General features: G+C 62.8%; 52 protein-coding genes, 13 tRNA genes and 1 pseudogene (2 of these 66 only partly in view). 10 read left to right on the top strand and 56 right to left on the bottom strand.

Features of this window, described 5'->3' with window-relative positions:
- Positions 1-1,780 carry the 5' portion of an NEW3 domain-containing protein gene (locus tag FURADRAFT_RS15490; protein ID WP_008955098.1) on the bottom strand. It extends 35 nt beyond the left edge of the window, so 1,780 of the gene's 1,815 nt are visible here — the first part of the coding sequence; it begins with the start codon at positions 1,778-1,780; its stop codon lies beyond the left edge, outside the window.
- 531 nt (positions 1,781-2,311) lie between these two features.
- Positions 2,312-3,034, bottom strand: a complete 723-nt coding sequence (locus FURADRAFT_RS15485; RefSeq protein ID WP_008955097.1) for a DsbC family protein — start codon at positions 3,032-3,034, stop codon at positions 2,312-2,314.
- A gap of 710 nt (positions 3,035-3,744) precedes the next feature.
- Here FURADRAFT_RS15485 and FURADRAFT_RS15480 point away from each other — a divergent pair.
- On the top strand, positions 3,745-6,627 hold the full coding sequence (locus FURADRAFT_RS15480; protein ID WP_236261603.1) for an autotransporter outer membrane beta-barrel domain-containing protein: 2,883 nt from the start codon (positions 3,745-3,747) through the stop codon (positions 6,625-6,627).
- Positions 6,628-6,847: 220 nt separating this feature from the next.
- Here FURADRAFT_RS15480 and FURADRAFT_RS15475 read toward each other — a convergent pair whose 3' ends face one another.
- From FURADRAFT_RS15475 to ndk, 27 genes are all read right to left on the bottom strand, one after another.
- Complete coding sequence (locus FURADRAFT_RS15475; protein WP_008955095.1) at positions 6,848-8,866, bottom strand: Ig-like domain-containing protein; 2,019 nt, start codon at positions 8,864-8,866, stop codon at positions 6,848-6,850.
- Positions 8,867-9,419: 553 nt separating this feature from the next.
- Positions 9,420-10,049: a type II secretion system protein gene (locus FURADRAFT_RS15470; RefSeq protein ID WP_236261602.1), complete on the bottom strand. Its 630-nt coding sequence runs from the start codon at positions 10,047-10,049 to the stop codon at positions 9,420-9,422.
- A gap of 2 nt (positions 10,050-10,051) precedes the next feature.
- Positions 10,052-10,456: a type II secretion system protein gene (locus tag FURADRAFT_RS15465; protein ID WP_008955093.1), complete on the bottom strand. Its 405-nt coding sequence runs from the start codon at positions 10,454-10,456 to the stop codon at positions 10,052-10,054.
- Between the two features lie 137 nt (positions 10,457-10,593).
- Entirely contained in the window at positions 10,594-11,103 is a 510-nt protein-coding gene (locus tag FURADRAFT_RS15460; RefSeq protein ID WP_008955092.1) for a type II secretion system protein, read from the bottom strand.
- A 27-nt stretch (positions 11,104-11,130) separates the two neighbouring features.
- Positions 11,131-13,131, bottom strand: coding sequence for a secretin N-terminal domain-containing protein (locus FURADRAFT_RS15455; RefSeq protein ID WP_150105084.1), 2,001 nt, complete (start codon positions 13,129-13,131; stop codon positions 11,131-11,133).
- Positions 13,128-13,637 carry a hypothetical protein gene (locus FURADRAFT_RS15450; protein ID WP_236261601.1) on the bottom strand — a complete coding sequence of 170 codons (510 nt, stop codon included), beginning with the start codon at positions 13,635-13,637 and terminating at the stop codon, positions 13,128-13,130. The genes FURADRAFT_RS15455 and FURADRAFT_RS15450 overlap by 4 nt, the downstream gene beginning before the upstream one ends.
- A gap of 2 nt (positions 13,638-13,639) precedes the next feature.
- Positions 13,640-14,188, bottom strand: coding sequence for a hypothetical protein (locus FURADRAFT_RS15445; protein WP_008955089.1), 549 nt, complete (start codon positions 14,186-14,188; stop codon positions 13,640-13,642).
- Positions 14,185-14,715: a hypothetical protein gene (locus FURADRAFT_RS15440; protein ID WP_008955088.1), complete on the bottom strand. Its 531-nt coding sequence runs from the start codon at positions 14,713-14,715 to the stop codon at positions 14,185-14,187. The genes FURADRAFT_RS15445 and FURADRAFT_RS15440 overlap by 4 nt, the downstream gene beginning before the upstream one ends.
- A gap of 1 nt (position 14,716) precedes the next feature.
- On the bottom strand, positions 14,717-15,550 hold the full coding sequence (locus tag FURADRAFT_RS15435) for a hypothetical protein (RefSeq protein WP_008955087.1): 834 nt from the start codon (positions 15,548-15,550) through the stop codon (positions 14,717-14,719).
- Complete coding sequence (locus FURADRAFT_RS15430; RefSeq protein WP_008955086.1) at positions 15,531-17,231, bottom strand: GspE/PulE family protein; 1,701 nt, start codon at positions 17,229-17,231, stop codon at positions 15,531-15,533. Before FURADRAFT_RS15430 ends, FURADRAFT_RS15435 begins: the two co-directional genes overlap by 20 nt.
- A complete protein-coding gene (locus tag FURADRAFT_RS15425; RefSeq protein WP_008955085.1) occupies positions 17,228-18,418 on the bottom strand; it encodes a type II secretion system F family protein in 1,191 nt (396 codons plus the stop codon). Before FURADRAFT_RS15425 ends, FURADRAFT_RS15430 begins: the two co-directional genes overlap by 4 nt.
- 11 nt (positions 18,419-18,429) lie before the next feature.
- Positions 18,430-18,843 carry a type II secretion system major pseudopilin GspG gene (gene gspG, locus FURADRAFT_RS15420; RefSeq protein WP_173387084.1) on the bottom strand — a complete coding sequence of 138 codons (414 nt, stop codon included), beginning with the start codon at positions 18,841-18,843 and terminating at the stop codon, positions 18,430-18,432.
- Positions 18,844-19,419: 576 nt separating this feature from the next.
- Entirely contained in the window at positions 19,420-20,715 is a 1,296-nt protein-coding gene (locus FURADRAFT_RS15415) for an adenylosuccinate synthase (RefSeq protein ID WP_008955083.1), read from the bottom strand.
- Positions 20,716-20,749: 34 nt separating this feature from the next.
- Positions 20,750-21,901, bottom strand: coding sequence for an ATP phosphoribosyltransferase regulatory subunit (locus FURADRAFT_RS15410; RefSeq protein WP_008955082.1), 1,152 nt, complete (start codon positions 21,899-21,901; stop codon positions 20,750-20,752).
- A 100-nt stretch (positions 21,902-22,001) separates the two neighbouring features.
- Entirely contained in the window at positions 22,002-22,883 is an 882-nt protein-coding gene (gene hflC, locus FURADRAFT_RS15405; protein WP_008955081.1) for a protease modulator HflC, read from the bottom strand.
- A gap of 3 nt (positions 22,884-22,886) precedes the next feature.
- Positions 22,887-24,101 carry an FtsH protease activity modulator HflK gene (gene hflK / locus FURADRAFT_RS15400; protein WP_008955080.1) on the bottom strand — a complete coding sequence of 405 codons (1,215 nt, stop codon included), beginning with the start codon at positions 24,099-24,101 and terminating at the stop codon, positions 22,887-22,889.
- Positions 24,088-25,224 (bottom strand): ribosome rescue GTPase HflX, encoded by a 1,137-nt coding sequence (hflX, locus tag FURADRAFT_RS15395; protein ID WP_008955079.1) that lies wholly within the window; start codon positions 25,222-25,224, stop codon positions 24,088-24,090. The genes hflK and hflX overlap by 14 nt, the downstream gene beginning before the upstream one ends.
- Before the next feature lie 87 nt (positions 25,225-25,311).
- Positions 25,312-25,572 carry an RNA chaperone Hfq gene (hfq, locus tag FURADRAFT_RS15390; RefSeq protein WP_008955078.1) on the bottom strand — a complete coding sequence of 87 codons (261 nt, stop codon included), beginning with the start codon at positions 25,570-25,572 and terminating at the stop codon, positions 25,312-25,314.
- A 246-nt stretch (positions 25,573-25,818) separates the two neighbouring features.
- A complete protein-coding gene (gene der, locus FURADRAFT_RS15385; protein ID WP_008955077.1) occupies positions 25,819-27,210 on the bottom strand; it encodes a ribosome biogenesis GTPase Der in 1,392 nt (463 codons plus the stop codon).
- Between the two features lie 12 nt (positions 27,211-27,222).
- Positions 27,223-28,365 carry an outer membrane protein assembly factor BamB gene (gene bamB / locus FURADRAFT_RS15380; RefSeq protein WP_008955076.1) on the bottom strand — a complete coding sequence of 381 codons (1,143 nt, stop codon included), beginning with the start codon at positions 28,363-28,365 and terminating at the stop codon, positions 27,223-27,225.
- A gap of 3 nt (positions 28,366-28,368) precedes the next feature.
- Positions 28,369-28,998, bottom strand: coding sequence for a YfgM family protein (locus FURADRAFT_RS15375; RefSeq protein ID WP_008955075.1), 630 nt, complete (start codon positions 28,996-28,998; stop codon positions 28,369-28,371).
- Positions 28,999-29,017: 19 nt separating this feature from the next.
- Complete coding sequence (gene hisS, locus FURADRAFT_RS15370) at positions 29,018-30,289, bottom strand: histidine--tRNA ligase (protein ID WP_008955074.1); 1,272 nt, start codon at positions 30,287-30,289, stop codon at positions 29,018-29,020.
- A 29-nt stretch (positions 30,290-30,318) separates the two neighbouring features.
- Positions 30,319-31,599 carry a flavodoxin-dependent (E)-4-hydroxy-3-methylbut-2-enyl-diphosphate synthase gene (ispG, locus tag FURADRAFT_RS15365; RefSeq protein ID WP_008955073.1) on the bottom strand — a complete coding sequence of 427 codons (1,281 nt, stop codon included), beginning with the start codon at positions 31,597-31,599 and terminating at the stop codon, positions 30,319-30,321.
- Positions 31,600-31,611: 12 nt separating this feature from the next.
- Positions 31,612-32,499: a RodZ domain-containing protein gene (locus FURADRAFT_RS15360; RefSeq protein ID WP_008955072.1), complete on the bottom strand. Its 888-nt coding sequence runs from the start codon at positions 32,497-32,499 to the stop codon at positions 31,612-31,614.
- Positions 32,499-33,128, bottom strand: coding sequence for a type IV pilus biogenesis/stability protein PilW (pilW, locus tag FURADRAFT_RS15355; RefSeq protein ID WP_008955071.1), 630 nt, complete (start codon positions 33,126-33,128; stop codon positions 32,499-32,501). Before pilW ends, FURADRAFT_RS15360 begins: the two co-directional genes overlap by 1 nt.
- A 105-nt stretch (positions 33,129-33,233) precedes the next feature.
- Positions 33,234-34,328 carry a 23S rRNA (adenine(2503)-C(2))-methyltransferase RlmN gene (rlmN, locus tag FURADRAFT_RS15350; protein ID WP_008955070.1) on the bottom strand — a complete coding sequence of 365 codons (1,095 nt, stop codon included), beginning with the start codon at positions 34,326-34,328 and terminating at the stop codon, positions 33,234-33,236.
- A 60-nt stretch (positions 34,329-34,388) separates the two neighbouring features.
- On the bottom strand, positions 34,389-34,814 hold the full coding sequence (ndk, locus tag FURADRAFT_RS15345; protein ID WP_008955069.1) for a nucleoside-diphosphate kinase: 426 nt from the start codon (positions 34,812-34,814) through the stop codon (positions 34,389-34,391).
- 130 nt (positions 34,815-34,944) lie between these two features.
- Between ndk and FURADRAFT_RS15340 the strand changes: the two genes are divergently transcribed.
- The gene (locus FURADRAFT_RS15340; protein WP_008955068.1) at positions 34,945-35,730 is read left to right on the top strand and encodes an SPOR domain-containing protein; all 786 of its coding nucleotides are present in this window, start codon (positions 34,945-34,947) and stop codon (positions 35,728-35,730) included.
- A 161-nt stretch (positions 35,731-35,891) separates the two neighbouring features.
- On the opposite strand, the gene FURADRAFT_RS15335 is transcribed toward FURADRAFT_RS15340, so the two are convergent.
- The 3 genes from FURADRAFT_RS15335 to FURADRAFT_RS15325 form a co-directional block, all read right to left on the bottom strand.
- Positions 35,892-35,967 (bottom strand) — tRNA-Thr (locus tag FURADRAFT_RS15335).
- A gap of 58 nt (positions 35,968-36,025) precedes the next feature.
- Positions 36,026-36,102, bottom strand: a tRNA-Pro gene (locus FURADRAFT_RS15330).
- Between the two features lie 74 nt (positions 36,103-36,176).
- A tRNA-Pro gene (locus FURADRAFT_RS15325) sits at positions 36,177-36,253 on the bottom strand.
- Positions 36,254-36,263: 10 nt separating this feature from the next.
- On the opposite strand from FURADRAFT_RS15325, the gene FURADRAFT_RS15320 reads away from it, so the two are divergent.
- Positions 36,264-36,485, top strand: coding sequence for an SPOR domain-containing protein (locus FURADRAFT_RS15320; protein WP_008955067.1), 222 nt, complete (start codon positions 36,264-36,266; stop codon positions 36,483-36,485).
- Between the two features lie 161 nt (positions 36,486-36,646).
- On the opposite strand, the gene FURADRAFT_RS15315 is transcribed toward FURADRAFT_RS15320, so the two are convergent.
- Together FURADRAFT_RS15315 and FURADRAFT_RS15310 are read right to left on the bottom strand one after the other, a co-directional pair.
- Positions 36,647-36,722, bottom strand: a tRNA-Thr gene (locus FURADRAFT_RS15315).
- 58 nt (positions 36,723-36,780) lie between these two features.
- Positions 36,781-36,857: transfer RNA gene (locus tag FURADRAFT_RS15310), tRNA-Pro, on the bottom strand.
- Positions 36,858-36,951: 94 nt separating this feature from the next.
- On the opposite strand from FURADRAFT_RS15310, the pseudogene rdgC reads away from it, so the two are divergent.
- A pseudogene (gene rdgC / locus FURADRAFT_RS20220) lies at positions 36,952-37,254 on the top strand (recombination-associated protein RdgC); the annotation flags it as partial.
- Positions 37,255-37,268: 14 nt separating this feature from the next.
- Here rdgC and FURADRAFT_RS15305 read toward each other — a convergent pair.
- A tRNA-Pro gene (locus FURADRAFT_RS15305) sits at positions 37,269-37,345 on the bottom strand.
- A 74-nt stretch (positions 37,346-37,419) separates the two neighbouring features.
- Positions 37,420-37,496: transfer RNA gene (locus FURADRAFT_RS15300), tRNA-Pro, on the bottom strand.
- Positions 37,497-37,590: 94 nt separating this feature from the next.
- Between FURADRAFT_RS15300 and FURADRAFT_RS15295 the strand changes: the two genes are divergently transcribed.
- On the top strand, positions 37,591-38,583 hold the full coding sequence (locus tag FURADRAFT_RS15295) for a recombination-associated protein RdgC (RefSeq protein ID WP_008955066.1): 993 nt from the start codon (positions 37,591-37,593) through the stop codon (positions 38,581-38,583).
- A 338-nt stretch (positions 38,584-38,921) separates the two neighbouring features.
- On the opposite strand, the gene bfr is transcribed toward FURADRAFT_RS15295, so the two are convergent.
- A complete protein-coding gene (gene bfr / locus FURADRAFT_RS15290) occupies positions 38,922-39,389 on the bottom strand; it encodes a bacterioferritin (RefSeq protein WP_008955065.1) in 468 nt (155 codons plus the stop codon).
- 217 nt (positions 39,390-39,606) lie between these two features.
- Between bfr and dcd the strand changes: the two genes are divergently transcribed.
- Both dcd and FURADRAFT_RS15280 read left to right on the top strand, forming a co-directional pair.
- Complete coding sequence (gene dcd, locus FURADRAFT_RS15285; protein ID WP_008955064.1) at positions 39,607-40,176, top strand: dCTP deaminase; 570 nt, start codon at positions 39,607-39,609, stop codon at positions 40,174-40,176.
- A 344-nt stretch (positions 40,177-40,520) separates the two neighbouring features.
- Positions 40,521-41,003: a glutathione peroxidase gene (locus tag FURADRAFT_RS15280; RefSeq protein WP_008955063.1), complete on the top strand. Its 483-nt coding sequence runs from the start codon at positions 40,521-40,523 to the stop codon at positions 41,001-41,003.
- A 106-nt stretch (positions 41,004-41,109) separates the two neighbouring features.
- Here the strand turns inward: FURADRAFT_RS15280 and FURADRAFT_RS15275 are convergent, their stop codons facing one another.
- From FURADRAFT_RS15275 to FURADRAFT_RS15195, 17 genes are all read right to left on the bottom strand, one after another.
- Positions 41,110-41,424: a hypothetical protein gene (locus FURADRAFT_RS15275; protein ID WP_008955062.1), complete on the bottom strand. Its 315-nt coding sequence runs from the start codon at positions 41,422-41,424 to the stop codon at positions 41,110-41,112.
- 187 nt (positions 41,425-41,611) lie between these two features.
- Positions 41,612-41,929 carry a hypothetical protein gene (locus FURADRAFT_RS15270; RefSeq protein WP_232503483.1) on the bottom strand — a complete coding sequence of 106 codons (318 nt, stop codon included), beginning with the start codon at positions 41,927-41,929 and terminating at the stop codon, positions 41,612-41,614.
- Positions 41,930-42,069: 140 nt separating this feature from the next.
- Entirely contained in the window at positions 42,070-42,483 is a 414-nt protein-coding gene (locus FURADRAFT_RS15265) for a YchJ family protein (RefSeq protein WP_008955060.1), read from the bottom strand.
- Between the two features lie 165 nt (positions 42,484-42,648).
- Positions 42,649-43,104 carry a hypothetical protein gene (locus FURADRAFT_RS15260; protein ID WP_008955059.1) on the bottom strand — a complete coding sequence of 152 codons (456 nt, stop codon included), beginning with the start codon at positions 43,102-43,104 and terminating at the stop codon, positions 42,649-42,651.
- A gap of 63 nt (positions 43,105-43,167) precedes the next feature.
- The gene (gene cysK / locus FURADRAFT_RS15255) at positions 43,168-44,100 is read right to left on the bottom strand and encodes a cysteine synthase A (RefSeq protein WP_008955058.1); all 933 of its coding nucleotides are present in this window, start codon (positions 44,098-44,100) and stop codon (positions 43,168-43,170) included.
- Positions 44,101-44,263: 163 nt separating this feature from the next.
- Positions 44,264-44,806: an O-acetyl-ADP-ribose deacetylase gene (locus FURADRAFT_RS15250; RefSeq protein WP_008955057.1), complete on the bottom strand. Its 543-nt coding sequence runs from the start codon at positions 44,804-44,806 to the stop codon at positions 44,264-44,266.
- Entirely contained in the window at positions 44,803-45,933 is a 1,131-nt protein-coding gene (locus tag FURADRAFT_RS15245) for a glycerate kinase (RefSeq protein ID WP_040653023.1), read from the bottom strand. Before FURADRAFT_RS15245 ends, FURADRAFT_RS15250 begins: the two co-directional genes overlap by 4 nt.
- Before the next feature lie 143 nt (positions 45,934-46,076).
- Complete coding sequence (locus FURADRAFT_RS15240; RefSeq protein WP_008955055.1) at positions 46,077-46,481, bottom strand: ProQ/FINO family protein; 405 nt, start codon at positions 46,479-46,481, stop codon at positions 46,077-46,079.
- 298 nt (positions 46,482-46,779) lie between these two features.
- A tRNA-Leu gene (locus tag FURADRAFT_RS15235) sits at positions 46,780-46,864 on the bottom strand.
- A 237-nt stretch (positions 46,865-47,101) separates the two neighbouring features.
- Positions 47,102-47,175: transfer RNA gene (locus FURADRAFT_RS15230), tRNA-Cys, on the bottom strand.
- Positions 47,176-47,215: 40 nt separating this feature from the next.
- Positions 47,216-47,291 (bottom strand) — tRNA-Gly (locus FURADRAFT_RS15225).
- Positions 47,292-47,317: 26 nt separating this feature from the next.
- Positions 47,318-47,393, bottom strand: a tRNA-Gly gene (locus FURADRAFT_RS15220).
- 31 nt (positions 47,394-47,424) lie between these two features.
- A tRNA-Gly gene (locus tag FURADRAFT_RS15215) sits at positions 47,425-47,500 on the bottom strand.
- A gap of 24 nt (positions 47,501-47,524) precedes the next feature.
- Positions 47,525-47,600: transfer RNA gene (locus FURADRAFT_RS15210), tRNA-Gly, on the bottom strand.
- Positions 47,601-47,678: 78 nt separating this feature from the next.
- Positions 47,679-48,260, bottom strand: coding sequence for a CDP-diacylglycerol--glycerol-3-phosphate 3-phosphatidyltransferase (gene pgsA / locus FURADRAFT_RS15205; RefSeq protein ID WP_008955054.1), 582 nt, complete (start codon positions 48,258-48,260; stop codon positions 47,679-47,681).
- A gap of 19 nt (positions 48,261-48,279) precedes the next feature.
- Positions 48,280-50,085 carry an excinuclease ABC subunit UvrC gene (gene uvrC, locus FURADRAFT_RS15200; protein ID WP_008955053.1) on the bottom strand — a complete coding sequence of 602 codons (1,806 nt, stop codon included), beginning with the start codon at positions 50,083-50,085 and terminating at the stop codon, positions 48,280-48,282.
- A gap of 162 nt (positions 50,086-50,247) precedes the next feature.
- Positions 50,248-50,661 carry a DUF4124 domain-containing protein gene (locus FURADRAFT_RS15195; protein ID WP_008955052.1) on the bottom strand — a complete coding sequence of 138 codons (414 nt, stop codon included), beginning with the start codon at positions 50,659-50,661 and terminating at the stop codon, positions 50,248-50,250.
- Positions 50,662-50,805: 144 nt separating this feature from the next.
- On the opposite strand from FURADRAFT_RS15195, the gene guaB reads away from it, so the two are divergent.
- The 3 genes from guaB (at position 50,806) to FURADRAFT_RS15180 (ending at position 54,771) form a co-directional block, all read left to right on the top strand.
- Positions 50,806-52,269 (top strand): IMP dehydrogenase, encoded by a 1,464-nt coding sequence (gene guaB, locus FURADRAFT_RS15190; protein WP_008955051.1) that lies wholly within the window; start codon positions 50,806-50,808, stop codon positions 52,267-52,269.
- A gap of 134 nt (positions 52,270-52,403) precedes the next feature.
- Entirely contained in the window at positions 52,404-53,279 is an 876-nt protein-coding gene (locus tag FURADRAFT_RS15185) for an alpha/beta fold hydrolase (protein ID WP_008955050.1), read from the top strand.
- 280 nt (positions 53,280-53,559) lie between these two features.
- Complete coding sequence (locus FURADRAFT_RS15180) at positions 53,560-54,771, top strand: branched-chain amino acid ABC transporter substrate-binding protein (protein WP_008955049.1); 1,212 nt, start codon at positions 53,560-53,562, stop codon at positions 54,769-54,771.
- 75 nt (positions 54,772-54,846) lie between these two features.
- Here FURADRAFT_RS15180 and FURADRAFT_RS15175 read toward each other — a convergent pair whose 3' ends face one another.
- Positions 54,847-55,800 carry an ABC transporter ATP-binding protein gene (locus FURADRAFT_RS15175; RefSeq protein WP_008955048.1) on the bottom strand — a complete coding sequence of 318 codons (954 nt, stop codon included), beginning with the start codon at positions 55,798-55,800 and terminating at the stop codon, positions 54,847-54,849.
- Positions 55,793-55,973: the end of an ABC transporter permease gene (locus FURADRAFT_RS15170; RefSeq protein ID WP_008955047.1), read on the bottom strand. 1,364 nt of this gene lie beyond the right edge of the window; the window shows 181 of its 1,545 coding nt (coding positions 1,365-1,545); its start codon lies beyond the right edge, outside the window — the gene reads right to left on this strand; the stop codon is at positions 55,793-55,795. Before FURADRAFT_RS15170 ends, FURADRAFT_RS15175 begins: the two co-directional genes overlap by 8 nt.

The following is a 55,973-nucleotide window of genomic DNA, read 5'->3' as shown; positions in this document are numbered from 1 at the left end:
TGCTGGTCGACGAGGTACCGATGACGTAGCTGGCCGAGCCGCTGCCGCTGTAGGCCGTCGCCGCCGTGTTGGTTGCCTTCCCGCTGATACTGTAGGTACCCGCTGCTGCCGAGGAGGACGAGGTGACGGTATAGGTGGTCGAGGACACACTGCCCGGGCCGATGTTCAGACTGGCGGCGGCCCAGGTGCCACTCCAGCCGCTGGGCACGGTCCCCTGCAGGCTGAAGGTGGAGGCGCTACAGCCGCTGCTGTCGTTGTTGGTGACCGCCACGGTGTAGGTTACCGCCGTCCCCGCGAGGACAGAGGAGCTCTGAGCGGGGGATATCGCCACCGAGGGATTGGCTCGGGTACATGCCGTCTTGGCAAACGTCACATCGATGCCGATACCGGTGCTATTGGCCCAAGTGGGGGTGATGGTCACCCCGGCAGAGGCATCCGTATAGCTTTGTCCCACCACCAATGCAGGATCCGCCAGATCGGCCCCGGTAGAGGAGGAAAGGCTGCCGGGAGTCATGTCGAGGGAGAAACTGCTCGAGGCATCGCCATCCGTTCCGGTACGCACCAGAACACCACCGAAAATATTGGCCGGCTGATAAATGCTGTTGGTGCTGAAGTAATAATCGACCCCGATCGGCTGGCGGTATTCCAGGTAATACCAGGTCTTGGCACCGGTAGTGGGATCGGTGCTCTTGAGAATCTTCAGCCCCTTGGGGTTGCCCCCACCCGCACTCTCCATAGGCTCGATCACGTAACTGCCGCTGCTTTGCACCGTAGCAATAGGGGGCGACACGTTGTAGTTCAGCCAGCCCAGTCTTTCTTTTTGGAAGGCGTTGAAGTGCCCGGTTTGCCATCCCATGAGATCGACATGGTCGCCATACTCGATGTAGCTGCAACTGTTTCCCGTGGGGCTTACATCGCAATCGAGCCCGTGCGAGTGCCACAAGCCGAGCGCATGACCGAGTTCGTGGCCAACCACATCCAGCTTCATGAAGCCATTGATGAAGGATTGGGACGGAACAGTGCCGACCGACGACAAGCCCCCCCAGGAACAACTACTGGTATTGGGAAAGACATAGACCAAGTGAGCGTAGCCGGAAAGATCGACCCCGGCGGCGCTGGCCGCCGTTCTGGCCGCTGCCGCGATGTTGTCGGTGTTGCAGGCATCCGTGCTGTTGATCGGCAGCGTGTACCAGCCGAAAACGTTGCCGGCAAACCAGGTCTGCTGGTACGAGTTTTCCAGATAGAAGTTGTTTACCGTGCCACTGGCGGTACCGAAGACAAAGCTGTTCCAGTCGGCGAGCGTCCAAGGCTTATTGGTGGGCTGGTCCTGGAAATTGACCAGAAGTACCGCGGTCTTTTGTTCGCCCAGCGCGTTCAAACCGGATGCGGGGGCAGCGAGCACCTGGTAGCTGGTCGTGCCCGTCGACTCCAGCATAATGGTGTTGCCGCTCTGTGTGCCCGTGACCCGAACCTTGCTGCCCGGGGCATTTCGAGGATGGCCCTTCTTGAACTGAATCTCGTAGCGTACGCCCGCATCTGTTTTCAGGAAGTAGCGGTTATGGCTCTTCTTGTTCTTGAGATCATCTGAGTGCAGAACCTCCAGGGTACCCTGGAGTTGGACTGACTGCGCGGAGGAGGAGGCCTGAGGGCTGTTTTTCAAGCCAGCCGTAGATTGGGCAAAGCTGGGGGAGGCAAAAAAAAGCAGCGTCAGCCAGCAACACATCAGGATGTAGTGCAGGCCGACGCGCTGGCCGGATAATCCCCCTGAATGGCGAAGCATGAGATTCCTTTCTTCATTAAAGGAAACCCCACCGCAACCTGACCGGTCATTTCGCCAAGGCTATCAGGATAAAAAAATGCCCCTATCGCAATAACAATAAACCCTTTTTTGTTTTGCCATTTTTATTATCGTGATAACCATTTATTGTTTTTGGTAGCCAATAACCTGCCACGACAAGGCGCTCTTTTTTTTCGGCGCCGTCAGCGGTGAATGTTTCCTATGTTTGCTTAACATTGGCAGGCTCACTATACACCGTCAGGCACAAATGGCAATCGACTATCATGGAGCCGACAAAAACAAGACATTTGAATGGAACAAATCACAAAAAGAACAAAAAATCATATTTTTATCACGTAAACTCGTCACACCCACAAAAACCGGTAATCCAAATGATGTATTTATACATCAATTAATATGTTATTGGAATAACAATTTATCAAACAAAAACACTACCGGCAAAAACCATTGGACATTAAATAAAAATACCCCTTGGCGAACCAAGGGGCTTTCACGTGGAAAATCTGAGCAGGATTATTGCTTGGCGACGTTCTCACCCAGCAATTGCTCGATCCTTCCGGCAGGAACAGCACCGGCGACACGGGTGCCGTTTTCAAAAATCATCGTCGGTGTACCGGTAATACGACGGGAGCGTCCGAATTCGGCCAGTTTAGCGACGGGATTGTCACACTCCCCCTTTCCTTCAGGGATAGTCCCATCCTGCATGGCGCCCAGCCAGGCTTTGGCCCGATCCGGCGCGCACCATATCTTCATGGATTTGGTGGTGGAGCCAGGGTGCAGCTGTTCCAGTGGGTAGAGGAAAACGTAGAGCGTCACGTCGTCGACCTTGCGCAGCTCGGTCTCGAGTTGTTTGCAGAATGGGCAATCCGGGTCTTCGAAGACAGCCAGCTTGCGTGAACCGTTGCCCTTCACGATCTTGATGGCTTGATCGAAAGGCAGTTTGTCGAAGGGCATTTCGGTGAGTTTCTTCAGCCGCTCTGCGGTCAGGTTCTGGCGGGTCTTGGCGTTGACCAGGCTGCCCTGGATGACGTAATTGACCCCTTCATCGGCGTAGAGTACCTGCCCACCCATAAAAATCTCGTACAGCCCCGATAGCGGTTCTTTCGTTACCGACTCGGCCTTGGCGCCGGGGAAGCGCTGTTCGAATAAAGACCTGACCGATTTTTCATCGGCCCAGGCGCCATTTGCCAGCCATACCAACGCAATCACCGATCCCAGCAATAAGTTTTTCTTCATGACTCTCTTCCCTTTTTGCAGACAGAAAATGCGGAACAAGTAAAATTAGATATAGTTCAGGGAGGGAAACGATGCTGAGGATTCATCGTGCTGATAGCCCAGTTCATTGGGACAAACGGGAAACAAATGAGTGAGGATTACTAAGCGGCATTGCCTTTGACATAACCGTAGATCACGTTGCATCCACGCCCCCGCAGTTGCTTTCGCAATTTTGTATTACTCGTCAACAAAATATTTCCGATCAGCAGCGTCGATATTCATCGTCAGGGATATTTATTTCCAATAGTTGACATCATTATATTTTAAACATGACGTTGAATCTTTCGAAACCACATCCTAATATTTACTGTGTGTCTTTCTCTTACGCTGGAGGCAAGCCTATCGGTATGTACCGCTGCACCCGCCAATAAGCCTATGCCCCATCGGTCCATTGAGCAGGACAACTTGTTCAGTGCCGAATGAGGGAATAACCCGATAAGAAGTAACATCAATAAAACATCCTGGCGATATTGTCGCTGGTCATAGGGGAATCAAGCGTGCGATTCCTTGGCAGGAACCGCCTTTGAGCAATCAGAGGAGGTAGAAAAATGGACTCCAATTGTTTCGGGAGACGTCGGAAAGCTCCCAGAACGCACTCATCCGCCACGGCGATGACGCCGGGTGGCGACAAACGACCTTTTCTAACGTTTTTCAGACTGCTACTCACTACCTTGCTTCTGGTACTCGGTGCGAGCCCTGCGTTCGCGACTGATCCGAGCCATGTCAATTTCACACTGGAAGGCTGCCGCAATGACGGCTCCATCACCTTCCCACCTGGAGGCCCCTTTGTTTGCCCTGATGCGGCCTATACCACGGGCAACCTTGGCAAGGGCTGGAATGAGCTGGATCTGGTTCCGCACCGCGTGACAGCGGCGGCGGGCAATGCAGCACCATCAAACCAGACCTATACCATTGCCGTAGTGGCCGACAACCTGAGCGGAACCGCCTTGGGCTATGACGTCATTTCAGTCCCCGTGCTGAACACCGCGTTGTCTAGCGCCTCGTGCACCGCCCCCACCGTCGGTCCTCAAACGCAAATGTCCCCGGGACTGGGTGGACTTACCGCGTCGATCTATCGCCTGCTCACCATCAATCAGGCCCAGAACACGACCTGCGTGTATGACTACCATGAGCGCCTGGCACTGGGTTCCCATTTGTTCCCGGGATCGTCGCTTCACTCGAACCTCGCACTCTCGACTGGAGCATCCACTGTTGATTGCTCAGGGCTTGGTTGCCGCGATGTTTCCATCCCGGTGAAGGAAATCCTGCCGCAGAAGCTGGACAAGAACATGAGTGCGGCACAGGGTGGCGACCAGGCGTGGAGCCTGAAAAAAGAAGCCAACCCGGCGGAAGTCTCGTTCGGCGATGTGTGCGTGAAAGATGCGCCGCTTGAAAAACCGGTCACGATTACCGTGACCTGGACTAAAGTCAGCATCATTCCGGGAACGATCTCGGTGACAGCCAACATTACGGCCACCAACCCCGCATCGCGCACCATTACCGTGGCAGTAAGCGACACGATCTACCAGGGTACGACACCGTCGGTACCACTGGACACCGCCAACCTCGGATCGTTTGACGTGCCCGCGAACTCCTCGCATGTGTTCACCCACACGGTCACGTTGCCATCCTCGGACGGCAATATCGGTGACTTCCTCAACGATGTAGCCACGGCCACGTATACCGACAAAGATACGGGCATTACCGTACCGGGAAATACCAGTGCGACGGCCAAGGCACAGATCACGGCAGGGACCATCAACAACTCGACGGTCAGCATTACCGATACCGAGTCCATTACGGGCACGGGTCTGACGTTCTCGGTTGCGACACCATCGGTTGGCAGCTTCACAGGTGGATATATTGCCGGAACTCACACGGTCGGTCCGGTAGGGTGGAGTTCGGGAGCCCAGACGGATAGCGGTTCGGTGAGCTTCAACAAGACGATCTACCTGGCAAGCCTGCAGGTCACCAGTGGCGTATTGAGTGACTCGGCCACTCTGACGGGTGACAATAATGTCACCTTGGCGAGCGCCGGTCCGCTCAATGTCAATATTTCCTCGTCGGCTTCTGTTGCGCTGACAATTGACAAGGTGATCGATAACTCCAACCCAACGTTCCTGTTTGCGGGTGACAAACTTGACATTCTGTTCCATGTCTCGCGAGCCAATGACAGCACGTATGGAGAAGACGTAACCATCTCGTTCACTGGAGGAGGTGCGACCGAACTGACGTCGACCCTGACAGGTCTGGTGCCGGATAACTACACCGTGGTGGAACAATCGGCGACGTTCACGCCGGCTGGCTCCAATACCGGTCAAGTCATCGGCCTATCGGATCCATCGGGCACGACGAAGACCCAGGACCTCACATTGCCCAACTGCTCGGGTACAGTTAAGTACAATGATCAGCTACTGGCTGGCCCGGCATCCGCACAGGTTCAGAAAATAACCGATCCGCTATTGCAGTCTGGCGATCCGGATTTCACCTGGACCTTCACCCTGCAAGGGCCGGGACTTCCGCCAGCCGGAATCCAAGCTACGGCCAATGCCGGCGCGGGCTATGTGGACATTGGTGGTGCCCTGCAAGAAGGCACGTTCACCATGACGGAAACGCTGAAGAGCGGTTGGCAGTTGGATAGTGCGACACCGAATGACGGTGCCACCACCACCATCTGCAGCTTCGCGGTGAATTACCCAGCTGACGCAGGCAAGCTGTTCCAGTGCTCGTTCCACAACACCAAGCTTGGCAAAGCAACCGTTGTCAAGACGCAGAGTGGCGCGGCACTGACAGGCACGGAGTCGTTTGACTTCCAGTTGAGACAGGGAGCCAGCACGACGCAAGCCGGGACTACGCTGGAAACGGCCACCGCCAATGCCGCCAATAATGGCACGTTCACCTTCAGCACCCTGCTGGTTCCGGGTACGCACTACCAGCTTTGCGAAGTGGTACTGCCGGGATGGCAGACTTCGCTGAGCAGCGCCTTCACGGTGTTCAACCCGGGTGGTGATAACAGCGTGCTGTGCACCGACTTTACGGTAGCAGCAGGTGAAACCAAGTCGTTCGCGGTAGACAACACGCCGCCTCCGGGAGGTAACGCTCGGACCATCGGCTTCTGGAAAAACTGGACAGCCTCCTCTTGCAAGCAAAGCAACGGGAAACAAGCTCCGGTACTTGACCAGACCCTGGCCTTGGCAACGCCTCCGGGCGAACAGGTTGGTACCCTGTACCTGGATGGTTCCAGCACTGATGTTTGCTATGCAGTCTTGCTACTCAACAAGTCCGACATCTTGACGGGCAAGAAGATGGCAAGCAATCCGCTGTACGGTTTGGCAGCCCAGCTTCTGGCCGCTGAACTGAACGTCACGGCAGGTGCGGCGATTTGCCCGGCAGTCAGCTCTGCCATTACTCAGGCGAACGCCCTGCTAGTGAAGTACGGCTTTAATGGCACCGGCTCGTACAGCAACCTGACCAAGGCGGATGCAACCACCGCCAACAATCTGGCCTCCAAGCTGGACGCTTACAACAACAACCTGCCAAGTGCTTGCCAATAAGGGATGGCAGCTTTGGCACCTTACGAAAGCCCGGCTTCGGCCGGGCTTTTTCACGACTAGCCGTTTTCTTGCCCCCATCACCCGACATCACATCCGGCTTGCCGAGCATGAGCGGCACACTGGGGACAGCGACCGAAAGAAAAAAGCCCGGCTTGCGCCGGGCCTTCGAATCAACCTTGCTTTGCCCATGATCGGCTTGGCAGGTTGCCCCCTTGTTCGTCTAGCGGCTGATCTGGATCGATACCATGGCAGAGGCGGTGCTGCTGCTGTCGCTGATGGTATAGCTGAAGCTGTCGCTGCCCTTGTATTTGCCGTTGGGTGAGTACGTCACGGTGCCGTCGGCATTGATGACTGCTTTCCCATGTGCGGCAGCACCGACGGCGATGACCGTCAGTTTCTTACCGGCCGGATCTGAATCATTGGCCAGCACGGGAATATTCACCGGCGAGGCTACTTTGGTTGTCGCGCTGTCATTCACAGCCACCGGCGGCTGGGTGGTAGTAGTCGAGCTTGTCGCGAGGGCGTAGGTCGCTGAAGCCGATGCCTTATAGCTGGTGGCGGAGCCATTGGTGGCCGTCGAGCTCACCCCGTAGTAACCGGTCGTGGCGGTCGTGGGCGACGTCACCACGACCGAGGTGCTGCCGCTGCCCCCGGGAGCCAAGCTCAATACCGAGCTAGCGGAACTTACCGACCAGCCGGACGGAACCACCGTGTTCAAGTTGAACTGAGAACTGGAGCAGGCGCTTGAGTCCGTATTGGTGACGCTCAAGGTATACGTTACCGCCGTGCCCGGAGTTACCGTGGGACTTTGCCCGGGAGACAGGCTGACAGTCGGGTTGGCGTGGGTACAGGTCGACGTCGATGCCGTTTGGCCTGCCAGGCTCACACTCACACTGGTGCCAGTGGAACTCACCGACTGGACGGTGACGGTGATGCCGGCCGTGCTGTCGGTAAAGCTTTGGCCCGCCGTCAAGGCCGGGTCAATCCAGTCGTTGGTCGAACTGTTCGGCGTCATGTCGAGCAGGTAACTGCTGTTGCCATCGCCATCGGCCCCCGTATGGACCAGCACACCGCTGACCACATTGGGATAGCTGGAGAGATAGGTATCTTGCCCCAGCGCCTGTCTGAGTTCGACGTAATACCATGTCTTGTTTCCCGTAGTCGGATCGGTGCTCTTCAGAATCTTCAGCGCCTTGGCGCCGGTGGTACTGGTTTCATATGGTTCAATCGCATAGGTGCCGGAGCTGCTCACCGTCGTGATTGTCGGCGAGGTGCCGTAGTTCAACCAGCCAAGCCGTTCCTTCTGAAAGGCATTGTAGTGGGCGGTCCCGGCCGGAGCCCCCATCACATCGAACGGGTCTCCATATTCACTGCTAGTGCAACTGCTGCCGATACTGGTCGCGCCACACTCCATAGAGTGGGAATGATACAGGCCAAGATTGTGGCCCATTTCGTGGGTTACCGCCGTTGTGGCCAAACGGCCATTCAACCACGCATCGGAAGGAGAGCCACCGACCGTCCCCATGCCGCTCCAGCCACAGGTACTGTTGTAGGGGAAGATGTAAACGAAGCGGGTGTACGGGGAGAGATCGATCCCCGCATTGGCCGCGGCGGTATTAGCCGCAGTGGCAATATTGTAGTAACTGCAGGTTTGCGTCATCGGGAGGGTGAGCCAACCGTACACGCTCCCCGTCAGCCAAGTCTGTTGGCTGGAGTTTTCTTTGAAATAGTTGTTGGCCGAGCCGAATACCGTGCTGTTGACCTGGGTCGTGGTAAACGGCTGAGTGGTATTGTCAGTGAAATTGACCAGCAGCACTGCCGTGTTCTGTGCACCAACCGCGTTGGGCGCGGGCATCGCCAAGACCTGATAGGAACTGGTGCTGGAATCAAGCGCCAGTACGTTGCCACTTTGCATCCCTCTCACCTTGATTCTGGTGCCGGTCAGATGGGACGGGGCATGCTTCTTGAATTTCAGCTCAAAACGCTTGCCGTCGTTGGTGCGCAGGTAACGTTTGAAGGAGCTGGTTTTGTCGAGGTTATCCCAGTGGATGACTTCGAGCACACCTTCGCGTTCGACGGCGGAACCGGTTGTTGCAGCAGCCTGATTTTGAGAGGTGGTCTTGGTTGATTGGGCAAGGCTTGGGCCAGAAGCCAGCAGCGCCAGGCCCAACAGCAATCCCGGCATGACACGGGTAAACAAGCCCCTTTGGCCGCAGTTCGCGGCGGCAGTTCCAAACATGAGGTTCCTTTCTCATTGTCTGGGAAACTCACCTGCCAACCCGACCCGAATGCGAACAAGACGAACCCGCCCTTTCCTGTACAGGAACGTGACCCCCTTTGGCCCCCCCTGAGGAAATGACTGAGCAGCGATCGCTTCTTGCTGCGGCCACACCTTATTTATTGCCTTGGCTCCTGTTTTTATAAAGAGAGCCTGGTGTGCGCCAAAACGCTATCAGTCAAGTCATTGCGAATGCCCTGGAACCGGACATCGCCAGTGATTTTTCCCTGATTTCTAATAGATCAGGCCCTCACTATACACACCAAAACGGGATTACCGAGGCCGTTTCCCGGCCTCGGCACCAGATAAAACAGACTCACTATGCCTTTGTTTTAATTAAGAATATGTCATTAACAAAACAAGATAAAACACGGCCAGTTACGGCAAAACTATGGGGTATTTACAACGCTCGCCAAATGCTTCGAAACCGGAGGGAAGATGATGATGAGCTAGGCCGATGAATAGCTGGCGCGGGGGCGGCGGTGCGCGGCAATACGGTCTGGAAGCCTTGAATTCACTGCACGGCGGGCGCCTGGGTCTGATCGTCCGCCGTATCCTCGCTGTCCTGCGCGTCGGATGTCGACGGGGTATTTTGGCTGCCGTTGGCACTACCCGGCTGCACCAGCTGATAGCTGAATTGCCAGCGGGAATAGCGCGGGGCGCCCTTGAAGGCGGCATCCGGCGCCGCGAAGTTGTCCACCTTGATCGGGGTGCCGCGCGCCAGGCTGTAGACCCCGGCGATGCCTTCGTCCGGCGCCTTGAGCAGCCCCCATTCCTGCTTGCCGGTCATCGGGTCGAAGTAGATCTTGCGCAGATAGCGTTGGGTGGTGGGATAGCGCTTGTCCAGCAGCAGGTCGTCGAGGGTGCGCGGGTAACGCTTCACCCCGCCGGGAGAGCGCTCGTAATACTGGCGGATGGCGTCGCGGAACTGGTGGCCGACGAACAGCAACTGCTGCTCTTTCTGGCGCCGGATCACGGTGGACCAGACCTCGCCGGTAGCGGCCAGCAAGGCCCCCATGATGGCGACCAGCATCAGCACGCCCAGGTAGGTGAAACCCGACTGGTGCCGGCCTGCCGTCCCCCTTCCCCAGGCCCGGGAACCGTTCTTCGGCCAACCTTGCGCCATGCTGTTGCGCCTCGCCATGACTACCACTCGCTATACGCCGTGCCATCCTGCCCCTTGCCGGTGGCTCCACTCTTCACGTCGTACACCGCGCCCTTGGACGGATCGTCCGGGGGCACCACCACCCAGGTCGTCGGGCTGTCGGTGAACGGGTCTTTGGGCAGGTTGCGCAGGTATTTGCTGGACACCAGCTCGTCGAGGGTATCGGGATACTTGGCGCGGTCGCCGTAGTACTTGTCGATGGCTTCGCGCAGGGTGGTCAGGTCGCTGTGCAGCACCGCCTCCTTGGAGCGCTCCAGGCTGCTCAGGTAGCGCGGCACGGCAATGGTCAGCAGCAGGGCGATGATGCTCATCACCACCATCAGTTCGATCAGGGTGAAGCCGCGTCGATAACGTCGGCGCCCACCGCATCGCTTGTCCTGTTTCATCCCATGCACCCAGCTTGTCGATGGCGTGGCGTCAGCCAGGGCTGGCGCCGCGCCGCAGAGTTTGTCGCCCACCCGGTCGCTCCCCGCGCACCGGCCCGACGTCCTTGCCCGAGCGGCGACGACGCGGAGGGGTCGCGTCACCATTGCCGGTAGGGAATGCCGTTCAGCCCGCGCGCCTCCGTCTTCGAGTAGACATCGTAGACATCGTCGCCCTCTTCCGGCGCGTCGGCGGGGCTGGCGTAACTGCGCTTGCCCCAGGTATCGGCGGCGGCGACCAGGGCATCGTCGCGGGCCATCGGGTCGCGCGGAATGCGGCGCAGGAAGTAGAACATTTTCTTCTTGTCCGGATCCTTGGGGTCGGGCACCCCCTCCACCAGGATCTCCAGCGAGGTCGGGTAGCCGGAGGCATCGGCCGCCTTGGGGATACGCCCCTCGTCCACCGCCTTCTTGTAGGCGTCGATAGCCTCCCGTATCTGGGTCAGAGCCAGACGCAGTTCCTGCTCCTTCTCGCGCTGCACCGCGAGCTCGGCCATTGGCAGGGCGATGCTGGCCAGCAGGGCGACGATGGCGACCGTCACCATCATCTCGATCAGTGTGAACCCTGCGCGCCCAAGACGAGCGCGGCGCGATGGCTGGAACGGTGTCACCTCATCGCCCTCCTCCGCCCGCCACGCTCACTTGGCCGGTGCGGCCGGTGCCGCAGGCTGACTGGGCGGCGCCGACTGATACGGCACGATGCCGGGTATCGGCACCATGGCCGGCGCGCTCGGCGCGGCCGGAGCCGGGGCCGCCGGGGGTTCAGCCGGCGCGGCCGGGGCCACGGGGGACGAAGCGCTCTGAGCCGAGACGCCCCCCACCACCGCCCCCATGCCGCCGATGCTGCTTTCGGTGCCGGCGCGGAATTCCGAGATCTGCCGGTCGGGCAGGTCCAGGTTATGCACGATATGCGGGGTGATCAGCAGCACGATTTCGGACTTGGAACGGCTGTCGTTGTTGCTGGAGAACAGGCGCCCCACGATGGGGAGATCGCCCAACCCGGGAATCTTGGTGATGGAGCGGCGGTCTTCGTCCTGGATCAGCCCGGCCAGCACCTGGGTCTCGCCATCGCGCAGGCGCAACGTGGTATCGGCGGCACGCGAGCCGATCTGATAGGCGGTGCTGGTGCCAAAGTCCACCTGCTTGACGATGCTGCTGACTTCCAGCCCTACGTCGATGGTCACGTCGTCGTCCAGGCCGATGCTCGGCTTCACCTCCAGTTTGACCCCGACGTCGAGATAAGACACCGACTGCGCGATACCGGCGTTGACCACGGCGGTACTGGTGAACACCGGGACCTTGTCGCCAATGTGGATCTTGGCCTTTTCATGGTTCTTGACGCGGATGCGCGGGTTGGCCAGCACGTTGGCGTCGGTATCCTGGGCCTGCAAGTGGAGCACCAGGGCCGGGTTGGCGATGAACGTGGTCAGGCCGAGTGGATTGTTGCGCAGGTTGATCACCCCGCTGGCCACCGTAGCCGCCACCCCCGGCGTGACGACCGGCGTGACGGCGCCGGTCGTCGGGTTGGTCACCGTCCCGGTCTGCGTGCTGGTGCCGCCGGTCAACAGGCCATACCCCACCTGGCTCGGCCAATCGATCCCCAGGCTCTGCAGACGCGCCCGATTGACCTCGACCACCTCGACATCCAGGATCGCCTCCGGCTCGGCCAGGTCCTGCGAGGCGATCAGCCGTTCGGCCACCTTGACCGCCTCCGGCGTGTCGCGCATCACCACCAGGTTGCGCTTGTCGTCGACGAACACGTCGCGCGTCTTGAGCAGGGCGCGAATCAGGTTGGCGGTGTCCTTGGCCTCGGCGTTGGCGAGATAGAAATTCTTGATCACCAGCTCCTGGTAATCCTTCTGCTTCGCCGGATTGTTGGGGTACACCATGATGGTGTTGTCGTTGAGGACGCGCCGGTCGAGCTGATTGGTCACCAAGAGCAGCTGGATGGCGTCCTCGATGGTGCTGTTGCGCACGAAGATGGTGGCCTTGAGATCGGGCCGCACGTCCTTGTCGAACACGAAGTTGATGCCCGAGGTGCGCGAAATCACCTCGAACACCGCCTTCAGCGCCGCATCGCGGAACTCCAGCGTGATCGGCCGCGACAGCGCCGACTTGAGCTGCGGGCTGGCCAGCGTGTCACGCGGCTTCGCCTCGTTGAGCTTGCGCTGCAGAATCCGGGCCTCGCGGTGGCGCGGATTGTCGGCCAGCACCTGCCCCACCAGCGCCATGGCCTGGTCCACCGACCCCTTCTGCTGCAGGGCCCGGGCGTCGTCCAGCAGCTTGCTGTGGCGACGGTCCATGGCCAGGCTGTCCAGCCCGGAATTGGCGCGCTGGTTATACGGGTCGATCTTGAGGATGCGGCGATAGCCGGCCTCGGCCTCGTCGAAGTTGCCGTTCAGCTGCGCCGTCACCGCCTGCGCCAGCCACTGGTTGACGGTACGCTCGCGCTGGCTGAACAGGTAGGCCTTGTATTCGGCATTGGTGGGGGATTCCTTGACCGCCTGCTCCAGCTGGGCGAAACCTTCTTCCGCCTTGCCTTCGGCCAACATCCGCTTGCCTTCGACGAAGGACTTGTTGCTGGCGCACCCGGCCAGGACAGACAGGGCGACCAGCATGAGAAAGAGTAAGCGTTTCAATTTGCTCCCCCTATTTCCAGGGATTGCTGCATGCTCAGCGGCAGGAAAGTGAACGTCATCGTCGGTGGCGCGATGTTGTCCACCCGGTAAACCCCGTCGACGACGTCCCCCGTTTTCAGTGCCAGGTTACGATCCCCCTGCGTCACGAACACCGTGACCTGATTGCCGTCGATCACCTTGCCCAGATAGCTGAACGGCAAGGGCGGTGGCGCGGGCGGTGCCGGTTTGGGCGGCGGCGGCGGCACGAACCAGGTCTGGCGGGCAAAGATATTCTTCACCTCCTTGTCCTCGCCCTCCGCGCCCGCGCCGCGCGGCAGCGTGTCGATGCTCATGGCCAGCAGCACCGGCGCCTGATCCTGCGGCTTGGCGCCGGCATGACTGCGCGGCTCGACCCCGACCACCGCGCGGGAGGAGCCCTCCTCGCCGCCATCCGGCCACACGGCCAGCAGCAGGGTGAGCGCCAGCGCCCCGCCCAGCAATGCCCAGCGTTGTCGTTGCGACAGCATGCTCATGCCCCCCGTAGCAGCACCACCAGGCGGACCGTGGCGTCCAGCTGCTCCTGGCCGATGTTCTCGCGCCTCAGGCGCAGATCGGCCAGCATCGCCGCCGGATTGTCCTCTAGCACCTGGGCCAGGAACGCCCGCAAGTGGGTGTACGAACCGCTCACCGGCAGGCTGATCTCGTAGCGCCACAAGCGGCCGCTCTTGTCCGGGGAGATCTTGTACTCGCCCTTGGGCAACACCAGCGACTGCGCCTCGGCGGCGGCATAGATCTTCTCCAGCCAGACCGGCGCGCTATCACGCGGCGGGAACGACTGGTAGAAACGGGCCAGGCGCAGCTCCGGGCCAAGCTCGGGCTTGCGCGCCGCCTGGCGCAGGCGGGCGATGTCGCGCTCCTGCTCCCGGTCTTGCTGCAGCAAGGCGGCCTCGCGCTGCTGCAGCGGCAGCGTCACGGTGAGGTGAAACAGCCCCGCCCCCAGCACGGTGGCCAGCAATAGCGCCCCCGGCCAGCCCAGCTGCCGCAAGGTGTAACGCAAGCGTGGCAGCAGGGTGTTCATGGCTCGGGCTTCCACGCCGCCAGCACCGAGAAGCGGAACGGCTTCTCGTTATCCTGCTGATTGATGTGATGCTCCAGCAGCACCACGCTGCCCAGCCCCGGCTGCTGTTCCAGCCGTTCGATGTAGCTCAGCATCGCCTCGCGCTTCTTCACCTCGGCGGTAATGCGCACGCTGTGCTTGAGCGGATCGGGCTCGACCGCCAGCAACGCCACGTCGTCGGTCTTGCTCTGCTCCAGCGCGGAAAACAACGCCGGCCAAGGCTGGTTCAGGCTCTGCCAGACCGCGTTGGCCTGGTTGATCGCCTGATCAAGGCCCTTGTCGCGCGGGCGCTCGCGCGCCGGCTGCAGCCGCTGCAGGGTGTGCCGGTTGTCGGCCACTCGCTGTGCCCGGCGCTCCACCTCGTGCGAGACGGAGAGGTAATACCAGGCGCTCAGCAGCAGCACCAACAGCGCCGCCAGCACCATCAGCAGGGCCTTGCCGGCGAGCTTTTCATGCTTGCGCACATAGTCCAGCTCGATCGTGTGCATTTCACTCTCCCATCAGCGCCATGGCGTACTCGGCGCCGGCCTCCGGCGGCAGTCCGGGCAGGGGTTCCAGTGGCAGCAAGCGGATGGTCGTCCCGTCCGTCTGCGGCCACGCCGACTCGGGCACCTCGGCCGCGAAGGCGAAGATGTCGTGTGGTGCCTCCCCCGTCTCGAGGCGCAGCAACATGCGCTGCAGCAACTCGGGAAGCACGGTGGCGGCGTCGGTGGGCGGCAGGGGCTCGAACACCAGCCCGCCCCACTGGCCATCGTGGAAACAGGCCAGCCCGATGCGCCCCGGCTCGGTCAGCAGGAAGCAGCCGCTGTCGCTGACCATGCGGCGGCGCCAGTGATTGAAGGCGGCCATCAGGTAGGGCTGCACCGAGTCCAGCTTCACCCCGCTCTCCTGCGCCACCTGATGCAGGGCCAGCAGCAGCTCCGGGTCGATGGCGCTGGCGATCAGCGGCGTGCCGAAGCCGCCGCCGCTCCAGCGGCACTCCCAGCGCTCCGCCTCGTCGCCGTAGACCTGGCGGAAACAATGGTGCACCATCGCCCGCCACTCTTCGTCCGAGCTCAGCTGGTCGTTCCAGGGAATCAGCAGATAACGCACAAAGTGGTTGGAGATCACCAGCGTCGCCGTCGCCTTCTGCCACTCCGGCGCCTTCAGCGCCTCGCGCAACACCGCGACCGCCGCTTGCCAGCCCGACGCGGCCTCCGCCTCCGGACAAGGCACGATGCACTTGTCGAGCAGGTGCGGACGCAGTCCATGGGAAAACCGCATCAGGATCACCCGGTCCGGACACAGCGCCATCTTGACCCGGTCATTCAACGAAAGTAACACGGTTGATTTCCTGTAAAGTGGTTTCCCCGCGCTTCACCAGCTCGACCGCGGCCTGACGCAGAAAGCGCGTGCCGTTGCGGCGCGCCACCTCCTTGATGTGCCGTATCGGCTCGCGTGCCACGATCAGCTCGCGGATCTCGTCGGTCAGGCGCAGCATCTCGCCGATCGCCTTGCGGCCCTTGTAGCCGGAGCCGCGGCAGTGGCCGCAACCGCGGCCGCGGCGGAACTCGATCGTCGCCGCCAACTCGGGCGACAGGCCGGAAACCGCCACCAGCTGGGCGTCGGGTTGATCCGCCTGGGAACAGTACGGGCAGTTCAGCCGTACCAGGCGCTGGGCGAAGATGCAGTTCAGCGCCGAGACAAAACTGTAGGGATCGACCCCCATATGGACGAAGCGCCCGATCACGTCGAACACGTTGTTGGCGTGCACCGTGGTGAACACCAGGTGGCCGGTCAGCGCCGCCTGTACCGCGATCTGCGCCGTCTCGGTATCGCGGATTTCGCCCACCAGTATCTTGTCCGGGTCGTGCCGCAGGATGGAACGCAGGCCACGGGCAAATGTCAGCCCCTTCTTCTCGTTGACCTGGATCTGCAGCACCCCGGACAGCTGGTACTCGACCGGGTCCTCGATGGTGACGATCTTGTCGTGCCCGGTGTTGATTTCGGTCACCGCCGCGTACAGCGTGGTGGTCTTGCCGCTCCCGGTCGGTCCGGTCACCAGCACCATGCCGTAGGGGTCCTGGATGTAGCGGCGGACTTCCTCGATGGACGCGGCGTCGAAGCCCAGGTTGTCGAGCCGCAGCCCTTGCAGTTGGGTGGTCAGAGCGCGCCGGTCCAGGATGCGCAGCACGGCGTCCTCGCCGAAGATGCTGGGCATGATCGAGACGCGGAAATCCACTTCGCGTCCCTGGATGGCGATCTTGAAGCGGCCGTCTTGCGGCACGCGCCGCTCGGCGATATCGAGATCGGACATCACCTTGACGCGCGACACCACCTGCTCGGCCAGATCGATGCCGTTCAGGCTGCCGACGGCGTCCAGCACGCCGTCGATGCGGTACTTCATCACCAGCCCCGCGCCGTCGCTCTCGAGGTGGATATCGCTGGCCCCCACCTTCAGGGCGTCGTAGATGATGGAGTGCACCAGCTTGACCACCTGGCTGGTGTCTTCACTGATCGACTTGTAGGAAATGTCCTCCACCAGGGAGGTCGCGGCGGCCTGGTCGGCTCCGCCGGCCAGCAACACGTCCACCGCCCGCCACGACGCCTCCTGGCGCGTCAGGAAGGCGCTCAGATCGGTCCGATGCACCAGACACCAGCGCGCCGGACGAGCGACGACGTGGTCGGCCCAGGCCTGCAGATCGGCGTTGAGCGGATCGGCGAACAGCACCAGCAACTCGTCCTCGCCGTCGCGACACGCCAGGCACTCGTGACGCACCGCCTCGGCGTAGGGAATGACGTCGAACGCCGGCTGCAGGGCATCGAGATCGGCCATGGCCAGGGCCGGATAATGGAAGGTCTCGGCCAGACTCAGCACGAAGTGTTCATGGGTCAGGCCGGAGTGCTCTTCCAGCACGTCCAGCGCGGAACGCTCGCGACGGCGCGCCTCCTCGCGGGCCTGCTGCAGCTGTTCGGGCGTGAAGCGGGCCGGCGCCTCCGGCATGGGGGACAGATCGCTGCTCATTGGATACTCCCGGCCAGCTCGAATATCGGCAGGTACATCAGGATGACGACTCCGCCGATCACCAGCCCGATAAAGGCCATCAGCGCCGGCTCGAACAGGCGCGTGAAGCGTTCCACCGCCTGAGCCATTTCCTCTTCGTAGAAACTGGCGATGCGCTCCATCATGCCGCCCATCTGACCGGTGCGTTCGCCCACCCGCAGCATGCGCAGCGCAACCGAGGTGGTCAGGCCGTTGCTGCTCATGGCGAGGGAAATCGAGCGTCCCTCGCGGATGTCGCGGGCGGCCTGCAGCAACTGTTCGCGCAGCGAGGCCTGCAGCAGGCCGGACACCATCCCCAGCGCCTGCACCACCGGCGTCCCGCCGGTCAGCAGCATGCCCAGCATGCGGTAGAAGCGGGCCAACTGGTAAATCCGCATGCGCTGGCCGACGGCGGGAATCTTCCACAGCGTCGTGCCGATCCAGCGCTTCACCCCCGCCAGCGAGAACAGGTACACGCTCCCCCCCAGCACGGCGAGCAGCGCCAGCAACAGGGTGATGGCATGGGCTTCGATCAGTTGCCCCCAGGCCAGCAGCAAGCGGGAGAACAGCGGCAGTTCGGTACCCATCGCCTCGTAGACGTGAGCGAAGCGCGGCACCACATAGGACAGCAGGAACACCAGCACCAGGCAGCCGACGGTGACCAGCAAGCCGGGGTAGATGGACGCGTTGATCATTTTCTTGCGCACCAGGTCGGCCTGCGTCTGGTACGCCACGTAACGACCCAGCGCGTCTTCCAGATCGCCGGTCTTTTCACTGGCTCGCACCGTAGCCAGATAGAGCGGCGGAAAGATGTCGGGGAACTGCTGCAACGCCACCGACAAGGTCTGGCCTTCGTACAGGCGCTGGATCAGACGCTCCAGCACCCGGCGTGACTCCGGCCGCGGCTCCTTCTCGTTGAGTGCTTCGATCGCCTCGACCAGCGCCAGCCCGGCCTCCAGCAGCGACAGCAGTTCCTGGGTAAACAGCAATAGCTGGAAGCGGCTATGTTTCAGCGTCGGCAGGGCGAGAGACGACGACTTCTGCTTGATCGCCAGCACCGTGTAGCCCTGGCTCTTGACCTGGTTGACGGCCTCGCCGTCGTTGAGGGCTTCCAGCGCCAGTAAGGTCACCTCGCCACTGTTCTTGACCGCTTTTATCTCGAAGCGCATGAGCTGTCGTCCTACCAGTTGCCGATGTCAGCATCCTCGCCGCTGCCACCGGCTTGCCCATCCTTGCCGTAGCTGAACAGATCGTATTCACCGTGCTCACCCGGCTTGCGGTACTGATAGGCGGTGCCCCACGGATCCAGCGGAACCCCCTTCTTCAAGTACGGCCCCTCCCATTTGGGCTCGTCGGAGGGCCGGGTATAGAGCGCATTCAGGCCCTGTTCAGAAGAGGGATAATGGCCCGTGTCGAGGCGGTATTGGTCCAGGGCCTTCTCCAGCGCATCGATCTGCGCACGCGCCGTCTTGACCTCCGCCTTGCCCACCTGGGCGAAGTAACGCGGGGCGACATAGCCCGCCAGCAGGCCGATGATCACCATCACCACCAGCAGCTCCAGCAAGGTAAAGCCTCGCTCCAGGCGGTGTTTCATGACACAGGACACCCGCTCTGCCTCCACGCCCTCGCTCCTTCCAGCCGTCTTGGAGCCTGGGGCATCTTTCAGCGCCCCTCGCTGCTGACACTCCAAGTTTTCACAATTTATTACTACACTAACGACAGAAACCACATTGATCTCGTTATAGGTGCCCCCCTCACTTTTTTCTATAGATGAATTGTGATTTAAATCATTTTTAAAGAAATGACGTTGGATAGCCCTTACTCATTTGACAGAAAGTGCCGTGCCCCTGCCGCCACCCGATTCAGCCGTGCGCCGCCTCCGCCAGGGGCGACAATAACCGGCCCGGGAACGCAACCGGGGACGAATGCCGGCCCGGAAGGCGACACAAGGGTAAAAAAAACGGACCCCATGGGGTCCGTTTAAGCGGCTGACAAAGTACCTTGTTCAGATTCTGCCGGACCCGGCAAAGCCGGGCCGCTCCTGATCAGTTATTCAATCCGCCGCCTTCCTGTTTACACGACAAACCCCTTCCGCTTCGCAAAAGAGGTTTGTCGCCAATACAAGAACGGACCCCGTGGGGTCCGTTCTTCGGTCAACCTCGCAACAGTCTTACAGACCGAACGGGTGACGCATCACGATGGTCTCTTCGCGGTCCGGGCCGGTGGAGATGATATCGACCGGCGCCTCGCAGATTTCGGCGATGCGGGTCAGGTAGGCACGCGCGTTTTCCGGCAGGTCATCCCACTTCTTCACGCCGAAGGTGGAGTCGCTCCAGCCCGGCATGGTTTCGTAGATCGGCTCGCACTTGGCCACGGCTTCCGAGCCGAACGGCAAGATGTCCACTTCCTTGCCGTCGATCTTGTAGCCCACGCACAGCAGGATCTCTTCCAGGCCGTCCATCACGTCGAGCTTGGTCACGCACAGGCCGGACACGCCGTTGATCTGGATCGAGCGCTTCAGCGCGGCGGCATCGAACCAGCCGCAGCGACGCGGACGGCCGGTCACCGAGCCGAACTCGTTGCCGCGCTTGGCCAGGAAGGCGCCGATGTCGTTTTCCTGCTCGGTCGGGAACGGGCCGGAACCGACGCGGGTGGTGTAGCCCTTGACGATGCCCAGCACGTAGTTGAGCATCTGCGGCGCCACGCCGGCACCCGGAGCGGCCGCACCGGCCACGCAGTTGGACGAGGTCACGAACGGGTAGGTGCCGTGGTCGATGTCGAGCAACGTGCCCTGGGCACCCTCGAACAGCAGCGGCACGTCGGCCTTGTTCAGCTCGTACAGCGTGCGCGACACGTCGGCCACCATCGGCTTGATGCGCTCGGCCAGCTGCATGGTGGTTTCCAGCGTGGACGTGAAGTCCACCGGCTCGGACTTGAAGTACTGGGTCAGCTGGAAGTTGTAGTAGTCGAGGTTTTCCTTCAGCTTGGCGGCGAAGAGCTCGGCATCGAACAGGTCGATCACGCGCAGCGCGCGGCGCGCCACCTTGTCTTCGTAGGCCGGGCCGATGCCGCGACCGGTGGTGCCGATCTTGCCGGCGCCCTTGGCCGCTTCACGCGCCTGGTCCAGTGCCACGTGGTACGGCATGATCAGCGTGCAGTTCTCGGCGATCTTCAGGCGCGAAGCCACGTCGATGCCGGCGCTTTCCAGCTCGTCGATCTCCTTCAGCAGCGCCTCCGGCGACAGCACCACGCCGTTGCCGATGAAGCAGTCCACGCCTTCGCGCAGGATGCCGGACGGGATCAGGCGCAGCACGGTCTTCTTGCCACCCACCACCAGGGTGTGGCCGGCGTTGTGACCACCTTGGAAACGCACCACGCCACGGGCGTGATCGGTCAACCAGTCAACGATCTTGCCCTTGCCTTCGTCACCCCACTGGGTACCGATCACGACAACGTTCTTGGACATTGGAAAGAACCTCTTCTCTGTCAAACACTAAAACTCAGTTAAACGGAACCACCTGCCAGCCATCGGCGGCCAAGACCAGCTCGCGGTCGCAATCCAGCGCCACGGCCGATTCCCCCAGGTAATCGATGATGACCCGCTCGCCGCCGGCACGCAGCGCGGCCACGGCGTCACGCGCGGCGGCCAGGTCGCGTGCCTGCACGCGGATGCCCTGCGCGGCGTCGCGCTCGGGCAGGATGCGCACCAGATCGCGCAGGTCGAGACTGAAGCCAGTTGCCGGGCGAGCCCGGCCGAACTTACGGCCGACGTTGTCGTAACGTCCACCGCGCGCCAGCGCCTCGGACCAGCCGGGAGCGTAGGCGGCAAACATCAGGCCGGTATGGTAGAAATCGCCGCGCAGCTCGGCCAGATCGAAGCTCAGCTCCACCTGCCCGTCCAGCGCGTTGGCGATCGCGGTGAGCTGCATCAGCCCCAGCTCCACCTCCGGCAGCGACGGCAGCCGGGTGCGGGCCTTGTCGAGCACCTGGCGCGGGCCATACAGCTCCGGCAAGGCGAGGAAGGCGCTCTTGTACGGCTCGGCGACCTCGGCCACCAATTCGCGCACCGTGGCGATGTCCTTGGACTGCAAGGCACCGAACAGCTCGCGCGTTTCTTCGGCTGCGAGGCCTGCCGCCGCGGCCAGGCCGCGGAAGATGGCGATGTGACCGACGTCCAGGCGCAGCTTGTCGACCCCGACCTGACGCAGCGTGGCCAGCATCAGCTCGATGATCTCGAGGTCGGCCTCGATGCCGGCGTAGCCGTACAGCTCGGCCCCGACCTGCAAGGGCTCGCGCGAACTCATCAGGCCGCTCGGGCGGGCGTGCACCACGCTGCCGGCATAGCACAGCCGGGTCACGCCGGTGCGGTTGGACAGCAGATGGGCATCGATACGCGCCACCTGCGGGGTAATGTCGGCGCGCAGGCCGAGCTGGCGGCCGGACAGATGATCGTCCAGCTTGAAGGTCTTGATATCCAGCGCGCTGTCGCCTTCCGACACCAGGGCATCGGCGTATTCGATCAGCGGTGGCAACACCAGCTCGTAGCCGGCCGTGCGGAACAGCTCCAGCATGGCAGCCTTGGCCGATTCGACCTGGCGAGCGGTGGCGGGCAGGATATCTGCAATATGTTCGGGGAGCAGCCAGTTGCGCATAAGTACTCAGTACAGAATAAAAGGCGGGGGTGGTTGCCCCGCCTTGCCGTCAGCAAACCGGCCGAAAACGTCTCGGCCGGTCACGATTATCGTCAGATTGTTATTTGGCCTTGCCGGCCACCTGCGGGCTCTTCAGGTAACGGAAGAACTCGCTGGACGGATCCAGCACCAGCACGTCGCTCTTGTTCCTGAACGACTCCTTGTAGGAGTCCATGCTGCGCCAGAAGGCGTAGAACTCGGGGTTCTTGCCGTAGGCTTCGGCGTAGATCGCCGCCGCCTTGGCATCCCCCTCGCCCTTGACCTGCTGCGCCTTGTTATAGGCTTCCGCCAGGGTCACCTCGCGCTTGCGGTCGGCTTCGGCACGGATGCGCTCGGCCTCGGCGGCGCCCTCGCTACGCAGCTGGCTCGCCACGGTGCGGCGCTCGGACTGCATGCGGTCGTAGACCGAACTGCTGATTTTATCCGGAAAATCGACGCGCTTTAAGCGCACATCGAGAATTTCTACCCCGATTTTACGCGCATCCGCGTCGGCACGCTTGCGAACAACCTCCATGACTTGATCGCGCTGCCCGGAAATGACGTCCGCAACGGTCTTCTGGCCGAATTCGGCGCGCAGGCCGTCGTTGATGGTCTGTCGCAGACGCGCCACGGCCGCCGCCTCGTTGCCGCCGACGCTCTTGTAGAACTGCTCGACGTTGATCACGCGCCACTTCACGAAACTGTCGACCAGCACGTTCTTCTTCTCGCGCGTGTTGAACAGTTCCGGCGTCTCGGCGTCGATGGTCTGCACCCGACGGTCGAAATAGCGCACATCCTGCATCAGCGGCACCTTGAAGTGGATGCCCGGCTGCGTAACGATCTTCACCACTTCGCCAAACTGGAACAGCAGGGCGAACTGGCGCTGGTCAACGGTAAACAGCGACAGGCTGGCCAGCAACAGCAGGCCGCCGATCGCCACGACTACAGATACCATTCTTTCCATGGCTTAGCGCTCCGCTCCGAACATGTCACGTCCCCGGGTCACATCCCGTCCTTCCCGCGGCGGAGTGGCCGCAGCGGACGGTGCGCTCGGTTCGGCACGGGAAGGCGCCGGCGCCGCGGGGGCCGGGCTGGCCGGAGCGGCCGCGGCACCGTTGCCCGGTCCGGTCGACTGGATCAGCTTGTCGAGCGGCAGGTAGAGCAGGTTGCTGCCCCCCTTCTGGTCCACCAGCACCTTGCTGCTGCTGGTCATGATCTGCTGCATCATGTCGAAGTAGAGCCGGTCGCGCATGACCTTGGGCGCCTTGTTGTACTCGGACAACACCTGCTTGAAGCGGGCGGCATCGCCCTCGGCGCGCGCCACGACGCGCTGCTTGTAGGCTTCGGCCTCCTCGGTGAGACGAGCGGCCAGGCCCTCGGCCTTGGGCACCACGTCGTTGGCGTAGGCCAGCCCCTCGTTGCGCAGCTTGTCCTTGTCCTGGCCCGCCTTGACCGCGTCCTCGAACGCCGCCTGCACCTCACCCGGCGGCTGCACGTCGTTGATGTTCACCTTGGCGATGTGCACGCCCAGGGCGTAGCGGTCGACCACGCTCTGGATCAGTCGCTGCGTTTCCGCCGCGATCTGGGCGCGCCCCTCGTTGAGCACGAAGTCGACCTTGTTGCGGCCGACAATCTCGCGGATCGCGGTCTCGGCGGCCTGCTTGACGATGTCCTTGGCGTCGCGATCGCCTGTGGCATTGTTGAACAGGAACGCCCTGGCGTCGCGCACGTCGTACTGTACCGAGAGCTGCACATCGATGATGTTCTGGTCCTCGGTCAGCATCAGCGACTCTTCCGGCACCCGGTTCTTGGCGCTGTTGCGATAGCCCACCTCGATGCTGCGCACCTCGGTCAGATTGACGATCTCCACCTTCTCGAACGGGTACGGCAGGTGCCACTGCAGACCCGCTTCAGCGGTGTGGTGATAACGCCCCAGCCGCAGCACCACGCCCTCCTCGCGCGCATCCACCACGTAAAAGCCGCTGGCCAGCCACAGCGCCACCACCACGCCCAGCGCGGCGCCGACGCCCCCCTTGAACGCGGCGCGCGGCTCCGGGGCCTTGCCGGACGGCTTGGCACCCAGCAGGCGGGCCAGTTTCTGGTTGAGTTTACGGAACAGTTCGTCAAGGTCCGGCGGTCCGTCGTTCGGACGCCGTCCCCACTTGGGATCATGCTGCGACATTATTGTTTCTATCTTCGCTAGGGTGAGGGGGGGCAAGCAGCTGCACCCGTTCAGCAAGAGCCTCGCGCAGGAGTTCCAGGCCGTCCCCGGTCAGCGCCGAAACCCGCACCGCCTGCGGCACGCCGTCGGCGTCGCGCTCGATGAGCGGCTCCAGTCCTCGCAGATCGCCCTTGTTCCAGACGATCAGCTGCGGAATCTCGTCGGCGCCGATTTCCTCCAGCACGCGGTTAACCTCTTCGATCTGCATGTCGCGCATCGGGTTGGCCGAATCGACCACGTGCAGCAACAGATCGGCCTGCACGGTTTCTTCCAGCGTGGCGCGGAACGCTGCCACCAGCGTATGCGGCAGATCGCGGATGAAGCCCACCGTGTCGGACACCACGATCGAGGCCTGCTCGTTCAGGTACAGCTTGCGGCTGGTGGTGTCCAGCGTGGCGAACAGCTGGTCGGCGGCGTAGCTCTTGGCCTTGGTCAGCGCGTTGAACAGCGTCGACTTGCCAGCGTTGGTATAGCCCACGATCGACACCGAGGCGATGCCGTTGCGAAGGCGCCCGCGGCGCTGCGTCTTGCGCTGCTTCTGCACCTGCTCCAGCCGTGTTTTAAGCAGCTTCACGCGGTTGCCGAGCAAGCGGCGGTCGGTTTCCAGCTGGGTTTCACCCGGACCGCGCAGGCCGATACCGCCCTTCTGCCGCTCCAGGTGGGTCCAGCCGCGCACCAGTCGTGTCGCCAGATGCGACAATTGCGCCAGTTCGACCTGCAGTTTGCCCTCATGGCTGCGCGCGCGCTGGGCGAAGATGTCCAGAATCAGACTGGAGCGGTCGATCACCCGGCATTGCAGCACGCGCTCGATGTTGCGCTCCTGACCGGGCGAGAGCTGATGGTTGAAGATCACCACGTTGGCCGAAGTCGCGCGCACCAGCGCCGCGATTTCCTCGACCTTGCCCTTGCCTGCAAAGAGGGCCGCATCGGGACGCTGGCGCTTGCCATGGATCAGACCCATGACTTCGACGCCAGCACTCTTGACGAGATCGACGCACTCATCAACGTTTTCCTGGAAATCGGGGTCACCGAAATCCAGGCACACGATGATGGCCTGATCACCTAAATCGGGACGGTCAAACACCTGAGATAACCGGACTCACAAAAAGAAAGGCTGGAAGGCCCCCGTTCATGGGGAACCCGGCCAACCTTTCGGGGTTTGCGTAAGCAATCAAGCGTCTTGCTGCTCGGACTTCTGAGTAGCAGGCTGCTCGTGCGGAATGGATACCGGGCGGGCCGGCACGACGGTGGAGATGGCATGCTTGTAAACCATCTGGGTTACCGTGTTTTTCAAGAGGACCACATACTGGTCAAAAGACTCGACCTGGCCTTGCAGTTTGATACCGTTAACCAGATAAATGGACACCGGCACATGTTCCTTGCGCAGGGTGTTCAGGAACGGGTCTTGTAACATTTGCCCTTTAGAGCTCATTCGTTTTCTCCGAATCGATGATTGTTGTATTGAAAATCTTGTATCAGCCCGACCACTAGAACCAGCTATCTTTCTAGCAGAAAAGCGGCGGGCGTACTACGAACCAGTTTCAACAGACAGGCGAGCCGCGGCGGTGTGAACACCGCCGCAGCCCGGAAACTATTCGGCACCTCTCAGGCCGGAGATTCCCGGCCACTCTGCGGCCAACACCGCGACAACCCGGTCCGATACGGCCAAGGACGCGCCTCAAGGCTTGTTGCGCAGCTTGCCCTTCTTGCCCAGCGTCACCAGCTTGCCGGGCTTGCCGCCCTTGCTTTCCTTCTCGCTGTCGAACGGGTTTTCCGCCGACTTGAACTGCACCCGCAACGGTGTTCCTTGCAATTTGAACACTTTGCGGAAGGTATGTTCCAGGTAACGGGTGTAACTATCCGGCACCTTGGCCAACGCGTTGCCATGGATCACGATAATCGGCGGATTCATGCCGCCTTGGTGAGCATAACGCATTTTCGGCCGTACCTGCCCGACCCGCGGCGGTGCCTGGCGCTCAACCGCCACCTCCAGCACCCGAGTCAGCTTGGGCGTTGCCAGCTTGACCATGGCGGCGCGGTAGGCTTCGTCGATCGACTTGAATAGGTCGGCGATGCCGCGCCCCTCGATGGCCGAGATGAAATGGAACTTGGCAAAGTCGAGGAAACCCAGCTTGCGCGCGATCTCGTGCTTGACCAGTTCCTTCTGCTCGGTATCGATGTTGTCCCACTTGTTGACCGCCACCACCAGCGCCCGCCCCGCCTCCAGCGCAAAGCCGGCGATGGTGGCATCCTGCTCCGAGATATCGAGTTGGGCATCCAGCACCAGAACGGCCACATTGGCATCCTCGATGGCCTTCATGGTCTTGATCACCGAAAACTTCTCGATGGTCTCATTGACCTTGCCGCGGCGGCGCACCCCGGCCGTATCGATGATGGTATAGGTGTGGTCGTCGCGCTCGAAATCGATGTAGATGCTGTCGCGCGTGGTCCCAGCCTGGTCGAACGCGATCACCCGCTCTTCGCCCAAGATGGCGTTCACCAGCGTCGACTTGCCGACGTTGGGGCGGCCGATCACGGCGAACTTGGGATGGCGCACCTCCTTCTCGTCGGTGGCGGCCGGGAACGGCTCGAGCACCATCTCCATCAGCTCGCGCACGCCGTCGCCGTGTGCAGCCGAGATCGCCAAGGGCTCGCCCAGCGCCAGCTCGTGGAACTCGGCCCCGGCGATCGACTGGCTGATGCCCTCGGCCTTGTTGACCACCAGGAATACCGGGCGATCGTTCTGGCGCAGGCGATTGGCAATGATCTTGTCCTGCGGCGTGATGCCGGTGCGGCCGTCGACCAGAAACACGATGGCATCGGCCTCGTCGACCGCCTGCAGGGTCTGGCGGGCCATTTCGAACAGGATGCCTTCGTCCACGACCGGCTCGAAGCCACCGGTGTCGACCACTAGATAAGGCTTGTCGCCGACGCGGCCATGACCGTAATGACGATCACGGGTCAGACCCGGCTGATCCGCCACCAGGGCATCCCGGCTGCGGGTCAGGCGGTTGAAGAGGGTCGATTTGCCGACGTTGGGTCGGCCGACCAGGGCTACAGTTGGTTTCATCAAGAGACTGCTTTATTCCAGTGACAGCATGGCCAGGCGACCGTTACGGCCTAATACCAGCGCCGTATCGCCCAGCGATACCGGTTGTCCGGTCAGACGTTCGGTCCCGACCTTGGTGCGACCCACAATGCGGCCGCTGTCAGCGGCGACCAGATGGGCATATCCTTCGCCATCCGTCACCAGCACGTAGCGGCCCAGCATGGCCGGACCCGACACGTTGCGATACTTCAGATCATCCAGCTTCCAGATGTTGCGGCCGGTACTGCGGTCGAACGCCCACAGACTGCCATCGTCGCCGGTGACATACACATTGCGCGCATCGACCGCCAGCCCGTGGCTAGACGACACGTCACGCGCCCACAGCAGGTTGCCGCCGCGCGCCTCGAAGCAGGCCACCCGCCCCTGGAACGCCACGGCGCACACCTGGCCGGCGTCGAATACCGGGCGTGACACCACGTCGGTGACGCGTTCCAGTTCGGTGGCCCCGCGCGGACTGGCCACGCTGGCCTCCCACAGCACGTTGCCGTTCTTCGGGCTCAATACCACCAGACGGCCACCGGCCTGGCCGGCCAGGATGGCCTCGTCCCCGGCACGCTGCAGCGAGCCATTGTTTTCCACCGTCAGCTGCGGCAAGACACGGGACACCGACCACAGCTGCTTGCCGTCGGCCAAAGCGAAGCCGGTTACCCGGCCGTCGTTGGTGCGCACCGTGACCACCTCGCTGCCGGCCTGCGGCGCTTCCAGTGCCAGGCTGGTCAGCGTCTGCTCCCAGCGGACCGCGCCGCTGGAACGATCGACCGCCAGCAAGCGGCCATCGGTGGTCGTCACCAGCACCAGCGTGTCGGTCACGCCGGGGCCAGCACTCAGCTCGCGCTTGAGAGCCAATTCGCTGACCTTGCGCCCGCTCAGGGCGTCGAATACCTCGATGTGGCCACGGGCCTCGGCCACCACCACGTTGCCGTTCTGGTAGACCGGCAGGAAACCGCCATGGGCAACATCGCCGACCGAGTCGGACCATTTGAGCTTGAGCGGCTGCTCCACGCGCACCGCCTGCAATGGCGTCGGCTCGACACGTGTGGAGCTGGTAAACCAGCTGGCGCAGCCAGACAGCACGCTGGCGGAAATCAGGGCAGAAACCAGTACACGACAGCGCATCGCTCAGCCTCCCAGGGCATCAAGTTTGGTCTGAATATACTGGCGGTTGGGCGAATCCCCCGCCAGCTTGGCCAAGGCCGAGCGGTACTGGTCACGCGCGGCTTTGCTGTCGCCCTTGGCGGCGTAAACATCGCCTTTCAGGTCGAGAAACAGGGCATCGTAGGCACTGACATGCTCCTGGTTCAGCTCGGCAATGGCGGCGTCGTAGCGCTTTTCATCGAGCAGCACCGCCGCCAGACGCAGGCGAGCTACCGCCTGCAAGGCAGGCTCCTTGGCATGCTCCGCGGCCCAAGTCAGCTGCGACTTGGCCAAGGCCAGATCCTGCTTGTCGAAGGCGGTCTTGGCCGCCAGCAAGGCGGCACGGCTGGCGTAGGCGGTGCGCCCGTAATCGCTCTGCAACACTGCCATCGAGCTCTTCATCTTGGCCAGGTCGCCCGCCTGCGCCGCGCCCGCCACCTCGTCGTAGACGGCCGAGGCCTTCTCGGCCTGCGACTGCTGGTAGTAGGTCCAGCCCTTGGTACCCAGGTAGCCCAGCGCCGCCGCCAACACCGCCGCCGAGATCCACTTGCCCCACTGCGCCCAGAAGGCCTTCAGCTCGTCGATCTGTTCTTGTTCTTGCAAGTCGAACGCCATCGCGTTCCCCCTTATGTTTTCAAGCCTTGATTCGGGTGATGGTTTCGGCCACCGCCGCCAGCGCGACGGTTTCCTGAGCGGCCTCGAGGCGCAACGGCTTGACCACCGCCGTGGCGTTGGCCACTTCGTTTTCACCGACGATCACGGCAAACTGCGCGCCACAGCCGTCGGCCTTTTTCATTTGCGACTTGAAACTGCCTTCGCCGCAGTGCTGAATCACCGACAGGCCGGCGGCACGCAGGCTGGCCGCCAGCTGCATGGCGTACAGCGGCGCGCCAGCACCCTGCTGCACCAGGTAGACGTCCACCCCGCGCGATGCCGGCAGGCGGTTTTTTTCCTGCAACAGCAGCATCACCCGCTCCAGGCCCATGCCGAAGCCGATGCCGGGAGCCGGCTTGCCGCCGAGTTGCTCGACCAGGCCGTCGTAACGACCACCGGCACACACCGTACCCTGCGCCCCCAGCTCGGTGGTCACCCATTCGAACACCGACTGGTTGTAGTAGTCGAGCCCGCGCACCAGCCGCGGATTCTCCACGTAGCGTATGCCGAGGCCGTCGATCATCGCCTTCCAGCCCTCGTAATGGGCACGCGACTCATCGCCCAGATAGTCGGTTAGACGCGGCGCGGCGTTGCAGATCTCCTGCAATGCCGGGTTCTTGGTATCCAGCACGCGCAGCGGATTGCTGTAGAGGCGGCGCTTGCCGTCCTCGTCCAGCATGTCGTGATGGCGCTCGAGATAGGCGATCAGCGCCTCGCGATGCGCCGCACGCTCATCCTTGTTGCCCAGGGTGTTGAGCTGCAATTCCACGCTGTCGGCCAGGCCCAGGCGCTTCCACAGGTCGGCCGTCATCAGGATGATTTCGGCGTCGATATCCGGCCCGGCAAAGCCCAGCGCCTCGATGCCGATCTGGTGGAACTGACGATAGCGCCCCTTCTGCGGACGCTCGTGACGGAACATCGGGCCCATGTACCACAGACGCTGCGTGGCGTTGTACAGCAGGTTGTGCTCGACCACGGCACGCAGGGTGCCGGCGGTGCCTTCCGGGCGCAGCGTCAGGCTGTCACCGTTCAGGCTGTCGGTGAAGGAATACATTTCCTTCTCGACGATATCGGTCACTTCGCCGATGGAACGCACGAACAGCCGGGTTTCCTCGACGATCGGCGTGCGGATGTTCTGGTAGCCGTAATCGGCCAGCCAGCCGCGCAGGATGTTCTCGAAATACTCCCACTGGTGCGAATCGGCCGGCAGCACGTCGTTCATGCCGCGAATGGCCTGGATCTTTTGCGTCATTGCTCGCTTCTTCTCAGTCTTTATTCGGTTCAGCCGACCGTCTTGATCGGTATCGTGCGCACAACGGAGTCGCGCCGCTTGGCGCCCCCTTCCCCGTAGCGGGAGCGCACGTAATCGTCGACCAGCGCCTTGAAATCGGCGGCGATGGTATCGCCCTTCAGGGTCACGTTCTTCTCGCCGTCGACATAGACCGGCGCCACCGGCACTTCGCCGGTGCCCGGCAGGGAAATGCCAATGTCGGCCAACTTGCTCTCGCCCGGGCCGTTCACCACGCAGCCCATCACGGCCACTTTCATGTCTTCGACGCCCGGGTATTGCAGGCGCCATACCGGCATCTGCTCGCGCAGATAGCCCTGGATGCTGTCAGCCAGCTCCTGGAAAAAGGTGCTGGAAGTGCGGCCGCAGCCGGGGCAGGCCGTCACCAGCGGGGTAAACGAACGCAGCCCCATGGTCTGCAGGATTTCCTGCGCCACCACCACTTCCCGGTTGCGCGACTCGCCCGGCGCCGGGGTCAGCGAGATGCGGATGGTGTCGCCAATGCCTTCCTGCAGCAGCACCGACAGCGCCGCGGTCGAGGCGACGATGCCCTTCGAGCCCATGCCGGCCTCGGTCAGCCCCAGGTGCAGCGGAAAATCGCAGCGCCGGCCAAGATCGCGGTACACCGAAATCAGGTCCTGCACATGACTGACCTTGCACGACAGGATGATCTTGTCAGCCGGCAGCCCCAGTTCCATCGCCTTGCCCGCGCTCTCCAGCGCCGACACGATCAGCGCCTCGCGCATTACCGCGTCCGGTGCCAGCGGCTCGGCACGGCGGCTGTTCTCGTCCATCAACCGTACCGCCAAGGTCTGGTCCAAACTGCCCCAGTTGACGCCGATACGCACCGGCTTGTCGTACTCGATGGCGGCACGGATCATGTAGGCGAACTTGTCGTCGCCCTTGGCGCCCTTGCCGACGTTGCCAGGGTTGATGCGGTACTTCGCCAGGGCACGCGCGCAATCGGGATAGTCGCGCAGCAGACGCTCGCCGTTGAAGTGGAAGTCGCCCACCAGCGGCACGTTGCAGCCCATGTCGTCGAGGCGTTGACGCACCTCGGCGACCGCCGCTGCTGCCTCGGGGGAGTTCACCGTGATGCGCACCAGTTCCGAGCCGGCTTCGGCCAACTCGAATACCTGCTGGGCGGTCGCAGCCGCATCGGCGGTATCGGTATTGGTCATCGACTGCACCACCACCGGCGCCTCGGAGCCGACAATAACATGCCCCACTCGTACCTGACGGGTGGGGCGTCGCGCGATCAGCACGCTATCCATGTGACAGATTACCTACTTGAGTTCTAGTCTGGCGGTGGTACCGCGAATCTTGCCGGTCATCACCACCGGTTGGCCGTTGAAGGACACCTCGACCTGTGTGGCGTTGCCGACCGTGAGCTTGAACGGGGACTGGCCGACCACTTCCTTGGCGGCTCCGGCCTTGAGCGTCTCAAACACCAGTTTCTTGCCGCTGCCATCGATCACCGACACCCAGGCATCCTGCTTGGCGATCAGCTTGACCGTGCCGCCCCCTGCCGTGGGCGGCGCGGAGACGGGAGCGGATGCCGGCGCAGCCGCCACGGCGGGAGCCGGCTTAGCAGCTGGGGCGGGAACGGGTGCGGGTTCGGGAGCCGTCACCGCAGCCGATGCGCCCTTGACAGGCTCGGCCTCGACCGGGGCCGAAGCCGTCGACTGCTCGGTCAGCATCGGGGCCAGGTCCTGTTTGGCTTCGTCCTTGGCCGGCTCGGACCCGGGGCGGGCAAACCAGAAGGCGCCGGCGGCCAAGACGACCACCAGCACCAGCAGGATCGCCCGCTTTCCCAGCAGTCCGGACGTTTCCTCCGGTTCGCTGACCACGGAAGCCGCCTCGACCTCCTTGGAGAGATTCGCCACTTCCTTGACGGAAGAGGGGAACCGTTCCTCCAGCCGAGCCATCAAGGGTACGGCATCCAGGCCCAGAAACCGGGCGTAATTACGCACGAAGCCACGAACGAAGGCGGCACCAGGCAACGCCTCGAAACGATCGGCCTCAATCGCCTCCAGTTGCTTGAGCGACAGCTTGAGCCGGTCCGCCACCTCACCCAGGCTAAGACCGGCGGCCTCACGGGCCGCCTTGAGCGCTGCCCCGACGCTATCGCGGTCTGGCGGCAGGGTACTATTCTGTTCGGTTTGAGATTCCATCAAAGACCACTCAACAACTCTTGCGTTTCTTTCGAATCGGGATATCGGCTCTTGAGCCTTGCGGCATAGAGATCGGCCTTGCCCTGCTCATTGGTCTTGCGGGCGATTTTCACCCCCAACAGCAACACGTCGGCCGGCATCTCGCCAACGTTGTCGGCCAGGCGATCGAAATAGAACGCGGCCAGTTTGGCGTTACCTTGACCAAAGTGCAGCGCCGCCAGTTCCTTGAGCGCGGGCGGATAATTAGGAGAAACGCGCAGGGCCGACAACAGATAGTCGTTGGCCTGGGCTTTCTGCCCCAGCAAGGCACTGCACCGCCCCAGGTTCAGGTAGGCGGTCTGCGGGGTGTCGTACAGCGGATTGGCCAGGGCCTTGGCAAAATAGCCCATGCCGTCCTGAGCACGCCCGTGGTCGCACAGGAATTCGCCGTAATTGTTATTGGCTTCCGGATTAGCGGGCTCCATCGCCAAGGCCTTCTGGTAATTCTGCTCGGCGTCGCCATCCACCTTCAGCAAGGTCAGCACATAGGCCTTGGCTAGGTAAGCCGGCACGTAGCGCTGATCGGCGGCGATGGCCTGATCGGCGGACAGCAGCGCCGCCTTGTAATTACCGACCCGGGAATACTCCACGGCCAGTTGGGTGCGGATCTGAGCCAGTTCGTTGGTCGGTGCGGCAGCAAAATACAGTCATGCCAAAAGCCATCAAGCATCCAGCAAGCCACATTTGCCCTTTCTTCATGCCGCACCATCCTCCTCGATTCGGATCCACTTTGTCTTGCGTCGCGTCTTGTCCTGCACCTGCCCCGCCAGCTGGCCGCAAGCGGCGTCGATATCGTCGCCGCGCGTCTTGCGCACCGTCACCACATACCCCGCCTCTTGCAGTATCTCCCGGAAGCGATGAATGGCGTTGTTGCTGGAACGCTCGTAACCCGAGTTCGGGAACGGATTAAACGGGATCAGGTTGAACTTGCACGGCACATCTTTCACCAGCTCAATCAACTGGCGAGCATGTTCAGGTCTATCGTTGACATCGTCAAGCATCACGTACTCGAACGTCACGAAGTCCCGCGGGGCCTTTTCCAGGTAGCGCTGGCAGGCTGCCATGAGTTCGCGCAGCGGGTATTTCTTGTTGATGGGCACAATCACATCGCGAATGGCATCGTTCGGTGCATGCAGACTGACGGCCAGCGCCACCGGGCAGGCTTCGCGCAGACGGTCCATCTGCGGCACCATGCCAGAGGTCGACACCGTGACGCGGCGACGGCTCAAACCGTAGCCGTGGTCGTCCAGCATGATCTGCAGAGCCGACACCACGTTGTCGAAGTTGGCCAGCGGCTCGCCCATACCCATCATGACCACGTTGGAGATGACGCGTTCATTCTTCGGCGTCACTCCCATCGCCTTGTTGGCCCACCACAGCTGGCCGATGATCTCGGCGGTCGACAGGTTACGGTTGAAACCCTGGCGACCGGTGGAGCAGAAGGTGCATTCGAGGGCGCACCCCACCTGGGATGATATGCACAAGGTGCCGCGATCATCCTCGGGGATGAACACGGTTTCGACACCGTTGCCGGTGCCGACGTCGAGCAGCCACTTGCGGGTACCATCACTGGAAGCCTGTTCGACCATCAGGTCGGGCACGCGCACCTCGGCCGACTCGTGCAGCTTGCAACGCAAGCTCTTGGCAATGTCGGTCATGGCGTCGAAATCGGCCTCGCCCATCTGGTGCATCCAGCGCATCACCTGCTTGGCGCGGAACGGCTTTTCGCCCATCGCGGCAAAGTGATCGGTCAACTGGGCCAGATTGAAGTCGAGCAGGTTGGTTTTCATGCAATCCTCATTGACAGGGCAGCCGCCATGGCGGCCACCCCGGTACAGCGATACGGCTAATTAACGCGAGCAAACTTCGGAAGCGGCGAAGAAGTAGGCCACTTCGATAGCAGCGTTTTCAACGCTGTCGGAACCGTGTACGGCGTTGGCATCGATCGACTCGGCGAAATCGGCGCGGATGGTGCCGGCGTCGGCTTTCTTCGGATCGGTCGCGCCCATCAGTTCGCGGTTCTTCAGGACGGCATTCTCGCCTTCCAGCGCCTGGATCATGACCGGGCCGGAGATCATGAAGCTCACCAGGTCGTTGAAGAAAGGACGCTCTTTGTGCACAGCGTAGAAGCCTTCGGCTTCGGCGCGCGACAGTTGCTTCATTTTGGCGGCGACAACTTTCAGGCCGGCCGACTCGAAACGATCGTAGATCTTGCCGATAACGTTTTTCGCTACGGCGTCCGGTTTGATGATGGACAGAGTGCGTTCAATTGCCATAAAAAATCTCCCTAATTCCAAGACAAATGGCTAAACTAGTTTGCAGCCTAGCCATTCGGGCTACCCAATTCTGAGGAACCCGGTACTTTACCAGCCTTTTCAAGCCTTTGCTGCACAAAATTTAAGCACAATGAGCCCAGACACCCAGACACCCCCTCCGCCCAATGGCGGCGATGAAAAAGACATCAGTCGAAAACTGAAGAAGCGCTTGCTCATCGCCGGCGGCTTGGTGGTGCTGGCGCTGGCCGCCATCCCGGTTCTGGACCATTTCGGCAAACGCGACGAAGTCGCCATGACGGCCACCGAACCGCAAGGCAGTTCGGGCAAGATCGCCAATGTCGCGTCAGCCCCTGCGACAGAGCCTCCCGCCGCGATTGAAAGCAGCGCACCGGCCGCGATGGAAGCGAGCCAGCCCACGCCGCAAGCGGCCCCGGCCAGCCCGACTCCATCGGGCCATATCGCCCCGCCCGCTCCGGACACCAGCAAGACCCCGGGTGTCGCGGCCATCCATGCGAAAGTGCCGACCATTCCGCCCCAAGCCAAGGCACCGACCATCACTCCCGCCCCAACGGCGAAAACGGCCCCGGAGGCAAAAGAAGAGAGCAAGGAGGAGAGCAGCGTACCCCCCCAAGCCTTCAAGCCGCAGCCCCAGAACGAACCTCTCCCTGCTCCTGCACCCGTCAGCAAGGCCAGACCGGCAGGCTCCTCGCTGGGCTACAAGGTGCAGCTCGGCTTGTTCACCAGCCTTGGCAATGCGCAGAAACTGATCGAGACGCTCAAGGCAAACGGCATCGAAGCCCATACCGAGACGAAAGTACACGTCGGACCATTCCGCACCCGCGCCGAAGCCGAGGAAACCATGAGCAAGCTGCGCCAACTGGGCTATAGCCCCTTGCTAGCGCCGCTGACACAATAACCCCCGCCGCCAAGAATCACCGGGAAGACACGACCCGCGGCCGACAAACACCGCCCAGGCACCGCCGCGACAACACGCACAGCACGCCCCACGGCAGCGGGCTCAGGCGAGACAACCGGAAATAAAAAAAGCCTGGCATTGCCGCCAGGCTTTTTTCTATATGGTGCCGGTAAGAGGAGTCGAACCCCCGACCTTCGCATTACGAATGCGCTGCTCTACCAACTGAGCTATACCGGCCACCCAAACTTGGTAAAAAAGCCTTGACGTATGCTGCGCATCAAGGCTTTTTTGAATCTGGTCGGGGTGAGAGGATTCGAACCTCCGGCCTCTACGTCCCGAACGTAGCGCTCTACCAGGCTAAGCTACACCCCGATTTCTGAATAAAATTCAGAGGAAACACATTTTACAAAAATCATTTGATATCCGCAAGCGTTTTATCAAATTTGTGGTCGGGGTGAGAGGATTCGAACCTCCGGCCTCTACGTCCCGAACGTAGCGCTCTACCAGGCTAAGCTACACCCCGATTCCGAATTTTGGCAGGCTCCTCGCTGGGCTACAAGGTGCAGCTCGGCTTGTTCACCAGCCTTGGCAATGCGCAGAAACTGATCGAGACGCTCAAGGCAAACGGCATCGAAGCCCATACCGAGACGAAAGTACACGTCGGACCATTCCGCACCCGCGCCGAAGCCGAGGAAACCATGAGCAAGCTGCGCCAACTGGGCTATAGCCCCTTGCTAGCGCCGCTGACACAATAACCCCCGCCGCCAAGAATCACCGGGAAGACACGACCCGCGGCCGACAAACACCGCCCAGGCACCGCCGCGACAACACGCACAGCACGCCCCACGGCAGCGGGCTCAGGCGAGACAACCGGAAATAAAAAAAGCCTGGCATTGCCGCCAGGCTTTTTTCTATATGGTGCCGGTAAGAGGAGTCGAACCCCCGACCTTCGCATTACGAATGCGCTGCTCTACCAACTGAGCTATACCGGCAAACCAAACTTGGTAAAAAAGCCTTGACGTATGCTGCGCATCAAGGCTTTTTTGAATCTGGTCGGGGTGAGAGGATTCGAACCTCCGGCCTCTACGTCCCGAACGTAGCGCTCTACCAGGCTAAGCTACACCCCGATTCCGAATTTTTGCGACTCCAAGTTATTCACCGTCAGGCACCGCTTCTGCGATACAATGTTCGGCCTCAGAGGACGCGCATTATCGGGCAAATATGTGGTTTAAGCAACTATCTTTTTATCGTTTGAACGGGGATGCCATCCCCGAAGTGGCGCAACTGACTGATGCACTGGAGAAAAAACCGTTTCTTCACTGCAGCGGCCTGGACTGGTTCAGCGAGGGCTGGGTGACCGCTGCCGGCCACCAGGAGTCGCCGGTGTACAGCGCCCGCGGCTGCCAGCTGGTCGCCCTGAAGCGCGAAGACAAGGTTCTTCCGGCATCGGTAATCCGCGAGTTTGTCGACGCCAAGGTAGCGGAGATCGAGGACAAGGAACTGCGCAAGGTCGGCCGCAAGGAAAAGCTGGCCCTATCTGGTCGGGGTGAGAGGATTCGAACCTCCGGCCTCTACGTCCCGAACGTAGCGCTCTACCAGGCTAAGCTACACCCCGATTTCTGAATAAAATTCAGAGGAAACACATTTTACAAAAATCATTTGATATCCGCAAGCGTTTTATCAAATTTGTGGTCGGGGTGAGAGGATTCGAACCTCCGGCCTCTACGTCCCGAACGTAGCGCTCTACCAGGCTAAGCTACACCCCGATTCCGAATTTTTGCGACTCCAAGTTATTCACCGTCAGGCACCGCTTCTGCGATACAATGTTCGGCCTCAGAGGACGCGCATTATCGGGCAAATATGTGGTTTAAGCAACTATCTTTTTATCGTTTGAACGGGGATGCCATCCCCGAAGTGGCGCAACTGACTGATGCACTGGAGAAAAAACCGTTTCTTCACTGCAGCGGCCTGGACTGGTTCAGCGAGGGCTGGGTGACCGCTGCCGGCCACCAGGAGTCGCCGGTGTACAGCGCCCGCGGCTGCCAGCTGGTCGCCCTGAAGCGCGAAGACAAGGTTCTTCCGGCATCGGTAATCCGCGAGTTTGTCGACGCCAAGGTAGCGGAGATCGAGGACAAGGAACTGCGCAAGGTCGGCCGCAAGGAAAAGCTGGCCCTCAAGGAACAGGTGACCGACGACCTGCTGCCACGCGCCTTCGTGCGCAGCCACCGCCTCAACGCTTACCTGGATGGACGCCGACAATGGCTGATGGTGAATTCCGCCACGGCCAGCAAGTCGGAGGCCCTGGTCAGCAAGTTGCGCGAAGCGCTGCCGCCCTTCCCCGCCGCCTTGCCGCGCACCCAGATCGCCCCCCATACCGCGATGACGGCCTGGTTGGCCGAATGCGAGGCACCGGCCGGTTTCGAACTGGACGCCGAATGCGAGCTGAAGGACAGCAGCGAGAACGGCGCGGTGATCCGCTGCACGCGCATGGACCTGACCGCCGATGAAATCCGCCAGCACATCGCCACCGGCAAGCAGGTGACGCGGGTCGGCCTGATCTGGCGCGAACGTATCCGTTTCGTGTTGACCGACATGCTGCAGCTGAAACGCCTGCAGTTCCTCGATGTCCTGCAGGAAGAAGCGAGCCAGGCCGGGGACGATCGCGACAGCCTGTTCGAGGCCACCTTCACACTGATGGTAGAAGAGCTGGGTGAACTGGTGGACGAGCTGGTCGAGGCCTTGGGTGGGCTGGAAGAAGCACAGCAGGCCAGCTCGGCCGCGGCGCCTCCCCCGGCTGCCCCCGCGAGCGCGGCAACCCGCACGGAAGCGGTGGATGTGCCGTGGGAGGAATGAGCGCGTTATAGCCCTCGACCGAAAAGAGCCGGAAATCCGGCTCTTTTTTACTGATAGCCCCCCCCTGGACAGCTCACCGGGGTATTGCCGCGCCCCTCCCATGTGACGCAGGGCACGCCGTAACGGAGACATGGAGCAATAGGCACGGTGCCGTGGACGAGGTGAAGGAAGCTCCGACCCGCTTGTGCCTGCCCCAGGACGGGTCGGCGCATTCGCTGCGGCCACGCCTTGCCGAACAGATCACGCACGGGCGAGATCCCCCTAAGGGTTAGCGCTGCCATGGCCAGAAACAGACGGGGGGGCGTGGGCTCCCCTGCCCCTTTCTGCCCACCTTGGCATTACATGCGCGACTGCTGATAGTTTTCCAGGCCGGTCAGCTCGATCAGCTTGAGCTGCTGTTCCAGCCAGTGCGCGTGATCGTTTTCAGTCTCCTCCAGCAGCAGCATCAGTTCGTTGCGCGTGACGAAATCCTGCACGCTCTCGCAGTGTGCGATCACCGACTTGAGCAAGTCGCCCACTCGGTACTCGACCTCGAGATCACTTCGCAGCATGGCCGGCACGTCCTGGCCGACCACGATGGGTACGCGCTTCGCCACGTTTGGGACACCGCCGAGGAACAGGATGCGGGCAATGAGGATGCGGGCATGTCCCAGTTCGTCCTCGCGCTCATGGTCGATGCGTTGGAATAGCTGCTGCAGCCCCTGATCCTTGTACATTTCGGCGTGGATGAAGTACTGGTCGGCGGCCGACAGTTCCTCGGCCAGCAGAGCGTTCAGCAACTCGATGGTTTTGGGGTGACCTTGCATGTGTAGACGTCCTCTGACAGGCAGAGCCGGGGGGCGAGCCGGCGCTTGCCAAAGTGAATAAAATCAGGGCGGATTGTAGGATGACGAAGGCGTATTGTCAGCAAAACACCGCCCCATCCGGACTAGCTCGTCGGTACACTGGCCTAGATGGCGGACGGAAGGGTAAAATCTGCCGATCGTCACTCTCCCCAGCGCCTTCCCGAGCGCCCTTCCGACAATGAGCATCAAATCCGACAAGTGGATCCGCCGCATGGCTGAGCAGGACGGCATGATCGATCCGTTCGAACCGAACCAGATCAAGATCAGCGACGGCCAGAAGATCATCTCCTACGGCACCTCGAGCTACGGCTACGATATCCGCTGTGCCGACGAATTCAAGGTATTCACCAACATCAACAGCACCATCGTCGACCCGAAGAATTTCGACCCGAAGTCGTTCGTCGAAGTGTCGGGCGATGGCTATTGCATCATTCCGCCCAACTCGTTCGCGCTGGCGCGCACCGTGGAGTACTTCCGCATCCCGCGCAGCGTGCTGACCGTGTGTCTCGGCAAATCGACCTACGCGCGCTGCGGCATCATCGTCAACGTGACGCCGTTCGAACCGGAATGGGAAGGTTATGTCACCCTCGAATTTTCCAACACGACTCCACTGCCGGCAAAGATTTACGCCAACGAAGGCGTTGCACAGGTGCTGTTTTTCGAGTCTGACGAGGAATGCGCGGTGTCCTACCGCGACCGTGACGGCAAGTACATGGGGCAAAGCGGGGTCACCCTGCCGAAACCGTGAATACGCCGGTTTTCAGCCCAGCCCTCCCGCCCTCCCGGCGGGATTTTTTTTGTGCTTTCGGGGTGCAAAAGTGACTCGCAATTTCCGGCAGGTGAACTACGATAAACACTAGGTTCTCAATGGTTTATCGAAGGCAAACACGCAAGAATGTGTGGGCAAACCTTTCTTACTGGGGCGTTGCGGTTCCCCCTTGCCGCTCGTCCCTTTTTTTATGCCAAAACATGTATTTGGTATAAATCTAGTTCGCCGTTTCCGAGACGCACGGCCGGCCTGCCGCCGCACACGCTAGGAAGCGGGGCCATTACTGGCTACCATGCAAGGCCGTTCACCCACGACACCCGATCATGTCCGCCCCACTCTACGCCTTCAACTTCACCCTGCTGGATGGCTCTCCGGCCAAGCTTCAGGACTACGCCGGCAAGGTTATCCTGGTGGTGAATACTGCCAGCCAGTGCGGCTACACCCCACAATACGCCGGCCTGGAGGCGCTGTACCGGCGCTACCGCGATCGCGGGCTGGTGGTCATCGGTTTCCCCTGCAACCAGTTCGGCCGGCAGGAGCCTGGCAGCGATGCCGAAATCGGGGCTTTTTGCCAGAAGAACTACGGCGTGAGTTTCCCCATGGCGAGCAAGGTGGACGTCAACGGCGCCACCGCGCACCCATTATGGCATCACTTGGTGCGGGCCAAGCCGGGCCTGCTGGGCACACGCCGCATCAAGTGGAATTTCACCAAGTTCCTGATCGACCGCCAGGGCCACATCGTGGCGCGCCACTCGGCGCTGACCAAGCCGGAAGCACTGGCCAGCAAGATCGAAGCCTTGCTCTGACCGGATAGCCGCTGATCAAGACGGAGCAGTCAGGACGATACAAAAAAAACCGGCAAGCCTGCCGGTTTTCTTGTGGCCAGTTCACTGCTGAAATGGTCGGGTACCGCTAGAGCTCCTCGCTGGCGATCCCGACGCACGGGTCGTTGACCAGTTGTTCGGCGGCCGCGGCCAGCTTGTCGAGGTCGTCGTCCAGATGTTCCTGCAAATCGATACAGGCTGCCCGCAGGATGGCACTGGCCAGTTCGGCGGGCTCGCAGCTGAATACCTGCGCCAGCGCCCGCAATTCGCCGCAGGTTTCGTGATCGATCGGAACCGACAGGTCCCGCGTGGCCACCACATCCAGTACGGCCTTGGCACAACGCCCCTGCTCGCGACAGTGCTCCAGACGGGTGACCAGTTCATCCAACGCCTTTGCCATCATCTTCGCTCCTAAAACTGAAAGAAAATGCTTTGCAATGCCGAACAAATGCCCGGGCCGCGCAAAACAGGCCGCTCTGCGCTGTTGTCCTGTATTGATTCAGATCTTTTCACGTCCAATACGGCAGCCATCACGGCCGAAAGCGCCGTCCGTTAGGCACCGGTACCGATGCGGGGCGGACAAGAAAAGCTCAAGTACCGCCGCTGTTGAAAACGACGCTGGGATTATTTTCTGGCCGGCTGGCGTCCAGAATGACCTGGCACTCCTGCTGCACCTTACCGAGCAGCGCTTCGCCGAGATGATCTTCCAGATCGACGATGGCAGCATTCAGGATGGCGCCTGCCAGACATTCCGGAGTGGTGTGCAGCACATGCGCCATCGCCTCGAGCTGCAGACTCAGGTCGGCGCGCACGGGCGCCTTCACCAGGCGAATGGCTGAACTGGAAAGGTCGCAGGACGGCTCGTTCTGGCCTGTCGACTGCGAAAAACCGGACAACAACTGCTCCATGGCGTTACCCATTTTCCCCCTCTCACACGCTTTACTAAAACGTCCCTTCTAACAATAGGACAGCAGGAGGGAAACGCCACGATGGATAGGAAAAAAACGGGCGTGCCCTCCGGGCGATAGTATATGCCAATAGAATTGATTTAGTGCTCGTGCAGTGCGCCGTCGAGATAGAACCAGCGGCCGTCATCGCGCTGGAAACGGCTGGTTTCGTGCAGGCGATGGGCTCGCCCGCCCACCTTGTAGCGGGCCACGAACTCCACGATGCCGGTCTGGTCGTTCACCCCGCCCTGCTCGGTGCGGCGGATGTCCAGTCCCAGCCATTTCACCTTGCCGGCATCGTCGGCGAGGTCGAGCCCGGCCGGACGCGTGGCCTCCTGCCAGGTCGCCAGCAGATAGGTTTCGCATCCCAGGGTGTAAGCGGTATAACGCGAGCGCATCAGCGCTTCCGCCGTCGGAGCGCCGCACTCGGGGTGCTCGATGAAGCGGCCGCAACAGTCGGCATAAGGATGGCGACTGCCGCAGGGGCACAATGTCGTGGATGGCGTTTTGGCCATGGTTCATTCCAGAAGGGATGGGAAGCAAGATGCAAGGAAGCGAGAACACGTCGACGGCGGCATGAGCACGCTAGCGCCACGGATCGCAGCGTGACGGTCCACTCCCGCACCGAGCCGATCACCCCACGCTACCGGCCAGGGTTCGCGGCAACGACGGACGCCGAATCAATAACCCAGCGGCGGCAAGCGATAGACCTTGAGCAGGAAGTTGGTGAAGGCCGGATCGGCTGGCTTCTGGCGCAGCTTGGGCCAGGCGCGCAGCCATTCGCGCAGTTTGACTTCCATCTTGTCCTGCGCCTCGGCCGGGTTCATGCGGCCGGCATCGCGCTCCACGGCAATGTATCGGTAGGCGGCGAAGGTATTGTCGTCGACCAGGTTGGGGCCGGCGACACGCAAGCGGTAGGCATTGAGCTGATCGGCGGCGGCGGTGCGGCTCAGGCGCCCGGCTTTGACTTCTTCGGCCAACCTGTTGGCCTCCTTCAGCAGCAGGTCCACCTTGGTGGGGGCGGCAACCGGCGGCCGACGGTGCGGCTGCGGGGCGCCAGACTCTGGCAGGGTCGGGAGCACGCCGCAGGCGCTCAGCACCACAGCGGCCGCAAGGGGAAGGACAAGCTTCTTCATCGTCACGTTTCATGTCTCTCAGGAGCGCGGGCGGCACCGGGCCGCCCGCACCGGCCGGGGAACTCAGGCCAGGTCTTCGAACAGCGCGGTGGACAGGTAGCGCTCGCCGAACGAGGGGATCACCACCACGATCAGCTTGCCGGCGTTTTCCGGCTGCCGCGCCAGTTGCAACGCCGCCCAGACCGCCGCACCGGAAGAGATGCCGACCAGCAGGCCTTCCTGGCTGGCCAGCGCACGGGCGGTGGTGAACGCGTCGTCGTTCTTGACGCGGACGACCTCGTCGTAGGCGGAGGTATTGAGGATGGGCGGCACAAAACCGGCGCCGAGGCCCTGGATCAGATGCGGCCCCTTGGCGCCCCCGGACAGCACCGGCGAGCCCTCGGGCTCCACGGCGACGATCTTCACGCCGGGCTTGCGCGCCTTGAGCACCTCGCCGACACCGGTGATGGTGCCGCCGGTACCCACGCCGGCGACGAAGATGTCGACCTGGCCGTCGGTATCGTTCCAGACTTCCTCGGCGGTGGTGTTGCGATGGATTTCCGGGTTGGCCGGGTTCTCGAACTGCTGCGGCATGAAGTAGGTGTCGGGGTCGGATTCGACCAGCTCGCGCGCCTTGGCGATGGCGCCGCCCATGCCATCCGGCCCCGGAGTCAGGATCAGCTCGGCGCCGTAGGCCTTGAGCAGCATGCGCCGCTCACGGCTCATGGTTTCCGGCATGGTGATCAGCAGTTTGTAGCCGCGCGCGGCGCACACCATGGCCAACCCGATGCCGGTGTTGCCGGAGGTCGGCTCGACGATGATGGTGTTCGGACCGATCTTACCGGCCTTTTCGGCGGCGTCGATCATCGCCACGGCGATACGGTCCTTGACGCTGTGCGCCGGGTTGTAGAACTCCAGCTTGGCCGCCACGGTGGCGCCACAATCGGCGGTGAGGCGGTTGAGGCGGACCAGCGGAGTATTGCCGATCAGATCGGTAACAGTATTGGCGATGCGCATTGCTTATTCTCCCTTAACCCAAAAGTGGCCACACGTTATCACCTGTCATCATATAGTTGGTATCGACCGTGACCAAGACCGTTTGTTTATATCGTAGGAACGCGCAGCCCGCCGCAGCGCGCGACGGCGGCGAGAGAGTCAGACAAGACGATGGCCGGTCGGTTCACCCCGGGAGTGCCAAGACGGCCAGCGCCTGCTCCCATTGCTGACGGATCGCCTCGCCATAGGCGACGAAGCGCACCTCGGTGATGGTATGTTCGTGGCTCTGCAGCCAGGTGGCGACCGTCTCGCAGGCGATGGACAGGGCCGCAGGCACGGGGTAGCCGTAGACGCCGCAGCTGATCGCCGGGAACGCCACGCTGTGCAAGCCGTGTTCGGCGGCCAGCTGCAGGCTGGTCCGGTAACACGAGGCGAGCAATTCGGCTTCGCCGGATGCCCCGCCGTGCCAGACCGGCCCGACGGTATGGATGACGTGGCGCGCCGGCAGGCGGTAGCCCTGTGTCAGCCGCGCCTGGCCGGTCGGGCAGCCGCCCAGAGTGCGGCACTCGGCCAGCAGTTCCGGTCCGGCGGCGCGGTGGATGGCCCCGTCCACGCCGCCGCCGCCGAGCAGGCTGCTGTTGGCGGCGTTGACGATGGCATCGACGTCGAGCTGCGTGATGTCCCCCTGCCAGACTTCCAGCACGGTCGGCCCCATTTGCCGTTTCATGGCCCCCTCCTTCCCGCCAGCACCAGGCGCGCCAGCTGCTCCGCCGCCTGCTCCAGTAACGGTGCGGCCTGCTGTATCGCCGCCTCCAGCGTCATCGGGCGGCTGCACAATGAGAAGCATCCGTCGAAATGCGCAGCCAGCTGTCCTTCGGCATCCGGCAGCACCGCCCCGGACAGCAGGCTGACCGGCACCCCGGCCGCCCGCGCCAGTTCGGCCACCCTGGCCGGCGCCTTGCCGGCCAGGGTCTGGCCGTCGCTGCAGCCCTCGCCGGTGAGCACCCAGTCGACCTGGGCGATGGCGTCGCTCAGGCCGGAGAGTTCCGCCAGCGCCGTGGCGCCGGAATGGCAGCGGCCGCCCAGCAGGTGCAGGGCGTACCCCAGGCCGCCCGCGGCGCCACTGCCAGGCAGCTCGGCACAAGGTTGGCCGAAGGCGTGATCGGCAGCGGCGGCAAAGCGGGCGATGGCGGCGTCAAGCCGCGCCACGGCATCGGGGGCGACGCCCTTCTGCGGGCCAAACACCGCGGTTGCACCGCGCGGCCCCAGCAGCGGATTGTCGACGTCGGACCACAGCTCCAGCTTGGTCACCTCCAGCCGTGCGTCCAGCCCGGACAAGTCGAGCGCCGCCACGCGTCCCAGCTGATCGGGGAGCGGCGCCAGGGTCTGCCCCTCGCGGTCAAGCAGGCGCACCCCCAGCCCGACCAGGCAGCCGGCGCCGCCGTCGTTGGTGCTGGAACCGCCGAGGCCGACCGCGATATGGCGTGCCCCGGCGTCGAGGCAGGCGCGAATCAGCTCGCCGACACCGCGCGTGTCACGCTCGTGCACGCTGGCGGGGCCGACGTCGGGCAGGCCGACCACGCGCGCCACTTCGACCACCGCCACGCCGTGCGGCAGCAGCAGCCACTCCGCCTCGCACGGACGCCCCTCGGCATCATGCACGCTAGCGCGGTGCCATTCGCCCCCGAGCGTGGCGTGGAGGGCGTCGAGCGTCCCCTCGCCGCCGTCCGCCATCGGGCACAAGCGGCAGTCGGCGGACGGCTCCGCGCGCCGGATGCCGCGCGCCATGGCTTCGGCCACCTCACGGGCGGCGAGCGAACCTTTGAAGGAGTCAGGGGCGATGAGCCAGCGCATGCGCTTGTCCTCGGAAACAATCGTGAGAGAGCATCCTACCGCGGTTACGGCCTGCACCGGTTTCAGTTTAGACCCGGACATGAAAAAACCCTCCGGCCACAAGGGCACAAGGAGGGTTTTTTGCCGGCGCCGCAGCGTCTGGCTTATTCGGCCGGCTGCTCCGTGGCAGCGGCAGTTTCGGCCGGAGCCGCGACGGCGGCCACCTTGGCGGCCATCTGGCCCTCGGCGGCCTGCTTTTCTTCCGCCGTCACTTCGCCAGCCGGCTTACAGGCCAGGTCGAAACGCTTGCCGCCGCGTGCCAGCGCCTTGACGTAGCGCGGCTTGCGGCAATGATTGGCGACCACGCGGGCGATCAGCACGGCGTCGAACTGCGGCAAGGCGGCGATCAGGCTTTCGTGGATGCCGATGGCCAGAGGACGGAACTGGCGGAACACTTCGAACTTGCTGTACACATGCTCGGCGATCATTTCAGTCTGCTTTTTCTTGCTCAGACTCTGCACAGCGTTCTTGAGAGCAGCACCCAGTGCCGTTTCGGTATTTGGCTTCATGAACTTCAATCTAGTCGGTTGATGGCCGGCGGAACATCCTCCACCCGACCGAGGCTTGCTGATGCACGCCTCATTTTCCAAACGCTACCGCCGGCTACAGGACCGGTAACGCCCACAGAAGGCGTATCTTATGCCAGAACTCCGGCAAAAGTGAAACCCCAGCTCGTCCGGCGCCCATCTTCGTGGGCAGGAAAACATCACGTTGCAGGCGCCCACGGCGAGACAGTCTCGCCACGGCACCCCGGATACAAAAAAGCCGCAGCTGGCGCTACGGTCTCGTCTGTCACTCAGTTCAGTATGGTGCCCGGGACCGGGGTCGAACCGGTACACCTTGCGGCGAGGGATTTTAAGTCCCTTGTGTCTACCAATTTCACCACCCGGGCATGGAGGCGAGATTCTAGCCCAGAGCGCCCCCACAGGCAATCAGACTCAGGCCCGATCAGGCCCTGACGGGTGTTTGCGTCAGTCCGGGCCTCCCGGCCAAGGCCGGCGATCGTGCTTTCCGTTGGCATCTCCTTCGCTCGGAGACACCCCATCTCGATGGACAGGCCCACGGCCCGCGCGCCATCAGCTCATGCCGGAGAAAAGAAAAAAGCCCTGAAAAATCAGGGCTTTTTATCTGGAGGCGGGGGTCGGAATCGAACCGGCGTCCACGGCTTTGCAGGCCGCTGCATAACCACTCTGCCACCCCGCCATTGACTGGCGTATCGACGCGCTAGGCGAATCGATGAAACTGGAGCGGGAAACGAGGCTCGAACTCGCGACCTCAACCTTGGCAAGGTTGCGCTCTACCAACTGAGCTATTCCCGCATGGTGCGATTACATTTGACAGGCGCTGGAGCGGGAAACGAGGCTCGAACTCGCGACCTCAACCTTGGCAAGGTTGCGCTCTACCAACTGAGCTATTCCCGCGTCTGTGAAACGAATCTGTTTTTCCGGTGTTTGGAGCGGGAAACGAGGCTCGAACTCGCGACCTCAACCTTGGCAAGGTTGCGCTCTACCAACTGAGCTATTCCCGCATCGCCGGATATGCCATGAAAAACTGGAGCGGGAAACGAGGCTCGAACTCGCGACCTCAACCTTGGCAAGGTTGCGCTCTACCAACTGAGCTATTCCCGCTTTGTCTTTCACTGTCTCGCTGCATTGCTGCGTCGAGAGACTGCGAATTATAAGGATTTATCGCCCCCTGTCAACAGCTCAGAGATCGATTTTTTTACCGGCAAACTCGCGCGCCGCCATGCGCAGGTAGTAAACCATTGACCACAAAGTCAAAATCACCGCCAGCACCATGAACACGTTACCCAGCACCAGGGTACTCAATCCGGGCACGATCGGGCCGGCGTAGAGCAGGAGCAGGATCGCCACCATCTGCGCGGCGGTCTTGAGCTTGCCGATATAGGCCACCGCCACGCTCTTGCGCGTGCCCATCTCGGCCATCCACTCGCGCAGGGCGGAGATGGCGATCTCGCGCCCGATGATGATCATCGCCATCCAGCCGGGGGTGCGCGTCAGCTGCACCAGCAGGATCAGCGAGGCGGCGACGATGAGCTTGTCGGCCACCGGATCGAGGAAGGCGCCGAAGGCCGAGGTCTGCCCCAGCTTGCGCGCCAGGTAGCCGTCGAGCCAGTCGGTCACCGCGGCCAGCGCGAAGATGACGGCGCCGGTGATGTTGCGCATGTCGGCCAACAGCAGCGAGTCGGGCAGAAAGAAGATGGCGACGAAGATCGGGATCAGGGCCACCCGGAGCCAGGTCAGGAATATCGGCAGGTTAAACGGCATCGTTCTGGTCTTGTTGTGTTCAGTGCAGGGCGTTGTAGATCTTTTCGGCCAGCGTCTGACTGATGCCTTCCACTTGGGCGAGGTCGTCGATGCTGGCCGCCATGACCCCGCGCAATCCGCCAAACCGGGTCAGCAGCCGTTGGCGACGCTTGGCTCCCACGCCGTTGATCTCTTCCAGCGAGGAGGCGGTGCGCGCCTTGCCGCGCCGGGCGCGGTGGCCGGTGATGGCAAAGCGGTGCGCCTCGTCGCGCACGGTCTGGATCAGGTGCAGCGCGGGATGGTCGTGCGGCAATTGTAGCGTCTTTTCCCGGTACGGGAGGATCAGTGTTTCCAGCCCCGGCTTGCGCTCTTCGCCCTTGGCCACGCCGACGATGGGGAGGTTGAGGCCGATGTCGGCAAACACCTCCAGCGCCACACCAACCTGGCCCTTGCCGCCGTCGATCAGCACCACGTCGGGCAGCTTGCCTTCGCCTTCGGCCAACTTGCTGTAGCGGCGCGTCAGCACCTCGCGCATGGCGCCGTAATCGTCGCCGGCCTTGGCGGTGGTGATGTTGTAGCGGCGGTATTCGGAGGGCTGCATGTCGCCGCGGTCGTACACCACGCAGGAGGCGACGGTGGCCTCGCCCAGGGTGTGGCTGATGTCGAAGCACTCCAGCCGCTCCACCCCTTCCAGTTCCAGCACCTCGTTGAGCCGGGCCAGGCGCTGGCTCTGCGTGGCGTGGCTGGCGAGTTTCTGCTGGATGGCGAGTTGGGCGTTCTTCTCGGCCATTTCCAGCCAGACGCGGCGCTCGCCGATGGGGTTGCCCACGATGGCCAGGCGGCGCTCGGCCTGCTGCTCGAGGTAGTCGCGCAGCGTGGGCGAGATCGCGCCGTTGACGATGATCACCGGCGGCAGCGGCGCCCCCAGATAATGTTGCGCCAGGAAGGCCTCGAGGTTGGCCGAAGCGTCGCTGCCCTCGCTGTTGAGCGGGAAGAAGCTCTTGTCGCCCAGATGGCGGCCGCCGCGCACCATCACCAGGTTGACGCACACCACGCCCTGCTGTTCGGCCACCGCCACCACGTCGGCGTCATGGCTGACGTTGCTCGACACGAACTGCTTCTCCTGCACCCGCGACAGCGCCTGGATCTGGTCGCGCAGCGCGGCGGCCTGCTCGAACTCCATCGCCTCGGAAGCGGCCAGCATGCGTTCGGTCAGGCTATCGATCAGCTCGTTCTGCTTGCCCTGCAGGAAGGCGACGGCGTTGGCCACGTCGGCGCGGTACGCCGCCTCGTCGATGTGTTCGACGCACGGTCCCGAGCAGCGCTTGATCTGGTACAGCAGGCAGGGGCGCGAACGGTTGGCGAACACCGCGTCTTCACAGGTGCGCAGGCGGAACACCTTCTGCAGGATCTGGATGCTCTCGCGCACCGCGTAGCTGTTGGGATACGGCCCGAAATACTGGTGCGGTTTTTTCGGATCGCCGCGGAAATAAGCCAGCTGCGGGTAGGCGTGCGCCGACAGCATCAGGTAGGGATAGGACTTGTCGTCGCGGAACAGGATGTTGTAACGCGGCGCCAGCGCCTTGATCAGGTTGTTTTCCAGGATCAGCGCCTCGGCCTCGGAGCGCGTCACGGTGGTCTCGATGGCGGCGATCTGGCGCACCATGAGCTGGATGCGCGGGCTCAGGTCGTTTTTCTGGAAATAGGAGCTGACGCGCTTCTTGAGGTCGATGGCCTTGCCCACGTAGAGCACCTTGCCGGCCGCGTCGAGCATGCGGTAGACACCGGGCAGGTTGGGCAGGTGGGTCAGGATGGCTTTGGGGTCGAACGTCGTGCTGCTAGTCACTGAAACTCTCGTCTTGGAGCGGGGGGAAAGACATCGCCCCACGGGGATTTGCTGCGCTCACCGCCGCGCCGCCAGGCTGGTTGGAGAAGCGCGGCCGTACATAAAGCACGGCGAGCCCCGCTGGACCGGGACGGCGGACGCCGCCGCTTTATTTACCCGCGCTCACTTGCACCAGGTCGCCACGTCTTGTTCGGACTGGCGGATCATGTCGTTGCGCTGGGCATCGCTGGCCAGCGCGTTGCTGCCCGGCAGGCGGATGCGGCCGTTGAGCTGCAGGCTGGACAGGTTGCTCTTGGCGCGCAGGCAGTTTTCGGCGCGGATCTTGCGGTTGAGATCCTCGGCCTGCCGGGCCAGGTCGGCCTTATCGTTACCCTTGTCCACGGCCTTGGCGGCGGGAGCCGACGCCTCTGCCTTGGGCGGCGGCGTCACCTTGATGTTCAGCTGGTTGGCCTTTTGCCCCGGCGGCGGCTGATCGGAATACACGGTGCGCCCGGTGGCGTCCTTCCAGGTGTAGACCTCGGCCCAGGCCGGCAAGGACAGCAGGATAAAAGTGCACAGCCACCAGCGATGTTTCATGTCACCCTCCCCCTCTTAAAATACCGCGACAATGCCGGGCATTGTACGGTCACGTCCACGGCCGCGGCAAAGAGCTGCACGCCGCTTTTGCCAAGCGCCCCCGTCTTTCGATATAATGTTTATTTGCCGCAAAGGAAACGCCAGATGCGTATCATCGAGAAAGCCTATACTTTCGACGACGTTCTCCTCGTCCCGGCCCACTCTTCGGTACTGCCGCGCGACGTTCAGCTTCACACCCAACTCTCCCGCAACATCCGCCTGAATCTGCCCATGCTGTCCGCAGCCATGGACACGGTAACGGAAGCCCGACTGGCCATCGCCATGGCCCAGGAAGGCGGCATCGGCATCATCCACAAGAACATGTCGATCGAGCGCCAGGCCCAGGAAGTATCCAAGGTGAAGCGCTACGAGAGCGGTGTCGTCAAAGACCCGATCACCATCGCCCCGGACATGCTGGTGTGCGACCTGATCAACCTGACCCGCCAGCACCGCATCTCCGGCCTGCCGGTGGTGCAGGACGGCAAGGTGGTCGGCATCGTCACCAACCGCGACCTGCGCTTCGAGACCCGCCTGGAACAGCCGGTATCCTCGATCATGACCCCGCGCGAGCGTCTGGTGACGGTCAAGGAAGGCGCCAGCATCGACGAGGCGCGCGAGCTGATGCACAAGCACCGCCTGGAGCGCGTGCTGGTGATCAACGACGCGTGGGAGCTCAAGGGCCTGATCACCGTCAAGGACATCATCAAGACCAGCGAACACCCGTTCGCCTGCAAGGATAGCCAGGGTCGCCTGCGCGCCGGCGCCGCCGTCGGCGTCGGGGCCGGCACCGAAGAGCGCATCGCCGCGCTGGCCGCCGCCGGCGTCGACGTGGTGGTGGTGGATACCGCCCACGGCCACAGCCAGGGCGTGCTCGACCGCGTGCAGTGGACCAAGAAGAACTTCCCGCAGATCGACGTGATCGGCGGCAACATCGCCACCGCCGACGCCGCCCTGGCCCTGCTGGACATGGGCGCCGACGCGGTGAAGGTGGGCATCGGCCCGGGCTCGATCTGCACCACGCGTATCGTGGCCGGCGTCGGCGTGCCGCAGCTGACCGCGATCCACAACGTGTCGGAAGCGCTCAAGGGCACCGGCGTGCCGATGATCGCCGACGGCGGCATCCGCTTCTCCGGCGACATCGCCAAGGCCCTGGCGGCCGGCGCCAACTGCGTGATGCTGGGCGGCATGTTCGCCGGCACCGAAGAGGCGCCGGGCGAGGTCGAGCTGTATCAGGGCCGTTCGTACAAGTCCTACCGTGGCATGGGCTCGCTGGGCGCCATGACCCAGGGCTCGAGCGACCGCTACTTCCAGGACAACGAAGCCAACGTCGACAAGTTCGTGCCGGAAGGCATCGAAGGCCGCGTGCCGTACAAGGGCCCGATCGCCCAGGTGATCCACCAGCTGACCGGCGGCCTGCGTTCCTCGATGGGCTACCTTGGTTGCCGCACCATCGAAGAGATGCACGCCAAGGCCGGCTTCGTGGAGATCACCTCCGCCGGCATGCGCGAGTCGCACGTGCACGACGTGCAGATCACCAAGGAAGCGCCGAACTACAACGTCGACCGCTAAGTCGACAGGCGTTTCCGTTCGGCAAGAAACCCGCTTCTCCGGAAGCGGGTTTTTTCATGGCTTCGGCCAACCCTGTCGTCGGGGCGGGCGATGACGCTACACTACGCCCACGTCTTTGACCGATCGCCCGCGCCATGTCTCAACCTCTGCTCACCTCCCGCTCCGAAACCGTGATCCTGCGCCAGCACCGTTACCACGTGCGCCACTGGGGAGCGGACGGCGCGCCACGCTTGTTCATGCTGCATGGCTGGATGGATTCGTCCGCCACCTTCCAGTTCCTGGTCGACGCGCTGGGCGACGGCTGGCACGTCATCGCGCCGGACTGGCGCGGCTTCGGCGACAGCGAATGGAACCGCGGCAGCTATTACTTCCCGGACTACCTGGCCGACCTCGATGCGCTGCTGCAGCACTATTCGCCCGACACCCCGGTGACGCTGATCGGCCACAGCATGGGGGCGATGATCGCCGGCCTCTACGCCGGGGTGCGGCCGGAGCGGCTGACGCGGCTGGTCTGCGTCGAGGGCTTCGGGCTGGCGGCAACGCGTCCGGAAGAGGCGCCCGGCCGCTACGCGCGCTGGCTACGCGAACAGCACACCATGCCGGGCTACCAGCCGCTCGGCACGCTGGACGACGTCGCGGCGCGCCTGGCCGAGCGCAATCCGCGCCTGGACAGCGCCCGCGCCCGCTTTCTGGCGGCGGCGCTGACCCACGAGATCGACGGCACGCTCCGCTACCGCGCCGACCCGCGCCACAAGATGGTCAACCCGGTGCTGTACCGGCTGGAAGAAGCCAAGGCCTGCTGGCGGCGCATCGCCTGCCCGGTGCTGTGGGTGATCGGCGGCGACATGTGGGACCACCCGATGGCCAAGGGCGTGTTCGCCACGCTGGACGAGCGGCGCGCCTGCTTTGCCAGGCTCAGCGAAGTCACCGTCCCCGAGGCCGGGCACATGATCCAGTGGGAGCAGCCGGAAAGGTTGGCCGAAGCCCTGCGCCCGTTCCTGACGGCGTGAGTACGCCCCGGCGCCAAGCGTTCGGCATGGCGGCATGGCAGCCGCTACCCCGCCCGGCTAACGCCCCAAGCAGCACCGCCTCGATACCACACGGACAGTGAATTTGTCTGCTTTTCGGCCAAAAATCATGGCTTTTATGCTGCACTGCAGCGTCGTTACGCGGTAGAATTTATCTCATAGACCGCTCGCGGCCAGGGCACACGCCGTGGACGGTCCGATAACAAGCAAGCCCGGCACAGTCCGGGCCTTATCGTTTCAAGATCGATCGTTTGGAGATCCCATGACCCTCATCAAGATGAGTTGCATCGCCGTGGCCGTCGCCGGCCTCGCCGCCTGCGGCCAGAAGGCCGAAACCAGCGCCGACGCCGCCAAGAGCGCCCCCGCCGCCGACGAGCTGGTGGTGAAGATCGGCCACGCCGGCCCGATCACCGGTCCGGCCGCCAACTACGGCAAGGACAGCGAGAACGGCGCGCAGGTTGCCGTGGACGAACTGAACGCCGAAGGCATCTCGCTCGGCGGCAAGAAAGTGAAATTCGAGCTGGTGTCGGAAGACGACCAGGCCGACCCGAAAGCCGCCACCCAGGTCGCGCAGCGCCTGGTGGACGCGCAAGTGGCCGGCGTCATCGGCCACGTCACCTCCGGCGCCACCATCCCGGCGTCCAAGATCTACTCCGACGCCGGCATTCCGCAGATTTCGCCGTCGGCCACCTCGCCCAGCTACACCCAGCAGGGCTACAAGACCGCGTTCCGCGTGATCGCCGATGACGCCGCCCAGGGCCAGGCGCTGGGCGCCTTCGCCGTGAACGAGCTGAAGGCCAAGAAGATCGCCATCATCGACGACCGCACCGCCTACGGCCAGGGCCTGGCCGACGAGTTCGAGAAGGCCGCCAAGGCCGGCGGCGCCGAGATCGTCAAGCGCGAGTTCACCAACGACAAGTCCACCGACTTCGCCGCCATCCTGACCACCCTCAAGGCGCTGAAGCCGGAAGTGATCTTCTTCGGCGGCATGGAAGCCCAGTCCGGCCCGCTCACCAAGCAGATGAAGCGCCTTGGCCTGACCGCCAAGCTGCTCTCGGGCGACGGCACCCGCACCCCGGATTACCTGAAGCTCGCCGGCGCCGACGCCGAAGGCAACTACGCCTCCACCGCCGGCCAGCCGAACGACAAGATGCCGGGCTTCACCAGCTTCAGCGAGAAGTACAAGGCCAAGTTCAAGCAGGACGTGGCGGTGTTCTCGCCGTACAGCTACGACGCCGTACGCACCCTGGTAGCGGCGATGCAGAAGGCCGACTCGGCCGAGCCGGCCAAGTACCTGCCGGCACTGTCCAAGGTGGAATTCGCCGGCGTCACCGGCCCGGTGAAGTTCGACGCCAAGGGCGACCGCCTCAACCCGACCGTGACCATCTACCAGGTCAAGAACGGCCAGTGGGAAGTAGCCAAGGTACTGGGTGGCGGTACTGCGCCGGCGGGCAACGCCTCCGCCGCGCAGTAAGCGTCGACGCACGTCAGATCAGAACGGCATCCGGGAAACCGGGTGCCGTTTTTGTTTGCCCGCCCCCTCTCCTTCTCACGCCCCGGCAAAGCGGATCAGCCGGCTGCGGTCGATGCCGAGCCCGATGTTCTGCCCGGCGCGCAGGCCCTCGGGAAACTGCGCCGCCTCGCGCGCCGACAGCGTCAGCGTGAAACGCGCCGCCTGCTGTGTCAGCTCGACGCGGATGCCCTCGCTGAGGCTGTCAACCCGCTCCACGCGCGCCGGGGGATGCGCCGGCCCGAGCAGGAAGGCCTGCTCCGGCAGCACGCCGTCGTCCAGCACGTTGTGGTAGCCGATGAACGAGGCCACCCAGGCGTTGCGCGGCGCCGCCAGCAGCTCCTGCGGCCGGCCGCACTGCACCACCTTGCCCTGCTGCAGCACCGCCACGCGATCGGCCAGCGCAAAGGCCTCGGCGCGGTCATGCGTGACCAGGATCGCCGGGATATGCGCGGCGGCCAGCCGGCGGCGGAACTCGGCCTGCAGGCTCTGGCGCAGGTGGGCGTCGAGGCTGGAGAACGGTTCGTCCAGCAGCAGCAGGCGCGGCGACGTCACCAGCGCGCGTGCCAGCGCCACGCGCTGCTGTTCGCCGCCGGACAGCGTCCACACCCGGCGCGCGCCGTAGCCGGCGAGCCCGAGTTCGGCCAGCGCACGCTCGGCCCGGGCGTAGGCCTCGCGCCGGGGCAGGCGCCGCTCGATCAGGCCGAAGGCGACGTTGTCGCGCACGTCCAGATGCGGGAACAGCGCGAAGTCCTGGAACATCAGCGCCACCTGGCGCGCCTCCGGCGCCAGGGCGGTGAGATCGACTCCGCCGAGCCGGATCTGCCCGGCGTCGGGCCGCTCCAGCCCGGCGATCATCTTCAGCAGCGTGCTCTTGCCGCAGCCGGACGGCCCGAGCAGCGCCAGCGTTTCGCCGTCGGCGACGGTGAGCGACAGGTGGTCGGCCACCACACGTTGGCCGAAGGCCTTGCACAGGTTGACGAGCTCAAGCATGGTCGGAATCCTTGGCCGGGCGCCCGGGCCATTCGATGATGACGAAGGCGCTCACGGCAAACAGCATCAGCACGCTGGACAACACCAGCGCGGCATCGAGGTTGGCGGCACCGGGACGGCCCAGGCGCTGGTAGATCAGCGTGGTCAGCGTGGTCCACTCCGGGCGCGACAGG

This window comes from Pseudogulbenkiania ferrooxidans 2002 (assembly GCF_000174355.1).
In the GTDB taxonomy this organism is placed as follows: Bacteria; Pseudomonadota; Gammaproteobacteria; order Burkholderiales; family Chromobacteriaceae; genus Pseudogulbenkiania; species Pseudogulbenkiania ferrooxidans.
The sequence above is the reverse complement of the archived record's forward strand: the minus strand, read 5'-3'. Positions and strand labels throughout refer to the sequence as shown.

Bases quoted from the DNA above. Each gene is read 5' to 3' on its own strand.
- FURADRAFT_RS15485 (WP_008955097.1), bottom strand. From the start codon at position 3,034: ATGAAGAAAAACTTATTGCTGGGATCGGTGATTGCGTTGGTATGGCTG.
- FURADRAFT_RS15475 (WP_008955095.1), bottom strand. From the start codon at position 8,866: ATGTTTGGAACTGCCGCCGCGAACTGCGGCCAAAGGGGCTTGTTTACC.
- FURADRAFT_RS15470 (WP_236261602.1), bottom strand. From the start codon at position 10,049: ATGGCGAGGCGCAACAGCATGGCGCAAGGTTGGCCGAAGAACGGTTCC.
- FURADRAFT_RS15465 (WP_008955093.1), bottom strand. From the start codon at position 10,456: ATGAAACAGGACAAGCGATGCGGTGGGCGCCGACGTTATCGACGCGGC.
- FURADRAFT_RS15450 (WP_236261601.1), bottom strand. From the start codon at position 13,637: ATGCTGTCGCAACGACAACGCTGGGCATTGCTGGGCGGGGCGCTGGCG.
- FURADRAFT_RS15445 (WP_008955089.1), bottom strand. From the start codon at position 14,188: ATGAACACCCTGCTGCCACGCTTGCGTTACACCTTGCGGCAGCTGGGC.
- FURADRAFT_RS15440 (WP_008955088.1), bottom strand. From the start codon at position 14,715: ATGCACACGATCGAGCTGGACTATGTGCGCAAGCATGAAAAGCTCGCC.
- FURADRAFT_RS15430 (WP_008955086.1), bottom strand. From the start codon at position 17,231: ATGAGCAGCGATCTGTCCCCCATGCCGGAGGCGCCGGCCCGCTTCACG.
- FURADRAFT_RS15425 (WP_008955085.1), bottom strand. From the start codon at position 18,418: ATGCGCTTCGAGATAAAAGCGGTCAAGAACAGTGGCGAGGTGACCTTA.
- gspG (WP_173387084.1), bottom strand. From the start codon at position 18,843: ATGAAACACCGCCTGGAGCGAGGCTTTACCTTGCTGGAGCTGCTGGTG.
- FURADRAFT_RS15415 (WP_008955083.1), bottom strand. From the start codon at position 20,715: ATGTCCAAGAACGTTGTCGTGATCGGTACCCAGTGGGGTGACGAAGGC.
- FURADRAFT_RS15410 (WP_008955082.1), bottom strand. From the start codon at position 21,901: ATGCGCAACTGGCTGCTCCCCGAACATATTGCAGATATCCTGCCCGCC.
- hflC (WP_008955081.1), bottom strand. From the start codon at position 22,883: ATGGAAAGAATGGTATCTGTAGTCGTGGCGATCGGCGGCCTGCTGTTG.
- hflK (WP_008955080.1), bottom strand. From the start codon at position 24,101: ATGTCGCAGCATGATCCCAAGTGGGGACGGCGTCCGAACGACGGACCG.
- hfq (WP_008955078.1), bottom strand. From the start codon at position 25,572: ATGAGCTCTAAAGGGCAAATGTTACAAGACCCGTTCCTGAACACCCTG.
- der (WP_008955077.1), bottom strand. From the start codon at position 27,210: ATGAAACCAACTGTAGCCCTGGTCGGCCGACCCAACGTCGGCAAATCG.
- bamB (WP_008955076.1), bottom strand. From the start codon at position 28,365: ATGCGCTGTCGTGTACTGGTTTCTGCCCTGATTTCCGCCAGCGTGCTG.
- FURADRAFT_RS15375 (WP_008955075.1), bottom strand. From the start codon at position 28,998: ATGGCGTTCGACTTGCAAGAACAAGAACAGATCGACGAGCTGAAGGCC.
- hisS (WP_008955074.1), bottom strand. From the start codon at position 30,289: ATGACGCAAAAGATCCAGGCCATTCGCGGCATGAACGACGTGCTGCCG.
- ispG (WP_008955073.1), bottom strand. From the start codon at position 31,599: ATGGATAGCGTGCTGATCGCGCGACGCCCCACCCGTCAGGTACGAGTG.
- FURADRAFT_RS15360 (WP_008955072.1), bottom strand. From the start codon at position 32,499: ATGGAATCTCAAACCGAACAGAATAGTACCCTGCCGCCAGACCGCGAT.
- rlmN (WP_008955070.1), bottom strand. From the start codon at position 34,328: ATGAAAACCAACCTGCTCGACTTCAATCTGGCCCAGTTGACCGATCAC.
- ndk (WP_008955069.1), bottom strand. From the start codon at position 34,814: ATGGCAATTGAACGCACTCTGTCCATCATCAAACCGGACGCCGTAGCG.
- FURADRAFT_RS15340 (WP_008955068.1), top strand. From the start codon at position 34,945: ATGAGCCCAGACACCCAGACACCCCCTCCGCCCAATGGCGGCGATGAA.
- FURADRAFT_RS15295 (WP_008955066.1), top strand. From the start codon at position 37,591: ATGTGGTTTAAGCAACTATCTTTTTATCGTTTGAACGGGGATGCCATC.
- bfr (WP_008955065.1), bottom strand. From the start codon at position 39,389: ATGCAAGGTCACCCCAAAACCATCGAGTTGCTGAACGCTCTGCTGGCC.
- dcd (WP_008955064.1), top strand. From the start codon at position 39,607: ATGAGCATCAAATCCGACAAGTGGATCCGCCGCATGGCTGAGCAGGAC.
- FURADRAFT_RS15280 (WP_008955063.1), top strand. From the start codon at position 40,521: ATGTCCGCCCCACTCTACGCCTTCAACTTCACCCTGCTGGATGGCTCT.
- FURADRAFT_RS15275 (WP_008955062.1), bottom strand. From the start codon at position 41,424: ATGATGGCAAAGGCGTTGGATGAACTGGTCACCCGTCTGGAGCACTGT.
- FURADRAFT_RS15270 (WP_232503483.1), bottom strand. From the start codon at position 41,929: ATGGAGCAGTTGTTGTCCGGTTTTTCGCAGTCGACAGGCCAGAACGAG.
- FURADRAFT_RS15265 (WP_008955060.1), bottom strand. From the start codon at position 42,483: ATGGCCAAAACGCCATCCACGACATTGTGCCCCTGCGGCAGTCGCCAT.
- FURADRAFT_RS15260 (WP_008955059.1), bottom strand. From the start codon at position 43,104: ATGAAGAAGCTTGTCCTTCCCCTTGCGGCCGCTGTGGTGCTGAGCGCC.
- cysK (WP_008955058.1), bottom strand. From the start codon at position 44,100: ATGCGCATCGCCAATACTGTTACCGATCTGATCGGCAATACTCCGCTG.
- FURADRAFT_RS15250 (WP_008955057.1), bottom strand. From the start codon at position 44,806: ATGAAACGGCAAATGGGGCCGACCGTGCTGGAAGTCTGGCAGGGGGAC.
- FURADRAFT_RS15245 (WP_040653023.1), bottom strand. From the start codon at position 45,933: ATGCGCTGGCTCATCGCCCCTGACTCCTTCAAAGGTTCGCTCGCCGCC.
- FURADRAFT_RS15240 (WP_008955055.1), bottom strand. From the start codon at position 46,481: ATGAAGCCAAATACCGAAACGGCACTGGGTGCTGCTCTCAAGAACGCT.
- pgsA (WP_008955054.1), bottom strand. From the start codon at position 48,260: ATGCCGTTTAACCTGCCGATATTCCTGACCTGGCTCCGGGTGGCCCTG.
- FURADRAFT_RS15195 (WP_008955052.1), bottom strand. From the start codon at position 50,661: ATGAAACATCGCTGGTGGCTGTGCACTTTTATCCTGCTGTCCTTGCCG.
- guaB (WP_008955051.1), top strand. From the start codon at position 50,806: ATGCGTATCATCGAGAAAGCCTATACTTTCGACGACGTTCTCCTCGTC.
- FURADRAFT_RS15185 (WP_008955050.1), top strand. From the start codon at position 52,404: ATGTCTCAACCTCTGCTCACCTCCCGCTCCGAAACCGTGATCCTGCGC.
- FURADRAFT_RS15180 (WP_008955049.1), top strand. From the start codon at position 53,560: ATGACCCTCATCAAGATGAGTTGCATCGCCGTGGCCGTCGCCGGCCTC.
- FURADRAFT_RS15175 (WP_008955048.1), bottom strand. From the start codon at position 55,800: ATGCTTGAGCTCGTCAACCTGTGCAAGGCCTTCGGCCAACGTGTGGTG.